This window comes from Halomonas shengliensis (assembly GCF_900104135.1).
GTDB lineage: Bacteria > Pseudomonadota > Gammaproteobacteria > Pseudomonadales > Halomonadaceae > Halomonas > Halomonas shengliensis.
The window spans coordinates 265,714-315,148 of the sequence record NZ_FNIV01000005.1 but is presented as its reverse complement, the minus strand read 5'-3'; the positions used below and the strand labels follow the sequence as shown (position 1 = coordinate 315,148).

Below are 49,435 nucleotides of genomic sequence, written 5' to 3'. Positions count from 1 at the left end.
CCCAGCTCGGGACGGTCGGACTCGGCCAGCGCCTCCTTGACGAAGGTGGACTGGGCGTTGTCGGCGACGACGTCGACGGCCTCGATGGCGGCGGAACCACTCTCACCCACCGCATCGAAGGCGGTGGCGCGCACGGTGATCACCTTCAGCGCGTCCTCGCTCTGCACCGTGGCGATGGCGTTGCCGGCGTAGATCGGGCGCTTGAAGGTGTCGGCGCTCTCCACGGCGATGATCTCGGAGAGCTGGGCCACGTCCTTGAGCGCGGCCACGCGCGGCAGCACGTTCTTGCCGGTGGTGGAGGCACAGGCCAGCACGTGGCTGTAGTCGTCGGCGAGCTCACTGATCAGCGCCGCGGTGGGCTCGGCCAGCAGGTGGGCGTAGGCGGCGTTGTCGGCCACGCGGACCTTGCTGACGCCGTCGAGCTTGGCCGCGGCCTCGGCGATGGCGGCCACATTCTCGCCTGCCACCAGCACGTCGATGTCGCCGCCGATGGCCTGCGCTGCCGCGACCACATGGGCGGTGGCGCCGGCCAGGGCGCCGTCGTGATGTTCGGCCAGAACCAGGATGCTCATGAGATCACCTTCGCCTCGTTCTTGAGTTTGTCGACCAGCTCGTCCACCGAGCCCACCTTGACGCCGCCCTGGCGCTCGGCCGGCGGCTCGACCTTGAGCAGCTTGATCCTGCTCGCCACCTCGACGCCCAGATCCGCCGGGCTCTTGACGTCCAGCGGCTTCTTCTTGGCCTTCATGATGTCGGGCAGCTTGGCGTAGCGCGGCTCGTTGAGGCGCAGGTCGGTGGTGACGATCGCCGGCAGCGTGAGCTCGACGGTCTGCAGGCCGCCGTCGACCTCGCGGGTCACCTGCACATTCTCACCCTCGACCGTCACCTCGGAGGCGAAGGTGCCCTGGGGCAGGCCGGTCAGGGCGGCGAGCATCTGGCCGGTCTGGTTGTTGTCGGTGTCGATGGCCTGCTTGCCGAGGATCACCAAGCCCGGCTGCTCCTCCTCGACCAGCTTGGCCAGCGCCTTGGCGGCGCCCAGCGACTCGACGCGCTCGTCGGTCTCGACGTGGATGGCGCGGTCGGCCCCCAGCGCCAGCGCGGTGCGCAGCTGCTCCTGGGCGGCCTTGGGCCCCACGGTGACGGCGACGATCTCGGTGGCGACCCCGCGCTCCTTCAGGCGCACCGCCTCTTCCACGGCGATCTCGCAGAAGGGGTTCATGGCCATCTTGACGTTGGTGAGGTCGACGTCGGAGTGATCCGGCTTGACCCGGATCTTGACGTTGTAGTCGATGACGCGTTTGACCGCGACGAGTACTTTCATCTTTTCCTCGTTATGGACGGTAGTATCAAAAAAACGAAAACCTCTACCCCAGGACCCCTTCATTCTTCAGCGCTGAAAGCGCCTGGGGGTCTAGATCAAGGTATTCGGCCAACACAGAATCCGTATCCTGGCCCAGTTGCGGCGCGGGATTACGATACATGACGGGGGTGTCGGAGAGGTGTATCGGACTCCCGACCATCGTGAAATCCGGATTCATGGGATGAGGAATATTGACAAGCATCCCACGGGCACTGACTTGAGGCTCCGCCAACGCACCAGCAATATCATTGATTACGCCAACCGGAACATTGACCCTAGCGATTTTCTCTACCCACGCATCCGCCACATCTTGCTTGAAATGGTCGACAAGAATCTGCGTGATGGCATCGCGATTTCTGACGCGGTCCTCGTTCTTCGTAAAACGGGGATCAACAGATAGTTCCGGTAGACCGATAGCGTCGCAGAGGGCCGCAAACTGCGTGTCATTGCCACAGGCGATGATAAAGTCCTTGTCCCGGGCACGGAATGAGTTATACGGCACGATGTTGGCATGCGCGTTGCCGTACCTGCCAGGTGAGACACCGGTACTCAGATAATTCTGGCTCTGGTTCCCTAGTGCCGCCACCTGGACATCCAGCAGAGCCATGTCACAGTACTGACCTCGCCCGGTTTTTTCGCGCGCCAGGAGAGCCGCCTGTATGGCAATCACCGAATACAGCCCTGTCATGACGTCAGTGACAGCAACCCCCACTTTCTGGGGCCCTCCTCCAGGAACCCCGTCACGCTCACCGGTAATGCTCATCAAGCCGCCCAACGCCTGGATAATGAAGTCATAGCCTGGCTGCTTCGCGCGAGGGCCTGTCTGGCCGAAGCCCGTGATGGAGCAATAGATCAACCTGGGATTGAGCTGGGAGAGCGATGCATAGTCCAGCCCAAACTTCTTCAGGGAGTCTGCCTTGAAATTTTCGATCAGGACATCGCTCTCAGCAGCCAGCGCACGGACAATCTTCTGGCCCTTCTCAGTCGCCATATCGACAGCGACGGAGCGCTTGTTGCGATTGGTGGACTGATAGTACGAGGCCTCCAGGGTCTCATGACCCTGGGCATCCTTCATGTAGGGCGGTCCCCAGGCACGGGTATCATCACCCCGCCCGACACGCTCCACCTTGACAACATCGGCGCCCAGGTCAGCCAATATCTGGCTACACCACGGCCCCGCCAACACACGGCTGAGGTCGAGCACACGTACCCCTGTCAGCGCCCCCATCAGTACCACCTCACTTCGGCAAACAATATAAACACTCCGGCTTCAGCGAATAGACGGTTCCTGGTACAAGAGAGACAGGCCCAGCATCGCGCGCCTGCGCAGCCATGGACTGGGCCGATAGCGCGGATCTCCCGTCAGTGCGCTCATGCGTTCAAGAATGGCCAGCACCCGCATAGGCCCCAGCTGATCCCCCCATGCGAGGGGACCCTGGGGATAGTTGAGCCCCAGCCTGACGGCATTGTCGATATCGACCGGGGTGGCGATTTCACGCTGGGCGATCTCGCACGCTAGATTGACGATTGAAGCGAGTACCCGCTGTGATACAAAGCCCACACTGTCACGAATCACGGTGACGCCAACGCCATCTGCCCCCAACAGGCCATGTGCTGCGTCACGCATGTCCTGGCGCGTGACCGGAGTCACCATCAGGGTTCGGTGGCTATCAAGCCCGGTCAGAGCATCCAGGCAGACGGTACGCGTAGGGTCGACGCCAAAGCGGTCGCTGGCACTGGTGGCGTCTTCCCCAAAGGGAACCAGCAGGCACAGCGCGTCCTGGGAGGGATTCGCAGAGGACTCCAGTCGACACCCCAGTCCCGCAAGCAGCGACACGACGCTCTCACGTACGGTGTCATCGTCGACGCCCAGCCAGACCGGCGGGGTGTCCTTCGCCAGGGGAACCGGTTGAGGCGCAAGCACGTCGGCCTTCTTTCCGCCTTCGTAACGATAGAAGCCCACGCCCGTTTTGCGCCCCAGGCGCTTGCCTCTGAGCATCTGCCTGGACAGGTAGGAGGGACGATAGCGCGGGTCATGATAGAACTGCTCGAAAATGGACTCCATGGCAGGATGCGACACATCCAGGCCAGTCAAGTCGAAGAGCTCCAGAGGTCCCATCCGGAACCCAGCACTTTCCCTGAGAATGCGGTCGATATCGTCGGGAGGGGCGATATTCTCCTCGAGAAGCTTCAACCCTTCGGTACCGTAAGCGCGGCCCGCGTGGTTCACGATGAACCCCGGGGTGTCCTTGGCAAACACACCGGTATGGCCCAGGCGATGACTCAGCTCGAGCAAGGTGTCGAGCACAGATGCGTCGGTATCGGTACCCCCGATTACCTCGACGACCTTCATGAGAGGTACGGGGTTGAAGAAGTGAAAGCCCGCTACCCGGCCGGGCAGCGCCAGGCCGGAAGCAATCGCGGTGACCGACAGCGATGAGGTGTTGGTGGCGAGGATACAATCACTGGAGACGATGGCTTCAAGGTCGCGAAACAGGCTGTGCTTGATGCCCAGGTCTTCGACAATCGCCTCGAGCACCATCTCACACGCCGCCAACCCGTCCAAGGTATCGACGATCTTTAGGCGGGACAGGGCTGCGTCGGCAGACTCACGCGACACCTTGCCCTTGCCCACCAGCTTGTCGAACGTGGCGCTCAAGCTCTCAAGCGCCGCGGCCGCCGCCCCCTCGCGTTTGTCGAACAGCAAGACCTCGAGACCGGCCTGGGCAGCGAGTTGCGCGATGCCCGCCCCCATGACACCCGTCCCCACGATGCCCAGTCGCTTCAGCATCACAGCCATTACGCTTCTCCCCGATAGGTCGGTTTGCGTTTCTCGATAAAGGCAGCAGCCCCTTCCTTCTGATCGGCGGTATCGAACAGCATCTGGAAGGCCTTCCGTTCAAGGACCAAGGCGCTTTCCAGAGGAAGGTCCGCACCGGAAAGCACCGTTTCCTTGATCTGCTCCACCGCCAGGGCCGGCATGGCAGCGATCTCGCGGGCGAGTGACATGGCATGCTCCAACGTCTGGTCATCGGCAACGACTTCGCTGACAAGGCCCATACGCAATGCCTCGGGTGCATTGACCATGCAGCCCGTCATCAGCAGGCGCATCGCCTGAAACTTGCCCACGGCACGCACCAGACGCTGTGTTCCACCGGCCCCCGGCATCAGGCCAAGCTTGACCTCGGGTTGCCCGAACCGCGCCGACTCACCCGCCACGATGATGTCGCAGTGCATGGCAAGCTCACAGCCCCCTCCCAGAGCAAATCCGCTGACGGCCGCAATCACCGGTTTTGGGCAATGGGCAATGGGGTCCCAGAAACGCTCGTTGTGACGCCGGTACATGTCGGTTGGCGAGGCCGTGGCAAACTCCTTGACGTCGGCACCGGCTACAAAGGCCTGGTCTCCCCCCGTCAACACGATGGCCCGCACCTCATCACGCTGTCCCAGCGACAGAAATTGTTCGGCCAACTGGCGCCTGACGTCGGCATTCAGCGCATTCTTGGCCTTGGGGCGGTTGATGACGACTACCGCCACCCCCTCTGTCAGGGACTCCAGAAAGACCTCCGGTGGGTGCTGCTTGTCGCTCATGCTCGGGCTCCCGATATATGTCCGCTATGCAGACTTTAGTTTTGCTATATTGCTCAAACCGTACCGCCAGGGGCGCGAGACTGTCAACAACTCCCGCAACCTCCCCATAGCAACACCACATATCAAAGGCTTACCCTAGACCTCGCGTGTCGGACGCAGTGAGCACCGCTTTTTAAAAAAGATCGCCATGCGGACATTAATTCTGAAATATTGACATAGGCCGTCGCGCTGACCAGACTAGCGCCACTTACCATCAGGGATCGGAGGGCGACTCTGTGAACAAGACGGCCAATCAGAGCGACTTCAAGGTCATGCTGGATCCGATCAATGCCGCGGATGATCAGGAGAAGGACCGTCAGTTCGTGACGGCACTCGCCCGAGGGCTTGAATTGCTGCGGTGTTTTACGCCTCGTGACAGCACGTTGAGCAATCTCGACCTTGCCAGGAAGACCGGCCTTCCCCGCCCCACCATCAGTCGGTTGACGCATACGCTGGCCAAGCTCGGCTACCTGCGACCGCTTCCCAAGGGCAAGTACCAGCTGGACGTGGGTGTCATGTCATTCGGCTATTCCATGATCTCCAACCTGCCCATTCGGTCGATAGCACAACCCTTGATGATCGATCTTGCCAACGAGGTCGGGGCCACCGTCGCCATGTCAGCCCGGGACAGGCTGGACATGGTGTACCTGGACGTCGTGCAGAGCGCACTGCAGTCGACGATCCGCCGCCAGATCGGGACACGCCTGCCGATTCACCAGAGCTCGGCCGGGCGTGCCTACCTCGCCGCCATGCCACACGACGAGGCCGAGGTGCTGATGGGGCATATTCGCGACCACCATCCCGATGAGTGGCCGCGCATACGCAGGGCCCTGGAGAGCGCCTTCCGCGACTACGCCGATTATGGGTTCTGCCTGTCGATCGGCGAATGGCAGCGCAAGGTCAATGCCGTGGCGGTTCCCCTGCACCATCCCCAACTCGGCATCCTGTCGTTCAACTGCGGTGGGCCCGAGTTTCAGATTTCGCGCGAGAAGCTTGAGACATCCATCGGCCCTCGACTGGTGCAGCTGGTCAACGACATCCAGACGCCACTTTCTTGAACCATCCCCCGTGCCGGCTAACGGGCCACCGCTTTCAGGAGGAAACCGCATGATTCGCGACCAGGAAACCCTGCAGATCCTGCTCGACGCCATTCGAAGCTTCGTCAACGAGGTACTCATTCCCCGTGAGGAAGAGGTAGCCGAGACCGACGAGATCCCGGCGGATATCGCCTCGCAGATGCGTGACATGGGGCTTTTCGGGCTCACCATTCCCGAGGCGTTCGGTGGCCTTGGGGTCACGATGGAGGAAGAGGTCAATATCGCCTTCGAACTCGGCAGGACGTCGCCGGCCTTTCGCTCCTTCATCGGCACCAACAATGGCATCGGCTCCATCGGCATCCTGCTTGACGGCACCGACGATCAGAAGGCCACCTACCTGCCCCGGCTGGCCAGTGGCGAGATACTCAGCGCCTTCTGCCTGACCGAGCCGGACTCCGGCTCCGATGCCGCATCGCTGAGGACCACGGCCGTCAAGGATGGCGATGGCTACCTCATCAATGGGACCAAGCGCTACATCACCAATGCCCCGCACGCCGGGATCTTTACCGTCATGGCGCGCACCAACCCCGAGATCAAGGGCGCCAAGGGCATCAGCGCCTTTATCGTGGATGCCACGACGCCCGGCATCACCATCGGCAAGCGCGACAAGAAGATGGGCCAGAAGGGGGCGCACACCGCGGATGTGATCTTCGACAATGTCCGCGTACCTGCCAGTGCGCTGATTGGCGAGCAGGAAGGTGTCGGCTTCAAGACCGCCATGAAGGTACTCGACAAGGGGCGTCTCCACATCGCCGCCATCGCCGTCGGTGCCGCCGAGCGCATACTGGATGACTCACTGCGCTTCGCCATGGAAAGGCAGCAGTTCGGTCGTGCGATTGCCGACTTCCAGCTGATCCAGGGGATGCTGGCCGACTCCAAGGCGGAGATCTATGCCGCCAAGTGCATGGTCCTGGATGCCGCGCGCAAGCGAGACGACGGACAAAACGTCGGCACCGAGGCGTCCTGTGCCAAGATGTTTGCCACGGAAATGTGCAGCCGAGTCGCCGACAGGGGCGTACAGATCCATGGTGGCGCCGGCTACATCAGTGAGTATGCGGTCGAACGGTTCTACCGTGACGTCAGGCTCTTCCGCCTGTACGAAGGCACGACCCAGATCCAGCAGGTGATCATCTCGCGCAACATGATCCGTGAGGCTCAAACGTAACCGTCGATTGGTGATGCATACCACCTGCCGAAAGCGGCCGCCTCGACTCACTACGCGCCGCTTTCGGCAGCCTCACCCTCACTCCTCCACGTCCTCCATCATGGCTAACAGACGCTCAAGGAGCGCTCGCTCACGCCGCTCATAGGCGTGTGCATCGTCTTCCGGCCACTCATGGAACCCCTGACCGCACTTGCGACCGAGGCGCCCGTCTGCCACCAACTGCTCGAGCAGCGGACCCGGCGTGGTGCGATTCTCCAGATCCGCGTAGAGATAGCGAGCGATGTTGAGGTGGGTGTCCAGGCCATTGAGATCGCGCTGGCGGAGCGGGCCATTGATGGCCAAACGGATACCGATGGAGTAGCGCACGATGTCATCCAGCGCCTCGGCGTCCACCACGCCCTGTTCAAGCAGTGCCAGGCATTCGCGCATCAGCGCATGCTGGATACGATTGGCCACGAATCCCGGCACTCCCTGGCGGAGCACGGCGGGACGCTTGCCCAGTTCACGCAGCCAGTCGCAGGCGAGCTCGACGCTGTCCTCGGCAGTGCTCGGGCCGGGGATCACCTCTACCGCGGGAATCAGATCGGCAGGATTGAAGAAGTGCGCCCCCATGAACCTTTCGGGGTGTGCCAGCCCTTCAGCCAAGGCGTCGATCTCGAGCCCGGAGGTGTTGGTCAGGAGTAGTGTCGTTACGTCGATATGGCGCTCCGCCTCCGCGAGCACCTGCTGCTTGAGCGCCAGGTTCTCGGTCACGCTCTCCACCACGACATCACACCAGCCTGCTTCGGCCCAGGCCGTCACCAAGCGGGCCTGCTGGCTGAAGGCCGCCTCCTCCTGCAACGCCTTGCGGCAACGCGCCAGTCCTGCGGCGTCGACATCCAGCACCGTGACTCGCATTCCCCGGCGCAGCATCAGCCGCGCCAGGTTGGTGCCCATGGTACCGGCACCGATCACTACCCCATGTCGTTCAGACTGCATGTCTTACCTCACCGCTATCGAGCGTCCGACGGCATGTCGACAAAGGTCCTGATGTGACCGCAAGTCGGACGCAGAGAATTGCCACAATACGAACTAATGTTCACACTACGCACATCTTCCTTCGAACAACTGCCTTGGACAAGGGCCCCTTCACCAGGAGACATCACCATGTCGGACCGCTGTGCCATCATCACCGGCGGCGCTCGCAACATCGGCCAAGCCATCGCCCTGCGCCTCCAGCAAGACGGCTATCGCCCTTTTGTCCTGGACATCGAGACGCCTGAGGCCGAGTCCCTTAGGGCCGATGCCACTCGCGTGGACCTTGGCGATGCCGATGCCACCCGCGAGATCGTCGAGAGACTTGCACGCGACCATCGGATCGACTGCCTGGTCAACAACGTCGGCATCGTACGCCCTGCACTGCTCCACGAGACCCGCGTCGAGGAATTCGATCCGCTGATGCATCTCAACGTCCGTTCGGCGCTGGTATGCACCCAGGCCCTACTACCCAGCATGCGCGAGCGTGGCGAAGGACGGATTGTCATGAATGCCAGTCGCGTGGTGTTAGGCAAAGAGGCCCGCACCCTCTACAGCGCGACCAAGGGGGCACTTCAGTCCATGGCGCGCACTTGGGCCCTGGAACTGGCCGGGGACGGGATCACCGTCAACTGTGTCGCGCCGGGCCCCATCGCCACCACGGCATTCTGGGAAAACAATCCGCCCGACTCCGAGCGGGCCCGCCGTATCATCGAGAACATCCCGGTACAGCGCATGGGCGAACCAGAGGATGTGGCCCAGGCGGTCAGCTTCTTCTGTGACCCACGCAGCGGCTTCATCACCGGCCAGACGCTATTCGTGTGTGGTGGGGTTACCGTCGGGTGAAAGCCTGCGGGCTCAACTCACCAGACGGAACAACACGGCCGCCGCCACCAGCGAGATCGCCAGGAACCCCCCATTCCAACGCCAGCCAATCTGCCAGGCACGCATCCCCGCAAAGCGCGAGGTGATCATCATCGCGGCAGTGATCGGCGATGAGCTCATGGTCAATGACCATCCCACCAGCATGGCCGCCGCCAACAGCGGCAACGACACCCCGTCGAGCCCTACCTCGGCGACCATGCTGGTCAAGAAGGTAACGCTGATGATGGGATTGAGCCCAATATGGGCCAGCACCACGATCAGCAGCACCACCAATGCCGGCAGCCAGTTGCCGAGCATGACCAGCAAGGTCGTCACGTCCTCCAGCTGAGCGGGGTGCAGCAGCGCAACGCTCAGATACCCCAGATAAGCCCCGGAGCCCAGGGCCACTACCTCGTTGCCGATGCCGCCCAACATGTCGGGCAGTCGCCGCGCCATCAAGGTCATGGCAGGGCCGGTACCGGCCTGACCCAGCCGTCGGCATTGAACGACCAGCCACAACCAGGCCCCCAGTGGCACACCCACCAACACTGCCTCGGGCAATCGCAGCGAGAGCCAGGCGGCAAGGGTGAACACCAGCAGCACCAGAGCCAGCAGCAGTAGACTGAAGGCTGCCAGCGGCATCAGGGAAGGACGCTCGACCGCGGCGGCCTGGCTCCTGGGGCGAGGCCCCGTGGCCTGATCGCAGGCCCAGCCGAGCAGAAACAGCGCCGTGGCCGACACCAACACATAGGGAAACAGCTGCCCCCAGGTCAACGACGGCAGGTTACCGAGTACCACCGCGACCCCAATCCCCAGGGGGGAAATCAGGGGCGCCAGGGTGAAGCCACGCAGGGTCGCCAACAGCATGCGCCGCTGGCGCACGTCTCTCAGCCATGCCTGCCCGTGGGCGGCGCTCAAGGTGTTGGCCTTGTCGATCATCGACATGAAGAGGTTCAGCACACCGAAATTGAGCACGATGCCGAACAATGTGGCGCCGATGGAGAGCATCGGGTATCGCCAGGTAGGCGGTTGATTCAGCAGCGCCTGCCCACAGCGGCGTATCAACCGTGAGCGGTAGGCGGGCAGGCGCAGCATCGCCAGAGCCGTCATGAAGGCCGCCAGGAACACGAAGGAGCCAGCGGCCTCCAGCAACGCCGGCCACGGGTCGGCAAGCCGCCCGATGGCCAACAGCGACATGCCCCCACTTACCATGACCAGCAAACGCGCGGTGATGGTGAACCGCTCCCAGCCCAACACCAGGTATCCCAGCAGCAACGGTATCGCCAGCCACGTGGCCCAGGGCTTATCGGTCACCACCGCCGCCACACTCAGTGCGGCCACGGCAGCAAGAAGGTGACTGGCCCATCGGCGCATCGATGGGCAGCGAAGTGTGATCATGTGGCGGTGTCATCTCCCTGACAATCACGCGGGCCGGCCTCCGAGACGAGACCGGCCCTCCTGGTGAGAGGCGCGGCGGCTGACGCCGTGGACAGGCCGCCGCACTATGCGCCTACACGGCAGCCTCCGGGGTCATACGCCCGAGCCCGGTTCACTGACCTCACGCTTGGCCTTGTGGCGAGAAGACACGAAGCGGTAGAGGGCCAGCAGGATGGAACCCACGGTCAATGCGATGAAGAACCAGGTGATGGGCCCGCGCACGAAAATCGACAGATCGTTGGAGCCGATCAGCAGGGAGCGCCGCAAGTTGTCCTCGAACATCGGTCCCAAGATGAAGCCGATCAAGAACGGTGCCGCGGGAATGCCGGTGCGATTGAACACGTAACCCAGCAGGCCGAAGCCCAGCATCAGCCACACGTCGAAGGTGTCGTTGTTGACGGCATAGGCCCCGTAGACACAGAACATCAGCACGATCGGGAACAGGATCGACTTGGGGATATCGGCGATCAGCGAGAAGTAGCGAATCGCCGCGTTCCCCACCACCAGCAGGATCAACGAGCTGAGCATGATGCCGAGGAACAGCGCGTAGATCAGCGGCAGATTCTCCTGGAACAGCAGCGGCCCCGGAGTCAGACCATGCACCATGAAGGCGCCCAGGATGATCGCGGTGATCACGTCACCGGGGATACCCAATGAGAGCAGCGGAATCATGGTGGCCCCGGCCACACCGTTGTTGCCCGCCTCTGACGCTGCGACGCCTTCCACTTCGCCCTTGCCGAAACGTTCGCGATTCGGTGAGCGACGCTTGGCATCGCTGTAGGAGATAAAGGCCGCGGCGGTGGCGCCAGTGCCCGGTATCGCCCCGATACACACGCCAATCAGGCTGCCGCGCACGATGCTCTTGAGGCTACGCTTGAGCTCCCCCAGCGAGACGCCCGCACCGCTTGCCTTGGCCCGCAGGTGAGGCACCACCTTCTTGCGGTAGAACTCGATGATTTCGGGTATCGCGAACAGACCGATCAACAGCGGGATGAACGAGATGCTGTCCATCAGGTTGTAGTTGCCGAAGGTCAGCCGCTGGGAGCCAAACACAGAATCGAGCCCCACCAGCGAGAACAGGATCCCCAACAGAGCGGCGATCAGTCCCTTGATCATCGAACCGCTGGCCAGCGAGATAATGATGGTCAGCGAGAAGCAGATCAGCCAGAAGAACTCGGGCGCGCCGAAGTTGAGCGCGATCTTGGCCAGGTAGGCGGCAAAGAAGATCAGCGCGATGTTAGAGATGAAATCCGCGATCACTGATGAATAGAGCGCCATCTTAAGCGCCTTCTTGGCCTCACCCTGCTGGGCCAGCGGATACCCATCGAGCAGGGTACAAGCCGAGGCCGGCGAGCCGGGGGTACGAATCAGGATGGCGGTAATCGAGCCACCGTACATACCGCCCTTGTAGATCCCCACCAGCAGCAGGATCGCTGCCACGGGCTCCATCGAGAACGTAAAGGGCAGCGCCAGGGCCACCGCCATGGTGGCAGTAAGGCCGGGGATGGAGCCGACGGTGACGCCGACGATCACCCCCACCGCGATGGCCAGGAAGTTTTCTGCGGCGAGAAACAGCTGCAGAACTTCAGTCAAATTTTCCATAAGTCACCCGATAGTGAGAGATGGCCGCATCAGAACGGCAGCGTCGGCAGTGGCACGTTCATCACCTCGGTGAAGAGCAACGACACCCCCAGCGGAAAGGCGATCGCCAGGCTATACACCCACCAGGTGCGCACCGGATGCGCAATGAACAGCAGCAAGGTGGCGAGGATCCCGCTGAGGATGGCGCCAAGCAGCTCGAATAGCCCGACGTACACCACCAGGGCGAGCCCCATCAGGGCGAAGCGCAGCCACGGGCCACGTTCGAAACGGCGTCCACTGTCATCGCTGTCGGCCGTCAGGAAGCCCTGGGCTATCAGCAGCAGCGAGAACGCCAGCAGCAGCCAGCCCACGATGGTGGGTAGCCAGCGAGGTGACATCATCGGGTTCTGCATCACCGGCGGCACGCCGATGTGCTCGGGAATTAGATAGAACAGCAGCACCAGGGAGAAGGCCAGCAGCATAGCACCGGCGATCACATCCCAGGCGTCCTTGATCGGCGAGCCGCCGGAAGATTGAGGTCCCGTCATCGGAGCTACCCTCTCGAGATGAAATGCGTGTCATCAACGCAGTGAGGCGAGAGCCCCTGCCCTCGCCTCACTGCTCGGCCTTTCGCCAGCGGTTTACTCCTGGCGCAGACCTGCCTGCTCGGCGACCGCATCCCAGCGCTCAACCTCGCTGGCGATGAAGGCCTTGAACTCATCACCGGCGCGAGTGCCCTTCTCGCCGCCCAGCTGCTCGACGAAGCTGGTGAACTCTTCACGCTCCATCACAGCTTGCAGGGCTTCCTGCATGGTGGTCACGGCCTCTTCGGGGAACGACTCATGAGCAATCAGGCCGAACCAGGCGGTGGTCACGAAGTCATCAAGCCCATGCTCGCCGATCTCCTTGAGGGTCGGCACGTCGGGCAGGTACTGAGAGCGCTCCTCGGAGGTCACGGCCAGCGCCTTCAGGTCGCCAGACTGGATGTGCGAGAACACGGTGGGCATGTTCTCGAAGGAGACGTCGACGTCGCCGCCCAGCAGGGCCGGCAGCGCGGCACCACTGCCTGCAAACGGCACGTGGGTCATGTCGGAACCGGTCATGGTCTTGAACAGCTCGCCAGACATGTGGATGGAGCTGCCCACACCGCTGCTGCTGAAGGACATGTTCTGGTCCTGAGCCGCTTCGATGAACTCGAGCGGGGTGTCATAGGGGCTATCCGCCGGCACCACCATGACGTTCGGGATGTTAAGCATGTTCTGGATGAACACGAAATCCTCGACCGGATCGTAGGTGAGGTTGGGGTAGATGGCAGCACCAATCGCATGGCCCGGCGAGGCCATCAGGATGGTGTGGTCGGCATCACGACCGCCACGGGCCAGGCGACCAGTGGCCACGGTAGAGCCCGCCCCCGGACGGTTCTCGACAACGATGTTGGCGTCCAGCTCTTCTTTGAGCAGGTCGGCCACGCGACGCGAGAGGACGTCCGTGGTACCACCCGGTGCGTAGGGCACCACCAGGCGCACGTCATCACTGGGCCATTCCTGGGCCTGAGCGGTGGACACGGATAGGGTGAGAGCCACGGCTCCGCCGCAGGTGGCAGCACAGAGAACGTTGAGCAGTTTCTTCATCAGGAACTCCAGGTTGGCTGGGTTAGGGATCGCAGGTTCGCATAGCGAACGAGTGTGCGTAAAATTCAATTGCACAGTACTGCGATCATCATGCGTCCATAACCCGACTTTAGTCTTACTGGGTGCGTATCCCTGACACATCAGCGCGTTAGGGAAATGGAGTATGGTTCAGCCTGATGGTTATTGCGCTAACTCCTCTCACCACAGCCACTGGTTTAACAAAAAATAAACCATGAGCACCGACTAACTGCGGTCCATTACCAGCACTTGAACGGTCACAGAGAGGGTGATACCGCGATTCAGTGACATAACCAACCAGGCCTGGTCACGCTGGTTGAGCTTCGCAGCGGTGATTTCTGGCAGCCGGCGGGTCTAGTCTCGGCAAGACTGACGAAATCGGCCATGAGCCGCTTGCCGAAGCCTCGTCGGGCACTGTCAAGACCACCACGATAGAAAATGGATTGGAATTCGCCGACCACGAAGCCGTGGCGAAAACGGAGACAGCAGCAGGGCGTTTATGTGATCAACATTTTTCCAGGCAATGTAGAACCAACGAAAACACAAATGGCTTGATACTACGGTCTCAGCGATTCATGGCGTCACTCACCAGCTGTCCGTCCACCAGCTCGAGAGTGCGATCGCAGGTGGCGGAGAGGCGCGGGTCGTGGGTCACCAGCAGCACCGCGCAGCCACGCTCGCGGTTGAAGCGCCGGAACAGCTCGAACACCTCGCCCGCGGTGCGGGTATCGAGGTTGCCGGTGGGCTCGTCGGCAAGCAGCAAGGCCGGCTGGGTGACCAGCGCCCGGGCGATGGCCACGCGCTGCTGCTGGCCGCCGGAGAGCTGGTTGGGGCGGGCGTCGGCGAAGCGCGCGAGTCCCACCGCGGCGAGCAGCTCGCGGGCGCGGTCGAGCGCCTCTGCATCGGGCCTGCCCCGGGCGAGCATCAGCGGCATCAACACGTTGTCCAGGGCGCTGAAGGCCTGGATCAGGTGGTGGAACTGGAAGACGAAGCCGATGGCGCTGCCGCGCAGCGCGGTGCGGCCGGCATCGTCCATGCCGCTGGTGGGCCTGCCGAGCAGGGTGAGCTCTCCGCCGGTCGGGGTGTCGAGCAGGCCGAGCAGGTTGAGCAGCGTGCTCTTGCCCGAGCCCGAGGGGCCGACCAGGGCGGCGAAGTCGCCGCGCTCGATGGCCAGGTCGATGCCGTGCAGCACCTCGGTCTCGTTGGGCCGCCCGAGGTAATAGGACTTGCGCAGCCCCTCCAGGCGCAGCACCTCATGGGTCGCCTCAGACATAGCGTATCGCCACCACCGGATCGAGGCGTGCGGCCCGGCGCGCCGGCACGGCGGCCGCCAGCAGGCCGGTCAGGGTGGCCAGCAGCAGGGCCGCCACCACCAGCACAGGCGGCACGGGGATGTAGAAGAGACCCGGCCCGAAGGTGTTGAACACCCACACCAGCAGGTAGCTGACCGCGCTGCCCAGCACCGAGCCGAGCAGGCCGAACAGTGCGCCCTGGAGGAGGAAGACCCGCAGGATCTGCCGCCGGGTCGCACCGGTCGCCCGCAGGATGCCGATCTCCCGGGTGCGCTGCACCACGCTCACCGACAGCACGCTGGCGATGCCGAAGGCCACCGAGATCGCCACGAAGACGATGATCATGTTGGTGGAGAGGCTCTGGGCGGTGAGGGCGTTCATCAGCTGGGCATTGGTCTCGATCCAGCTCTCCGCCTTCAGCGAGGTGAGCCGCCCCACCCGCTCGGCGATCCTCTCGGCAGCGAAGATGTCGGCGACCGTGAGGTCGATGACCGTCACCCCGCCGGGCAGCGCCAGCAGCGACTGGGCCTGCTTGAGGTCCAGGTAGACGTAGCGCGAGTCCAACTCGCGCACCCCCAGCTCGAAGATGCCGGCGACGTTCACCACCCGGCTGTGCTGCTGGCCGGTCTCCAGGCGCAGCTTCATGCCGACGCGCACGCCCAGGTCATCGGCCAGCCGCTTGCCGATCATGGCGTCGTCGGCCCCTACCCGCAGCCGGCCGCTGACCAGGTACTGCTCCAGCGGGATGATGCGCCGGTAGCGCGCCGGGTCGATGCCGGTGAGCGCCACCGACACCACGGCCTCGCCGCGGCGGGCGAACGCCGGCCCCGAGACCACCGGCGACACCGCCTCGAGATCGGGCAAGCGGTCGAGGGTGGCGCTGACCTGCTGCCAGTTGTTGATCGAGCGCAGGCGCTGGGCGCGCCGGTCCTCCTGGACCAGCTGCAGGGTGCCGGCGGGCGGTGGCAGCACACGGTTGACCTCGTCCGGCGAGAGCAGGCGGATATGCGCCTGGGTGCCCAGGGTGCGCTCGATGATGTTGGCCTGCAGGCCCTGAATCAGCGCCGCGATGAAGACGATCACCGCCACCCCTACCGCCACGCCCACGGCGATCATCAGCGACTGGGCGCGCCCCTCGCGCAGGAAGGCGACGGCGAGGGTCCACTCGGTCCAAAGGCCCCGCAGCGGAAGACTCAATTGAAATTCACCGGGAGTTCATTGCGGCTGGCGGCGTCATCGCCACTGCCGGACACCGGCGCTGCCCGCTGGGTGAAGCGCACCCGTGCGCCCTCCTCGAGCGTGGCCATGGGGTCCGCCAGCACCTGATCGCCCGGCGCCAGCCCGTCGAGGACCTCGGTCATCGCCAGGCCGCGCAGCCCCAGGGTGACCTCGCGGCGTTCCACCCTGCCCTCCTGCACCACCCACACCTGCGCCATATTCCCTTGTTCCTGGTCGAGGGCATCGTTGGCCACGGCCAGCGCCTGCTCCCGCCGGCCGGTCTCGATATTGACCGATACCGTCATGTCCTGGCGCAGGAAGTCGGGGGCCGGGTCCACCGCCAGGCGCACCTCCACGGTGCCGCCCTGGGGGTCGATACGCGGCGCGATGAAGTTGACCCGCGCGGGAAAGGGGCGCTGCGGGTAGGCATCGGCGACGGCTAGGGCCGGCTGATCCAGGGCCAGCAAGGCGAGGTTGCGCTCGTCCAGGGGTACGTGGATCTCCGCGGGCCCGCGCTGGGCGATGGTGAAGAACACCTGGCCGGGCTGGACCAGGTCGCCGGGGGCCACGTCGCGGGTCAGCACGGTGCCGGCCACCTGGGCGCGCACCACGGCCTTGTCGAGGCGCGCCTGCAGGGCGGCCAGGCGCTCGCGCAGCAGGGTCTCCTCGACGTTGCCCGGCGCCAGCGCCGTGGCCGTCAGGCGCGCGGCATCGACGGCCTTGCGGGCCAGGGTCTCGGCCTCCGCGGCCTGTTCCAGGGCCTCGCCGGCGAGCAGGGATCGCTCGGCCAGGGTGCGCCGCCTTGCCGTCTCGCGACGCGCCTGGGCCAGCTCGGCCTCGGCGCGTTCCAGGGCCACCTCGGCCTGGGGCCGACGGCTGGTGGCGAGCTCGCTCAACACGGCCTCGGCCTCGCGCACCTGGGCGGCGAGCTCGTCCGCGCGCAGCACCAGCAGGGGGTCGCCGGGGACCACGCGATCGCCCTCCTCCACGGGTCGCTCGAGCACGACCCCGGTGATCTCGCTGCCCACCCGGGTCCGTGCCGGCGCCATGATCCGGCCGGTGGCCACCACCGTCTGTACCAGCGGGCGTCGCTCGAGCACATAGCCCTGGACCTCGGGCCCCTGCCACCAGCGCCATGTGCCGAGACCCAGGGCGAGCCCCAGGATCAGGATCACAAGAACGGCGGTATAACGGGCGCGGCCCAAGGGGTATCTCCCTGTCAGCATCTCTCTCCCTGCCCGGGCCCCTGTCACGGCGCCGTGGTTGCGCCGCCCGGGCTCCGGCATTCCTTCGGCACCAGAGTGCCGCTGCGGGCAGGATACCAGCAAGCGGCCCGGGATGGCGCCTTGCGACCCTGCGCCACGCCGCCTCAGGGACTTTGCTGCTCGGCCCGTGGCAGGCATGCTGGAACCCCGACCATCACCGAACGGAGGGCACCATGACGGCACGCCTGATCGACTTCCAGGATGCGGGCGAGGCGACCCGCTGGCGCGCCATCAATGACGCCGTGATGGGCGGCGTCTCCCGGGGCGGACTGCACGCGGAGGACGGCGTCGGGGTGTTCGACGGCGAGACATCCCTCGAGAACAACGGCGGCTTCTCCTCGGTGCGCCGCGACCCCGAGGCCATGGACCTCGGCCAGGCCGCGGGCGTCGCGCTGCGCGTGCGTGGCGATGGCAGGGAATATCAGCTGCGCCTCTATACCGATCAGCTGCCGCGGGGCGCGGCCTACCGCGCGAGCTTGCGGACAGAGGGGGACGGCTGGCAGCGCGTCGAGCTGCCCTGGCACGCCTTCGAGGCGATGTTCCGGGGGCGGCGACTCCCGGAGGTACCGGCGCTGGGTGCCTCGCGGATCATCCAGGTGGGGCTGATGATCGTCGACCGCCAGGCGGGACCGTTTCGGCTGGAGGTGGCGTGGCTGGAGGCGCTGTGACCGCCGCGTGCCCTAGCTTAACGGCTGGCCATGTGCCTCCACGCGGCGTCTGAGCCAGGCACCGGCCAGCAGCAGCAGGGTCAGGGCTAGAAGCGGCAGGATCACACCGGGGCCCACGGCCTCCTCGTTCTCCATGGCCTCCAGGGCACCGAAGATCGCGCTGGCGTAGACCGCCCACTTGGCAGCCAGGCCGATGATGGCCGCCATCACGAAGGTCGCGAGCGGCAGCCGCAGCAAGCCGGCGGCGAAGTTGACCACCGAATGGGGGAAGCCGGGCAGCACGCGCAGGGCGCACTGGGTCAGGAAGTCGCCGCGCCTCTCGAGCTTGCCCATGACCTGGCGGGTGAGTCCCCCGGGAGCCCAGCGCGCGCCGAGGTGGGCCGAGAGGTGGTAGGCGCCCAGGGCACCGACAACGCTGCCGAGAGTGAGCATCAGGGTGGCCGCCAGCGGCGTGTAGAAGGGCGCGATCAGCCACAGCCCGATGCTGCCGGGTAGCCCGATGGAGAGGGTCACCGCCATAATCGCGATCACCGACAGGATCACCGCGGGATGGTGGGAGGCCGCGTCGGCCCAGCGCTGGACGTCGGCCAGCTCCGGGGAATGCCAAATCCACAGGTAGCCGGCCATCAGCAGGGCGGCGCCGATGGCGACCCAGCGCCACAGGCGTCCGGCGGAACTCTGGTTAAGCATCGGCGGGTCTCGGTCATCCATCCGGTGCATGGTGGCATGGCCACCGGGCCGGGTCACCCCTTTAGACCTAAGTCTAAGGTTGTTAGAATGCCATCGCTCTGGTCGGCGTCACGTCCCATCGACGCACACATCCTCCGCAACTAGAGCGTCCCCATGCCTTCTACCCCACCCCCTGCACCCGCCAGGGCCTCGGCGCTGTCGCGCCTGGGCGACCCCATCGTGCTGCTGCTCACGGTCGGCTTCATCGTCGCCTTCGTCGGCCTGTCACTCTTCGACATCGACCTGGTGGCCGACAGCATCGGCGCCGGCTTCGCCTGGACGGCGGCCACCCTGGGCACCTACTTCCAGCTCCTGCTGCTGCTGACCTTCCTGATCGCCATCGGCGTGGCCATCTCGCCGGCGGCCGGCGCCCGGGTCGGCAACCTGGAGAGCCCGCAGCTCGGCACCTTCAAGTGGCTGTCGATGATCATGTGCACCCTGCTGGCCGGGGGCGGCGTGTTCTTCGCCGCGGGCGAGCCGGTCTACCACTTCGTGGTGACACCACCGGCGTTCGACACCGAGGCGGGCACCGCCGAGGCGGTGGCCGGCGCCCTGGCCCAGTCGTTCATGCACTGGGGCTTCCTGGCCTGGGCGGTGCTGGGCTCGCTCTCCGCCATCGTGCTGGCCCACGCCCACTACGTGAAGGGCCAGCCGCTGCAGCCGCGCACCCTGCTCTACCCGCTGCTGGGCGAGCGCGTCATGAAGGGGGCGCTGGGCAGCGTGGTGGATGCCTGCTGCGTGATCGCCGTGGTGGCGGGCACCGTCGGCCCCATCGGCTTCCTGGCCACCCAGGTGAGCTTCGGCCTCCACGAGCTGTTCGGTCTCAGCGAGGGCTACGCCACCCAGCTCGGCATCCTGGTGCTGCTGGCGGGGGTCTACGTCACCTCGGCGATGACCGGCATCCACAAGGGCATCCAGATCCTGTCGCGCTTCAACGTCTTCCTGGCGCTGGCCATCGCCGCGGTGATCCTGGTGGCCGGCCCCACCCTGTTCCTGGTCAACGCCTTCAGCCAGGGCTTCGGCGAGTACCTGTCGTCGTTCTTCACCATGGCCACCATGACCGCCGAGACCGCACCGGCGTGGTGGATGCAGTGGTGGACGGTGTTCTTCTTCGCCTGGTTCATCGGCTATGCGCCGCTGATGGCGATCTTCGTGGCACGCATCTCCCGCGGGCGCACCATCCGCGAGATGATCCTCGCCGTGGCGGTGATGGCCCCGCTGGCCACCGCGATCTGGTTCACCCTGCTGGGCGGCTCGGGCATCCACTACCAGCTGACCGGGGCGATCGATCTGGCCGAGGCGCTGAACAACTTCCAGTTCGACGTGGCGACATTGACCGTGGCCCAGGCGCTGCCGGGCGGCCCCCTGATGGCCCTGGCGATCCTGCTGCTGACCAGCATCTTCGTGGCCACCACCGGTGATTCCATGAGCTACGCCATCGCCTTGGTGTGCACCGGCCACGACGCGCCGAACCGCCTGGTACGCGCCTTCTGGGGCATCGCCATGGCGCTGATGGCGGGCATCCTGCTCTACATGGGCGCCGGGCAGATCGGCGCCCTGCAGCAGTTCATCGTGATCACCGCGATCCCCGTCTCGCTGGTGCTGCTGCCCTCGCTGTGGGCGGGCCCCAGGGCCGCCTATGCCATGGCCCGGGAGCAGGGCATCATCGCCCCCGCGGCGAAGGCCGCCACCCGCGCCGACTGACCCGCCCCCGGCGGCCGGCACCAGGCGCGAAGGCGGCACCCGATCGGGTGCCGCCTTTCTCTTGTCTGGCCTTTTCTTGCCTGGCCTTCTCTTGCCTGTCCGCCGGCCTGGCGCCTGAGCGCCTAGGGTGTCTCCAGCCCCAGCCGACGATGCCACTCGGCGAGGCTCTCCTCGGGGTACTCGTCGAAGCAGCGGTCGTTCTCCCGCGCCTCGACCTCGACCCAGCCGGCCTTGCTGCCCAGCAGCAGGTGGACCCGCTCCGGCGGGATCGGCAGCTCGCTGTCGATGGCGGAGGCGAAGGGGTGCACCAGTTCCGGCCAGCGCGGGTCATAGACCCACAGCGCGCTGGCGCAGTGACGGCAGAAATGGCGCTCTCCAGGGCTCTGCTCGCCATCGATGACGGCGCGGTAGACGCCCGTGTTCTCCTTTCCCTGGACCTCGAGGGTCGCGGCACGCCCGCCAAGGTTGATGGCGTAGCCGCCGCCTCCCGCGGTCTTGCGGCAGATGGAGCAGTAGCAGCGCTGGTAGGGATAGGGGTGCGGCGCCTCCAGGGTGAAGCGCACGGCACCGCAGTGACAGGAGCCTTCGAGTCGCATGGGAACCTCCGATGTCGGGATGACGCTATCGCGCCAGCTCAAGGCGCATGATGGTGACCCGCTCGCCGCGATAGTCACGCTCCTCCACCGCACGCCAGCCCAGCCGGCGGTAGAGCGCCTGGCGGTCCGGGGTAAACAGATGCAGGGTGGCGATGCCATGCTCGCCCGCCTCCTGCTCCACGCGGCGCACCAGTCGCGAGGCGATGCCATGGCCGCGCCACTCCGGGCGGACATAGACCGAGGCGAGCCAGGGGTTGAGCGCCGGGCGGTCATGCATGTCGTCGTCGATCAGGCAGGCCATGCCCACCGGCGTGTCGCCGGCCATGGCGACGAACACCGAGGGCAGCCCGCCCTCGCCGCACTGGGCGCGGAAGTCGGCCAGCGCCTGGTCGAGGCGCCGGTCGGGGTCGAGATGGCCCCACTGGGCGAACTCCCAGCGCGCCAGGGTCAGCAGGTGGGGCGAGTCCGCTGCCAGGCGCGCGATCCGGATGCGTTCCGCGATGGCGCCCGCCTTCCCGCCGGGCACCGCCAGCTCGGCGTTTGCCGCCGTGACCTTCACGCCCCCGGCTCCATCACGCCGGCGTAGCGCACCCCGCTGAGCAGCGCCATCTCGCGCTTCCAGGTGGCCAGGTCGTTGGGGTTGAGGCCCGCCAGGCGGTCGTGGCCGCAGGCGCGGGCCATCACCTGCATCAGCCCGGTGGAGGCGCGCAGGAAGCGCTCGAGCTGGGCGGCGGACCTGTCGACGTCGAGGCGCTGGCGCAGGTCGCCACGCTGGGTGGCGATCCCCGCCGGGCAGTTGTTGGTGTGGCAGATGCGCGCCGCCACGCAGCCGATGGACTGCATGGCGCTGTTGGCGATGGCCACGCCGTCGGCGCCCAGCGCCAGCGCCTTGACGAAGTCGATGGGCAGGCGCAGCCCGCCGGTGACGATCAGGGTGACGCGCCCGCTCGCCCCTTCGAGGTCGAGGTAGCGCCGGGCGCGGGCCAGGGCGGGGATGGTGGGCACGCTGATATGGTCGCGGAACATCAGCGGCGACGCGCCGGTGCCGCCGCCGCGGCCGTCGAGGATCAGGTAGTCGGCGCCGGCGTCCAGGGCGAACTGGATGTCGCGCTCGATATGGTTGGCGCTGAGCTTGAAGCCCACCGGGATGCCGCCGGTGACCTCGCGCACGCGGTCGGCGAAGCGGCGGAAGTCATCCACCGAGTGCAGGTCCTCGAAGGTGGCCGGCGACTCGGCGGGCTGCCCCTCCTCGAGGCCGCGCACCTCGGCGATCCTGCCCGTCACCTTGCTGCCCGGCAGGTGGCCGCCGGTGCCGGTCTTGGCCGCCTGGCCGCCCTTGAAGTGGAACGCCTGCACCTTCTCGAGAAGCGCTTCCTCGTAGCCGAAGCGGGCGCTGGCGAGCTCAAAGAAGTAGCGGGAGTTCTCGGCCTGCTCCTCGGGCAGCATGCCTCCCTCGCCGGAACAGATGCCGGTGCCGGCCCGCTCGGCGCCACGCGCCAGCGCCGTCTTGGCTTCCTCGGAGAGGGCGCCGAAGCTCATGTCGGAGACCAGCAGCGGCGTCTCGAGGGTGAGCGGCTTCTTCGCCTCGGGGCCCACCACCAGGCGGGTCTCGACCTCGGCATCGTCGAGCAGCGGCTGGGTGGCGAGCTGGGCCACCATCAGCTGCAGGTCGTCCCAGCTCGGCAAGCTGTGGCGCGGCACGCCCATGGCGTCGATGGGGCCGTGGCGCCCCACACCCTCTAGCCCCTCGCGCGCCAGGCGATGGATGAACTCGACGGTGGGCTCCTCCTCGGTGGCCTTGGCCTCGGGCATGCCGTCGTCCTTCGCCTGCGGCTCCGGGGCCTCCTGGCCCACCTGATCGGCGTCGAAGTGCTTGTGGGTGCCGTCGCAATAGGGGGCGTCGCCGGTCTGCTTGCACTGGCACAGGAACGCCTCGCCGTCCTCCTCAGCGGTGAACATCTGCGGCGTGAAGCCGGTGCCCTGGTGGGAGCCGTCGCAGAAGGGCTGGTCCTTCGAGCGCCCGCAGCGGCAGAAGGCGTACTCCTTGCCCTGCTTCAGGGTGACCTTCTGCGGCTTGTTGTCGGCGATGATCGGCTGGCTCATGGCGCCCTCCTGTCGGCGTGGCCGCCGCGCGGAAGCGGCGGCGAGGATGTAGGTCCAGTCTGGCGGAGGGGCGCCGGCGTGGCCAGGGGGCGGGCCGGGGAGCCGTCAACGCAGGCATGGCCGGGCAGCGTTGAGCCGGGCGATTCCCGCCCCGGCGGCGCTTCGCTACCATGGCCTTTTGTCGATCCACGAGTCCCCACCATGCAAGCCACCCTCGAGCAGCGCGCCCTGAAGCTCTCCATCGTGATGACCCTGGTGGTCTCGAGCCTGGGGGTGAGCGTGGGCCTTGCGGCCGGCTCCCAGTCGATCCTCTTCGACGGCGTCTTCTCGACCATCGACGCGGCGATGTCGGGGCTGGCGCTGCTGGTGGCGCGACTGGCGGTGCGCGAGGCCAGCGAGCGCTTCCAGCACGGCTACTGGCACTTGGAGCCGCTGGTGGCGGCACTCAACGGCAGCATCCTGATGCTGCTGTGCTTCTACGCCTTCCTCACCGCGGTGCTGGACCTGCGCGAGGGCGGCCGCGAGCTCGCCTTCGACCTGGCCATCGCCTACGCGGTGGTAGTGGCCATCGTCTGCTTCGCCATGACTGCCTACCAGCGGCGCATCAACCGGCGCGCCCAGTCCGAGTTCGTGCGCATCGACATGCAGGGCTGGCTGATGGCGGCGCTGATCACCACCTCGCTGCTGGTCGCCTTCCTGGTCGCCCTCGTCCTGCAGCGAACCGCCTGGGCCCACCTCACTCCCTATATCGATTCGGTGCTGCTGATGGTGCTCACCGCCGGCTTCATGCCGGTGCCCATCGGCATCGTGCGCCGCGCGGTCAAGGAGATCTTCCTGATCGCCCCCAGCTCGCTGGACGAGGAGGTCCATGCCGCCATGGCCCCGGTGATGGCCCGCGAGGGGCTGCTGCGTTACTACAGCCACGTGGCCAAGGCGGGCCGCGGCCACTTCATCGAGATCCATATCGTCACCGCCCCGGAGTTCGCCGCAGGCCAGGGGGTGGCGGTGATGGACGAGATCCGCCGCCAGATCGCCGAGCAGCTCACGCCGCCGCCGGAGCGGCGCTGGTTCACCGTGGCCTTCACCGCCGACGAGCGCTGGGCCTAGGGCGGAGCCGGCTGCAGGCCCGTTGGCCGCAAGGCGCGTCAGGCGCCTGGACATCCCCGTGACGCTGGACGACGCTTCCCGGGACGCCGTCCACCGCCCCGAGGATGCCCGCATGCCGCAGTTCCAGAACGACCCCACCCTGCCCGCCCCGCTCTTCCCCGGCAGCCATATGGTGATCGACGACGACTACGTCTTCCTCTCGGGGTTGACCGCCGAGGATATCCAGGGCGGGGAGACGGTGATCGGCGACATGGGCGAGGAGACCCGCCTGGTGATGCGCCGCGTGCAGCGCATGCTGGGCTCCATCGGCTGCGAGATGACCGATGTGGTGCGGGTCGACGTGCATATCACCGACCTCGACCAGATCCGCGAGATGGACGCCGCCTACGCCGAGTTCTTCGACGCCTGCCGCTATCCGGCGCGCACCTGCACCCAGTCGCCGCGCCTCTACGGCGGCGCCCACGTGGAGATCACCGTGATGGCCCGCCGCCCCGCCGAGCGGCAGGCAGAGCCGGCCGAGGAGGAGGCCGCGGGTGACGCGGACGACCCGGCGAGCGAGTAAGGCGGGGCTGGCGGTCAGGCGCGCCGCGCGGTACCGGTGCGTGCCCGGCAGGGGCCGAACAGGCAGGCGGCAAGCAGGATCAAGCCGGCGACGGTGGCGATCATGCCGGCGGCGCTGAGCGAGGCCTCGACGCCCAGCCAGCGCGGCGCCTCACCGGCCAGCAGGTAGCCGACCACCGCCGAGGCCACCGCGAAGGCCTGGCTCCAGGCGATCTGCACGCCGAGGCGGTTGGTCATCAGCCGCGCCGCGGCCGCCGGGCAGACGAACATGGCGATGACGATGATCGAGCCCACCGCCTCGAAGGCGGCGATGGCCGCCACCGCCACCAGGGTCACCAGCAACAGGTCGACCAGCGCCGGCCGGGCGCGCACGCTGGCGGCGAAGTCGGGGTCGAAGCTCGCCAGCACCAGCGGGCGACGCAGCACCACCACGAAGGCCAGCACCACCAGCGCCACCCAGGCGGCCCGCCCCAGCTGCGGCGGCAGGTCGGCCAACGCTACCGGGTCGAGCAGCGCGGCCGGCCCGGTGCCCTCGAACCAGATCAGGCTCTCCAGATTGCCGTAGAGGGCGTGCTCCACGTCCAGGTGCACCCCGCCGGCGCCGTGCCACTCCAGCAGCAGCACCCCCAGGGCGAAGAGGCTGGTGAACACCACGCCCATGGCGGCGCTGCCCTCCACCCGCCCCAGGCGGCGGATCAGCTCGATCAGCACCACGGTGACCAGGGCGGCCACCCCGGCGCCCAGCATCATCGCCAGCGACGCCAGGGTGCCGGTGATCAGGAAGCTGACCACGATGCCCGGCAGCGCCACATGGCTGATGGCATCGCCGATCAGGCTCTGGCGACGCAGCACCAGGAAGTTGCCCAGCAGCGCGCAGGTCATGGAGATCAGGATCGCCACCGTCAGCGGCACCAGGCTGAACATCATGAACTCGCTCATCGCGCTCCCTCCGGCGGTAGCTCCCTCTCCAGGGCATGGATGGCATCCGCGGAGAGCACCTGGCCGATGGGGGTGAGGCCGGCGTGCTCGCGGTGCAGGGCGTCGTCGGGGTAGCGCCGCCGGTAGAGCGCCCAGAGCCGCTCCTCGTGCTCGGCGTCCCGGGCCGCCGCCAGGCCGGCCGGGGTGGCGACCCCGTCGCGGCGCACATGGCCACGGCGGCGCAGCAGCCTGAGGGTCAGGCCGTCGAAGATCGGTTCGTCGCGCCCCAGCGCCAGCAGCCCCTGGCGCAGGTGCACGCGCTGGCGCAGGCGGCGATAGGCGAGCAGCGAGGCGAGCACCCCGCGGCGCGGCGAGAACAGGAAGGAGACCAGGAACAGCGCGAAGGCGGCCAGCACGATCAGCGGTCCGGTGGGCAGCCCCTCCCGGGCGCTGGAGAGAGTGACGCCCAGGTAGCCGGCCAGCGCCCCGAGCAGCGCGGCCAGGGCCACCATGCGCATCGGCTGGTCGGTCCAGAAGCGCGCCGCCACCGGCGGGATGATGGTCAGCGCCACCACCAGGATCAGCCCGGTCACCTTGAGCCCGATCACCACCACCGCCATCAGCAGCAGCAGCAGCAGCAGGTCGAGCCGGCCGGTGTCGAGCCCCTGGCTGCGGGCGAAGGCAGGGTCGAAGCAGAGCAGCAGCAGGTCGCGCCGCCACACCAGCACCGCCACCAGCAGGGCGAGGCCGCAGGCGGCGATCAGCAGCGCCTCGGCGTAGAGCATGCCGGCGGTGGCGCCCACCAGGTAGCCGGTCAGCCCCGACTGGCCGCGCACCGAGAGGGTCTGGATCACCGTGATCAGCACCACGCCGAAGGCGAAGAAGGTGGAGAGCACCGCGCCGATGGCGGCGTCCTCGCCCAGGCGGGTGCGCTCGCCGATGCGCTGCACCAGCCACAGCCCCAGGGCGGCGCTGCCGGCGGCGCCGGCCAGCAGCGCCGGCAGCACCCGGCCGTCGCCCTGGGCCAGCCCCACCACCAGGAAGGCCAGGGCCAGCCCCGGCAGGGTGGCGTGGCTGATGGCATCGCTGACCAGGGCACGCTTGCGCAGCAGCACGAAGCTGCCCACCATGCCGGCGGCGGCGGCCAGCAGCATGGCTCCCACCGTCACCAGGCTGGTGTTGTAGCCCAGGCTGAAGGCGAGCGCCCGGCCCCAGGTCTCGATCATCGCACCGTCTCCCGGGGCGCCTCGGTCAGCCGCGCCAGCTGCACGGGGCTCAGCCGCCCGCCGTAGGTGGCCTGCAGGTTCTCCTCGGTGAAGACGTCGTCCACCGGGCCGGCGGCGATGCGGCGCACGTTCATCAGCAGCACATGGTCGAAGTAGTGGCGCACCGTGGCCAGGTCATGGTGCACGCAGAGCAGGGTGCGCCCCTCGTCGCGCAGCGCCTTGAGCACCTCGATGATCGCCGCCTCGGTGGCGGCATCGACCCCGGCGAAGGGCTCGTCGAGGATGGTGAGGTCGGCCTCCTGGACCAGCGCCCGGGCCAGGAAGACCCGCTGCTGCTGGCCGCCGGAGAGCTGGCCGATCTGGCGCTCGGCGAAGGGCTCCATGCCGACCCGGGCCAGGCTCTCCATGGCCCGGGCGCGCAGCCGGCGGGCGCCGAACTGCCACCAGCGCAGGTCGCGGTAGAGCCCCATGCCCACCACGTCGATGACCCGCGCCGGGAAGTCCCAGTCGACGCTGGAGCGCTGGGGCACGTAGGCCAGGTGGCGGGTCTCCTGCTCCAGCGGCCGGCCGAAGACGCGCACCTCGCCGGTGAGGCGCGGGGTGATGCCCAGCGCCGCCTTGAGCAGGGTCGACTTGCCAGCGCCGTTGGGGCCGATGATGGCGCTCATGCTCCCCGGCGGGGTGACGAAGTCCACCGAATGCACCACCGGGCGCTGGTCGTAGCTGACGGTGAGCCCCTGGATGGCCAGGGGGCTGGCGATCACCGCCTTGTCGAGACGCGAATCGGGCATGCTCATGGCTCCTCGTTGCCGGCGTCCTCCAGGCGGCCCAGGCGCCCCGCCTCGGGCGCCTCGCCGCCCAGGGCCCGGGCGATCACGGTGACGTTGTGGTCCAGCATCCCCAGCCAGGTCCCCTCGTAGCTCCCCTCGGGACCCATGGCGTCGGAGTAGAGCTCGCCGCCGATGCGCACCTCGTGGCCCACGGCGGCGGCGCCCTCGATCAGCGCCCTGACGTTGCGATCCGACACCGAGGTCTCCACAAACAGCGCGCCGATCTCGCGCTCCACCAGCAGGTCGACCAGCGACTCGATGCGCGCCAGGCCCGCCTCGCTCTCGGTGGAGAAGCCCTGGATGCCCAGCACCTCGATGTCGTAGGCCTCGCCGAAGTAGCCGAAGGCGTCGTGGGCGGTGACCAGCACCCGGGTCTGCTCGGGAATGCTCGCCAGGGCCTCGCGGGCGTAGGCGTCCAGCGCCTCGAGCTCCTCCAGATAGGCCTGGGCGCTGGCCTCGTAGGCATCGGCGCCCTCGGGGTCGAGCTCGATCAGCGCATCGCGCACGGCGATCACCGCGTGGCGCCAGCGGCCCGGGTCCATCCATACGTGGGGATCGGGCTGGTCGGGGTACTCCTCGTCGGCCAGGCGCGCCTCCACGGGCACCGCCTCGCCCACGGCGATCACCGGGCGGCGCGCCTCCAGGCGGGCGAGCAGCTCGGTCAGCTGCACCTCGAGGTTGAGACCGTTCCAGAACACTGCGTCGGCGCGGCTCATGGCCATCACGTCGCTGCGGGTCTGGCGGTAGAGGTGGGGATCGACGCCGGGACCCATCAGACCCTGCACCGCGACCCGCTCGCCGCCGACCTTGCGCACCGCATCGGCGACCATGCTGGTGGTGGCGACCACCTCCAGCACGGGGGAGGATGGCGACTCGGCCGCGACCGGTGAGGCGGTCAAGGCAAGGAGCAGCAGCGTGGCGGCGGGGCGGCGGAGGAAACGGAAACGGAAACGGGGCACTCGAGACTCCGGGAGCAGGCGTGAACCCATAGAGTAACGCGAAGCGCCGGCGCTGATAATCGCGGCTGCCTATCACCCTCATCGAGACGCCCATACCCAGCGCCGCGCCGGGTCGGCTATGGTAGGCCCGGAATGCCAACGGAGCGCCGCTACATGCCGACGATCGTCCCCCTCCCCGCCCTGGGCCTGACCCTGGGGCTGGCCCTCGCCCTCCCCGCCGCTCCCGTCATGGCCGACGCCTGCCCCGCCCCCGGGGAGTGGCAGCGCCACGGCGAGACGCTGGCCGCGGACAGCCTGCTGTCGGAGCTCGCCGCACACCGCGTGGTGCTGCTGGGCGAGCAGCACGAGCGGCTGGCCCACCATCGCTGGCAGCTGCACACCCTGGCGGCGCTGCACGCCCTCGAGCCGGGGCTCGCCATCGGCCTGGAGATGCTGCCGCGGGAGGCGCAGCCAGCGCTGGATGCCTGGGTCGCCGGCGAGCTAGACGAAGCGGGCTTCCTCGAGGCGAGCGGCTGGCACCAGGCGTGGGGCTACGATCCGGCACTCTACCTGCCGATCCTGCACTTCGCGCGTATGCACCGGATTCCGCTGGTGGCGCTCAATGTCACCCCCGAGCTGCGCCGCCGGCTCGCCGACGAGGGCTGGACGGCGGTACCGGAGGCGGCGCGCCACGGCCTGAGCGAACCGGCACCAGCCTCCCCTGCCTATCGTACCGCCCTGGCCGAGGTCTACGCCGAGCACCCCGAGGCCGCCGACCCGACGGCCGACGCCCCGGACACCGCCGAAAACGCCGAGGGGCTCGAGCGCTTCATCGCCGCCCAGCTGGTCTGGGATCGCGCCATGGCCGAGGGCCTCGCCCGGGCCGCCGAGCAGGCGCCGCTGGTGGTGGGGCTGATGGGCGAGGGCCACGTGCGCCATGGCCACGGGGTGCCCCACCAGCTCGCCGCGCTGGGCATCGAGGCGACCTCAAGCGCCCTGGCCTGGGACCGGGAGCGTGGCTGCCCGGCGCCTGACGGCATCGCCGATGCCCTGTTCGGCCTGGGCGACGAGGCGCGCCACGAGCCCGCGGCGCCGCCGCGGCTGGGGGTGCTGCTGTTCCCCGACGAGGCGGGGGTCCGGGTGGCCCGGGTGGAGCCGGAGAGCGTCGCCGAGGCGAGCGGGCTCGTCGAGGACGACCTCATCGTCGCCGCCGCCGGGCGACCGGTGGCGGCCGCCGGGGAGCTGGTGGCGATCATCCGGCGCCAGGCCCCGGGCACCCTGCTGCCCCTGGAGGTGAGGCGCGAGGGCGAGGCCCGGGAGCTGCTCGCCCGCTTCCCCGCCGAGGCGCCCTGAGCCCCGGGTGGCCGCTCGCCGGGGGGCGTGGCATCATGGCCGCCCCCTGCGAGCCACCACGAGGACCCCACCCCATGCGACCCCTGATCCGCCTCTTCTTCCGCGGCCTGCGCCTGGTACTGGCGCCGGTGGTGCTGATCGCCGAGAAGCTCTCCACCCCGCGGGCCGTGGAGCGCGGCGCGGAAGCTCAGGCCCAGGTCGATCGCGCCTGCGAGGACCTGGCCCTATACCAGTTCCGCACCTGTCCCTTCTGCGTCAAGGTGCGCAAGGAGATCGCCCGCCTGGGGCTGCCCATCGAGGTGCGCGACGCCCAGCTCGACCCGGACCACCGCCGCGAGCTCGCCGAGGGGGGCGGCCGCGTCAAGGTGCCCTGCCTGCGCATCGCCCGCGACGACGGCGAGGTGGAGTGGCTCTACGAGTCCGACGCCATCAACGCCTGGCTGCACCGCCGCTTCGGCCAGGCCGCCTGATACCGCGCCTCCGGTGAAAGCGCGGCGGGGCTGGCCCGCGGCGTGACCCGCTGGCGCGTCGCCAAGCCGGACCAGGACCCTTGCGGGCGGCATGTGGCCGGGTGGACGGCGCGGGTCCCGCCACCTACACCTTGGGTATGGAGACCACGACGGCGCCCACCGGCCGCGGCCCCGTGCCGGTGCTGCGCTTCCTGGGGCTGGTGCTGCTCGGTGCCGCCATCGGCGGCGTCGCCGCCCTCGCTGCGGCCGGCTTCGTACGCGCCGTGCTGGCCCTCAACGCGCTGCTGCTGATCTCGCCGCGCAGCCGCATCATGGTGGCCGATCCCGTGCTGCTGACGCTGGCCACCGTGGCGGTTCCCACCCTGGGCGGCCTGGTGGTCGGCCTGCTGCACCGTCGCCTGCCCGAGGGGCGCCCGCATACCCCGGCCGACGTGATCGCCGCGGTCCAGACTCGTCGCGGCCGCCTGCCGGCACGCGAGGGCGGCGTCTCCGCCCTGACCGCCCTGCTCTCCCTGGGGGCCGGGGCCTCGGTGGGCCAGTACGGGCCACTGGTGCACCTGGGCGCCACCCTGGGCTCGCTGGGCGCCCGCCTGCTGAGGCTGGGGCGCTCGGAGGACAACATCACCATCGCCTGCGGCGTGGCCGCGGCCATCTCCACCGCCTTCAATGCGCCCCTGGCGGGCATCGTCTTCGCCCACGAGGTGGTGCTGCGCCACTATGCCCTGCGCGCCTTCGCCCCCACCGCCGCCGCGGCGCTGGTGGGCCACGTGATCGCCACCCAGGTGCTGGCCCAGGGGGCGCTGTTCCACGTCGCCGACACCGCGGTGCCCCGCGCCTGGGAGTTCGCCCTCTTCCTGGGCATCGGCGGGCTAGGCGCCCTGCTCGCCGGCGCCTACATGCATGCCATCCTCGCCATGGGCCGGCTGGCGGGTCGTCTCCCGCTGCGCCCCGAATGGCGCCCCGCGCTGGCCGGGGCCCTGCTCGGGCTCACGGCGCTGTGGGTGCCCGACATCCTGGGCATCGGCCAGGAGGCCCTGCGCTTCGCCACCATCGCCGGCGCCTTCGGGGGCGGCGAGCTGCTGCTGGTGCTGGTGCTCAAGGTGGCCGCCACCGCGCTGTGCCTGGGGCTGGGCTTCAGCGGCGGGGTGTTCAGCCCGGCGCTGGTGATCGGCACCCTGTTCGGCGCCCTCTGCGCCACCCTGCTGGCAAGCCTGACGGGCGGCGCGACGGAGACCTTCGTGTTCTACGCGGTGTGCGGCATGGTGGCGGTCACCGCACCGGTCATCGGCGCCCCCCTCACCAGCCTGCTGATCGTCTTCGAGCTCACCGGCAACTACGCCCTGACCACCGCGGCCCTGGCCAGCGTCACCCTGGCCAGCCCGCTCGCGGCCCAGCTGTTCGGCCGCTCGCTGTTCGACATCCAGCTGCACCGCCGGGGCCTGGACCTCTCCGCCGGCCGCGGCCGCGCCCTGCTGATGGAGCGGCGAGCCGCCGACCTGCTCAGCGACGACTGCGTGACCCTGGCCCCGGAGAGCCCGCTGCAGGCGGCCATCGCCGCTCTCGCCCGCGGCCACCACGGCGAGGCGCACCTGGTGGACGCCGCCGGCCGCTACCACGGCTGCGTGACCCTGGCCGAGCTGGAGGCGCTGCACCAGGCAGGGGGCAGCCACACGGCCGCCGACGGCGTCGACGCCGGCCGCCCGACCCTCTCGCCGGCGACCACCATGTGGGAGGCGATGACGCGCCTCCAGGAGGTCAGCGGCGAGGCGCTGGCGGTGGTCGACGACGACCGCTTCCTCGGCGTGGTCTACGAGGCACGCATCGCCCGCGCCTACCTCGAGCAGAGCGACACCCTGCGTCGCGAGGAGCAGGGTCATGGCTAGGCGCGGGCTCCTGCTGGCGCTGCTGCTGGCCACAAGCCTCGCTGCCCAGGCCGAGCCGCTGCGGGTGCTGAGCTGGGGCGGGGCCTACGAGCGCGCCCAACGCGAGGCGCTCTTCAGCCCCTTCACCGTGCAGACCGGCATTCCCGTCGAGGTGCACCGCTACGACGGCGACCTGGGCGAGCTGCGCCGCTCCGCCGCCAGGGGCGAGGCCCCCTGGGACGTGATCGACATGACCCGCAGCCAGGCCATGGCGGCCTGCGAGGCAGGCCTGCTGGCGCCGCTGCCCGCCGACCTGGCCGCCCCGGCACCGGATGGCACCCCGCCCCGCGAGGACTTCCTGCCCGGCGCCATCGGCCGCTGCGCCCTGACCCATACGCTGTTCGCCACCGTGGTCGCCTACCGCCCCGAGGCCTTCCCCGGGCGCCGCCCGACGCGCATCGGCGACCTCTTCGACCAGGCGCGCTTCCCCGGGCCCCGGGCGCTGCAGCGGACCCCGGCGGTCAACCTGGAGTGGGCGCTGCTCGCCCATGACGTGCCGCACCAGGAGCTCTATCGGCTGCTCAGCACGCCGCGAGGGCTGGACCTGGCACTGGCGCGACTCGACAGCCTCGCGGCGATCCACTGGTGGCAGGAGGGCGAGACGCCGGTGCGCCTGCTGGCCGCCGGCGAGGTGGTGATGGCCTCGGGGTACAACGGGCGCTTCTTCGACGCCATGGTCAACCGTGGCCTCGATATCGAGATCCTCTGGGATGGCCAGGTGCAGGAGCACGAGACCTGGGCGATCCCCCGCCATGCCCGCCGCCCCGAGGCCGCCCGCGCCTTCATCCGCTTCGCCACCACCACGGAACGGCTGGTCGTCCTCGCGGAGCGTATCCCCTATGGCCCGGCCCGCCGCTCCGCCGCGGCGCGGGTCGGCCGCCACCCGGAGCGCGGTGTGGACATGCGCCTGCATATCCCCACCCACCCGCTCAACGCCGAGGGCGCCATCGAGAAGGACGAGCGCTGGTACGCCCGCACCCTGCCACGCATGCAGGCGCTCTTCGATGCCTGGCGCCAGCGGCGCCAGGAGAGGGATGCCGCGACACCCTGAACCGCCAGCCGCCTCAGCACGACGCCGGCCGCCCGCGGATCAGCAGGTTGCGCGGGGTGAGCTCGCGCGGACAGAAGGTGCCGAGCTCCACGGCGTAGCCTGCCTCGGCGAGGAAGGCGGCACGATCCAGCGCCAGCCACACCTCCAGCGGCCGGCGGAAGAGATGGCGCAGGGCCTCCAGCCTTGCCACCTCGGCCTGGCGGCGCCACCCCTCGGCCTCGAGCGCCGCCCAGTCGAGCCCGGCGGGCAGCGAGAGCCCCTTCTGCGCCGCGGCCCAGCGGCAGAACCCCGCGAAGCACCCCGGCATGCGCCCGTAGGCGAGACTCGGCACCGGCAGGTAGGCGTCGACGCCGCGCAGCTCGCGCTGCAGGCGGTCGAAGCCGAGCCGCCAGGCCCCCGCTCGGCGGCGCTGGCGGCGCACGCCGCGCGGGGCGGTAACGGTCTCCTGCACCGCCAGGGCGAGGTCGTCACGGGAAAGCGCCAGGCCGTGTTCCGCCATCGGCACCCCGGCCGCCCGGGAGAGCGGCCGGTACTCCGCCGCGGCGGTGCGCTGGTAGCAGCAGGGGGCCAGGGTCACGGCGCTGCCCGCCGTGGCGGCCGCCTCCAGCAGGCGGCGGTGCAGGTCGCCGCAGGCGTGCAATGCACAGGCGTGGGTAGCGCGGGTGAGCCAGCGCGCCGCCTCCGGGGCCATCACGTCCTGGCGGACCGGGCGCACCGCGAGCCCCTGGGCCTGCGCCAGCGCCTCACCGGCGGCGCACAGCGCCGGGTCCCACTCCAGGGCGAGCACCTCCCCGCCATGGCGGCGGGCCAGGGTCCGTGCCAGGTGCCCCTTGCCGGCGCACCACTCCAGCGCCGCCTGGCCCGGGGCCAGGCGCACCCGCGGCAGGAAGGCCTCGATCTGGCGCCACTTGCGACCGCCGACATGCTGGGCCCATGCCTCGGGGAGCGGTTCGGGACGCGGCGCCAGCTCGGGCAACGCACACAGCGCCTCGAGCTCCGCCACCGGCAGCCACTCGGCCAGGGGGGAGTCGACGAAGGGCTCGGCCTGCAGGCGGGCCAGGCGCTCCTCGCCCAGCGCCAGCAGCGCGGCCTGGAGGTCGGGGAAGGCCTCGGCCCAGGGCGGCACGAGGTGCTGGAAGGGCTCGGGTCGCCACAGCGGCTGGTGGCGCGCCAGCAGCTCGGTGAGGCGCGCCAGGCGCCGGGCGAGGCTCGGGGAGTCGGACACGTCGGGCTCCAGGCGCAGAGGCTCAGATGGCGTTGCGCAGCCCCAGCTCGTAGGGGTGCGGGTCGAGGTAGGTCTGGGCGCGGATATAGTCGGAGCCGTGACGCTTCAGGTAGTGGTTGAGCAGGCGGATCGGCACCGTCAGGGGCACATGCCCCAGGCGATAGTCCTCGATGGCGGTGAGCAGATCCTGCTTGGTCTCGGCGTCCAGGGCCTCCTTGAGGTAGCCGAAGACGTGCATCAGGGCGTTGGTGTGGGTCTTGCGGGTGGCGGGGCGCGCCAAGGCGGCCATGAAGCGCTGCAGGTAGTGCGCCATGGCCTCGCCCAGCGGGCGCCGGCTCGATTCCGCCAGGTAGCGCCCCAGCTCGCGGTAGGTCTCGACGTGGTGGGCCATCAGCAGGTACTTCTGGCGGCTGTGGAACTGCAGCAGCGCATGGTAGCCGGGAGTGGCCTCGACGTGGCGCTTCCAGTCGTCGTAGGCGTAGACCCGGGTGATGAAGTTCTCGCGCAGCACGGCATCGTTCATGCGCGCCTCCTCCTCCAGCGGCAGCTCGGGGAAGTGGCGGCGCAGCGCCCGCACGAAGGCGCCGGCACCGGAATGGCTGGGCATGCCGTTGTCGGGGCGGTAGACCTTGACCCGCGCCAGGCCGCAGCTGGGCGAGCCCTTCATCAGGATGAAGCCGCGCAGGTGGCGGTGGTCCTCGATGAAGGCCCGGCTGACGGCTTCCAGGCGCTCGGTGACGTCGAGGCTGAGGTCCCGGGTGCCCACCACCCGGGGCGACTCGCCCTCGAGGCCGACCAGGCGGATCGGCTCGCGGGGCACTCCCAGGCCGGCCTCGAGCTCGGGACAGAAGGGCTCCAGGGCGAAGCGCTCGGCGAGCACCTCGAGGCAGTAGCGGGAGCGCTTGTGCCCGCCGTTGTAGCGTACCTGCTCTCCCGTCAGGCAGCTGCTGATGCCCACCGGAATCCGCCGCTCGTCCGTCACCCGCTCCCCCATCTGCTGCTCTCCTCCTCGTCTCCCCGGATGCCGGGGTCCATGCCGCCGCCATTGTGGCATAGCCGTGCCGGGTTGCCCTCCCCCTGGCATCCTGCCTGCACTTAGGGGCTATCGCAGTTATCCATCGAGCCTTAGCGAAAGGCGCCGGGGACAGGTCGTAGAGGGGGTCCTATGCCAGGGATGGCATCGGTAGCGCCCAGGGAGGGGTTCACAGCGCCCCCTCGAAGGCCTGTCGCCGGGATAGCCTTGAGCGGTGGTTCCATGAAATAGCCCTGCCTGCACCTTTCGGTCAACTGCCGAGGGGGCCCGGGCTATGGCATCATCGGGCGACATTCATCCGGCGAGGAGCCCTGCCATGAGCCAGATCATCACCCCGGACATCTGCGACGCCCACCCCGAGGTGCGCATCCTCGACCCGCTGTTCGTCAACCTCGGCGGCCGCGAGGCCTTCTGCGGGCCGATCCGCACCGTGAAGTGCTTCGAGGACAACTCCCTGGTCAAGCAGGCGGTGGCCGAGCCCGGCGACGGCGCCGTGCTGGTGGTCGATGGCGGCGGCTCGACCCGCTGCGCCATGCTCGGCGACATGCTCGCCGCCCAGGCCGCCGGCAACGGCTGGAGCGGGGTGGTGATGTATGGCTGCGTGCGCGACGTCGACGAGCTGGCCGAGACCGACCTCGGCATCCAGGCGCTGGGCGCCCACCCGCGCAAGAGCCAGAAGCGCGGCGAGGGGCAGCGCGATATCCCGGTCACCTTCGCCGGGGTGACGCTCTCCCCCGGCGAGTGGCTCTACGCCGACAACAACGGCATCCTGGTGGCCGAGGCGCGCCTGCCGCTGGAGGGCTGAGCCGCCCCAGCGCCCCTTGCCGTCGCGCTTGCCGGCCCTCTTGCCGACACAGGGCGGCGGCTGTCACCCTTGGCTCATGCTAGCCACCTCGAGCCCGCCATGCTGGCCCTCTCGCGACTGAGCCGGGACGTCCTGCGCACCCTGCGCGAGCACCTGCGCCCGCTGGTCGCCTACCACCTCTTCTTCACCCTGCTGGCCTCGAGCCTGCTGCTGCCGGCGGCGGCCTGGAGCCTGGCCGCCCTGGTCGGGCGCTTCGGGCGCACCGTGATCAGCAACGCCGAGCTCCTCGACCTGCTGCTGACGCCGGGCGGGGTGCTGTGGCTGCTGGCCGCCATCGGGCTTACCTTCCTGGTGCTCTACCTGCAGCAGGCCGGCATGATCCTGGTGGCGGCGCGGCCGCGGGACAACCACCTGCGCCTGGCCTTCGAGGCGCTGTGGTGGACCCTGCACCGCCTGCCCTCCCTGGCGGGGCTGGTGGTGATCCAGGTCGGCACCCACCTGCTGCTCCTCGCGCCCCTGGCGCTGGGGCTGGTGTGGCTCCATGGGGCGCTGCTCGGCCACCTCGACCCCTACTATGTGCAGCGCGTGCGCCCGCCGGCACTCTGGCAGTTCCTGGCCCTGGCGCTGCCGCTGGTGCTGGCCTGGGCCTGGATCGCCGCCGGCCTCTACGTGCGCTGGATCCTGGCGCTGCCGCTGGTGGCCCTGGAGACGCTTTCGCCCCGCCGGGCGCTTTCGCGAAGCCGCGACCTCACCCGCGGCAACCGCCGCCCCATCGCCGTGGCCGCCCTGGCCCTGCTAGGGGTGATCGTGCTGCTGCCGGTGCTGGCCACCCTGCTCTTCGACCGTCTCTTCACGCCGCTGCTGTGGTGGCTGCCGGAGCGCAACGCCGTGCTGGTGCCGGCCACCCTGGCCTACCTCACCGCCTATGTGCTGGTGACCCTGGCCATCACCTTCGTGGGCATCGCCGCCAACGCCCTGCTCTCCGCCTGCCTCACCCTGCGCCTGGCCCATCGCGAGCCGCGCCCGGCCCCGCCACCTCCCGGCGCCCACCCGGGGGGCCTGGCCTGGGGGCTGGAGCTCGGTGTGGTGCTGTTCGCACTGTGGCAGGCGTGGCTGATCGTCAACAGCTTCGAGCTGCGCGACCAGGTAAGCGTGATCGCCCATCGCGGCAGTTCCCTCGAGGCCCCGGAGAACACCCTGCCGGCGATCCACCGCGCCCTGGACCAGGGCGCCGACGTCGTGGAACTCGACGTGCGCCTCACCGCCGACGACCGGGTGGTGCTCTACCACGACCGCACCTTGCAGCGCCTGACCGGCGACCCGCGCCGGCTGGGGGAGCTGAGCCGGGCCGAGCTGGAGGCCTTCGACGTGGGCAGCTGGTTCGGCGACGCCTATGTGGGCGAGCGCATCCCCGGGCTCGACGAGGCGCTGGCAGCGGTGCGCGGGCGCAGCACCCTGATGATCGACCTCAAGACCGACCCGGGCCGGGAGATGGCGCTGGTGGAGGCGGTGGTCGCGGCGCTCGAGGCGGAACGGGCCGAGCGCCTCGCCTGCCTGGCCGGGGCGGTGGTGGATCGCGAGGTGCGCGCCTGCGGCGACCCGGATGTGATCGCCGAGACCCGGGTGGCCACCGTCTCACCGCCCCTCTCGCGCCGCATCCGCGAGCACTATCCCGAGCTGCGCCTCACCCTGCTGGCCCAGCTGGTGCTGCCCGGCACCCTCGACCGCCGCGGGCTCGATGCCCTGGGGCTGCGCCACAACCGCATCGACGAGCGAGAGATCGCCCTGGCGAGCCGCTACGGCTACGAGCTCCACGCCTGGACCATCAACGACCGTGCACGGATGTCGCAGCTGATCGACCTGGGGGTGGACGCCATCATCACCGACCACCCCGCACGCCTGGCCGAGCTGATCGCCGAGCGTCGTGAGCTCGGCGACGGCGCCCTGCTGCTGGTCAAGCTGCGCAACTGGCTCCGGCAGTAGGCGTCGGGCGAGCACCGCACGACCCGGCGCCTCCCGCTGGACTCACTCCCCCATCACCACCCCTTCGCGGCGCGGGTCGGCACCGCCGAAGAAGCCCTCGCCCACCACCTGGATGGCCTGCAGGCCGCTGACCAGCTCGCGCTCGCTGACCTCGTGGCCACGCGCGGCCAGGCCCTCGAGGGTGGCGGCCGGGAAGCGCCCCTGCTCCAGGTAGGCCGGCCCGCCCAGGGTGATGGCGTGGGGCAGGTCCAGCGCCTCCTGGGCATCCAGCCCCCAGTCGAGCATCGCCACCAGCGACTTGGCCGTGTAGTGGATGATCGCCGCGCCGCCGGGGGAGCCCAGGCTCGCCACGAGATCACCGCGCGCCTCGCCGTCACGGGCGAAGACCAGGGTCGGGCTCATGCTGGAGCGCGGCCGCTTGCCGGGCTCGACGCGATTGGCGATGGGCCGCCCCTCGTCGTCCTCGGGGATGAAGGAGAAGTCGGTGAGCTCGTTGTTGAGCAGGTAGCCGCCGGGCAGGCCGGTGCCGCCGTCGGCCATGATCCGCGAGCCGAAGGCCTGCTCGATGGTGGTGGTCATGGCCAGGGCATTGCCCTGCTCGTCGACGATGCTGATATGGCTGGTGCCGTACTCCGGCTGCCGGGGATGCTGCCCCCAGGCAGTGGCGAGCTCACCCGGGTTGCCGGGCTCGGCACCGCCGCTGCCCAGGCTCTGCTCGCCGATCAGCGCGGCCCGCCCGACGAGGTAGTCGGGGGCGAGCATGCTCGACCAGTCGCCGCCGGGGGCATCGACGAAGGCCGGGTCGCCGATGTAGCGGCCACGGTCGGCGAAGGCCAGCCGCGAGGCCTCGAGGAAGGGGTGCAGCCACGCCTCGCTCGGTACCCCGTCGACCAGCGGCTCCTCCACCGCCGGCAGCGCCTCGAGGATGCCGAGGATCTGCATCACGGTGAGGTGCCCCGAGGAGGGCGGCGGGAAGCCGCACACCACATAGGCCTGCCAGGGAGTGCAGAGCGGCGCGCGCTGCTTGGCCTCGTAGCCGGCCAGGTCCTCCCGGGAGAGCGTCCCGGGGCGCTCGGCGTGGCCCTGGACCCGCAGCACCAGGTCGTGGGCGATGGCCCCGGTGTGCAGCGCCGAGCTGCCCTCCTCGGCCACCCGGCGCAGGATTTCGGCCAGCGCCGGGTTGCGCAGGGTCGTGCCGGCGGCGAGGGGCTCGCCGTCGGGATAGTAGAAGGGGCCGGCCTGGGGATCGTCGCGCAGGCGCTCCTCGCCGGCGAGGCTCTCGGCCAGGCGCGGGCTCACCGCGAAGCCCTCCTCGGCCAGCCGGATCGCCGGCGCGAAGAGCTCGGCCCAGGGCAGCACGCCGTGCTGGTTATGCGCCATCTCGAGCATGCGCAGGGTGCCGGGTACCCCCACCGAGAGGCCGCTGGCGGCGGCGTCTAGGAATCCCAGGGGCTCGCCCTGCTCGTCGAGGAACAAGCTGCCATCGACGGCGCCCGGGGCGGCCTCGCGGCCGTCGAAGGTGACCACCTCCTCGCCGTCGAAGTGGACCAGGAAGGCGCCGCCGCCGATGCCGCTGGACTGCGGCTCCACCAGGTTGAGCACCATCTGCACGGCGATGGCGGCGTCGATGGCGCTGCCCCCGGCCTTGAGCACCTGGTAGCCGGCATCGGTGGCCAGGGGATTGGCGGCGGCCACGGCGAAGCGCTCGGTGGCCCAGCCGGGCTTCTCCTCGCTCTCCGACGACACCTCGGGGGCGATGGCGGGAATATCGTAGGTGAAGGCGGTATCCGCCTGGGCGGCCAGGGGCAGGCCGAGCAGCAGGGCGGCGGCAAGCGGCGCCAGCAGGCGGCGACGGGGACGCGTGGCGGGCAGCATCATGGACAGGTTCCTTGTCGTGGTGGGTAGGCCAGGCCGTGAGCCTCTCAGCATAGACGAAAGACGCCCGGTCGACGGGGGTCGACCGGGCGTCATTGACCTATCGATCATCAACTCGGAGCTTACCTGGCGACAAGCCTCCGAGGAGGCGCTGTGAACCCCTCCCTGGGCGCTACCGACACCATCCCTGGCGTAGACCTCCTCTACGGCTTGTCCCCAACGCTCCTCGCATTTAACCCAAGGTTTCCCCGGCCAGCATGAACCAGGTCTCGAGCACCGCGTCCGGGTTGAGGGAGACCGAGTCGATGCCCTGCTCCATCAGCCACTTGGCGAGGTCCGGGTGATCCGAGGGACCCTGGCCACAGATGCCGATGTACTTGCCCTGGGCCTTGCAGGCCTGGATGGCCATGGCCAGCAGCTTCTTCACCGCCGGGTTCCGCTCGTCGAAGAGGTGGGCGACGATACCGGAGTCGCGGTCCAGCCCCAGGGTGAGCTGGGTGAGGTCGTTGGAGCCGATGGAGAAGCCGTCGAAGTGCTCCAGGAACTCCTCGGCGAGCAGGGCGTTGGCCGGCAGCTCGCACATCATGATTACCTTGAGGCCGTTGTCGCCACGCTTCAGGCCGTTGGCGGTCAGCAAGTCGACCACCTCGCGGGCCTCCTCGGTGGTGCGCACGAAGGGCACCATGATCTCGACGTTGTCCAGGCCCATCTCCTCGCGCACCCGCTTGAGCGCCCGGCACTCCAGCTCGAAGCAGGCGCGGAAGGCATCGGAGATGTAGCGCGAGGCGCCACGGAAGCCGAGCATGGGGTTCTCTTCGCCGGGCTCGTAGAGCTTACCGCCAATCAGGTTCTCGTACTCGTTGGACTTGAAGTCCGAGAGGCGCACGATCACCCGCTCGGGGTAGAAGGCCGCGGCCAGGGTGGAGATGCCCTCCACCAGCTTGTCGACGTAGAACTCCACCGGGCTCGGGTAGCCGGCGGTGCGTAGGTCGATGGTCTGCTGCAGCTCCTCGGGCAGGGTGTCGTACTCGAGCAGCGCCTTGGGGTGCACGCCGATCATGCGGTTGATGATGAACTCCAGGCGCGCCAGGCCGACGCCGGCGTTGGGCAGCCCGGCGAAGCCGAAGGCACGGTCGGGGTTGCCGACGTTCATCATGATCTTGAAGGGGATCTCGGGCATGGCGTCGACGCTGGTCACGGTACGGTCGAACTCCAGCAGCCCCTCGTAGACGTGGCCGGTGTCGCCCTCGGCGCAGGAGACGGTGACGTCGCGACCGTCGGCCAGCACCTCGGTGGCGTCGCCGCAGCCCACCACCGCCGGGATGCCAAGCTCGCGGGCGATGATCGCCGCGTGGCAGGTGCGCCCGCCGCGGTTGGTGACGATCGCCGAGGCGCGCTTCATGATCGGCTCCCAGTCGGGATCGGTCATGTCGGTGACCAGCACGTCGCCGGCATTGACCTTCTCCATGTCGTCCGGGGAGGCCACCACCTTGACCGCGCCACGTCCGATGCGCTGGCCGATGGCGCGCCCGCTGACCAGGTTGCGGCCCTTCTCCTTGAGCTGGAAGCGCTCGAGCTTGCCGCCCTCCTGCTGGGAGACCACGGTCTCGGGACGCGCCTGGACGATGTAGAGCGCGCCGTCGTCGCCATCCAGGGCCCACTCGATGTCCATGGGCCGGCCGTAGTGCTCCTCGATGGTCACCGCCTGGCGGGCCAGGGCCATCACCTGGGCGTCGTCGATGCAGAAGCGGCCACGTTCCTTGAGCGGCACGTCGACGGTCTCCACCGACTTGCCGGCGCTGGCCTCCTGGCCGTAGACCATCTTGATCAGCTTGGAGCCCAGGTTGCGGCGAAGCACCGCGGGGCGGCCGGCGGCCAGCGTCGGCTTGTGCACATAGAACTCGTCGGGGTTCACCGCGCCCTGCACCACGGTCTCGCCGAGGCCCCAGGAGGCGGTGACGAAGACCGCGTCGCGGTAGCCGGACTCGGTGTCCAGGGTGAACATGACACCGGAGGCGCCGGTCTCGGAGCGCACCATCTTCTGCACCCCCGCGGAGAGCGCCACGTTCTCGTGGGCATAGCCGCGGTGCACGCGATAGGAGATGGCGCGGTCGTTGAACAGCGAGGCGAACACCTCATGCACGGCACGCTTGATGTTGTCGAAGCCCTCGATATTGAGGAAGGTCTCCTGCTGGCCGGCGAAGGAGGCGTCGGGCAGGTCCTCGGCGGTGGCCGAGGAGCGCACCGCCACCTTGAGGTTGGGGTGCTGGGTGGCGAGCTTGTCGTAGGCGGTGCGCAGGTGCTGCTCGAAGGTGGGCGGCAGCGGGGTGTCGATCACCCACTGGCGGATCTGGGCACCCACCCGGGCCAGCTCGGCGACGTCGTCGACGTCCAGGGTGGCGAGCGCCTGGTTGATGCGCTCGTTGAGGCCTTCATGGGAGAGGAATTCGCGGTAGGCGTGGGCGGTGGTGGCGAAGCCGCCGGGCACGGTGACCCCGGCGCCGGCCAGGTTGGAGATCATCTCGCCGAGGGAGGCGTTCTTGCCCCCGACACGCTCGACATCGTCCATGCCCAGTTCATCGAACCACAGAATGTAATCGTCCACGGGACCCCCTTGGTAGCGACGACAGGTGGTCATGCCGGCAGGCATGACGGGATGCTGGCGACTCTATCAAGGGGTGGCCATATTCGCCATTGGTCTAACATCGAAGTCACTGGAGGATTTTTACAACAGTCGATGCTTTTCGCGGATTCCTGTAGTCGGCGAACGACCGATGGCTTGTCGCGACCCGGCATGGCGCCGACAATGAAGGCCCCTTCCCCACAGCGATCGAGCCATGACCCGAACCGCCTTCTTCATCTCCGACGGCACCGGCATCACCGCCGAGAGCCTGGGCCGCAGCCTGCTCGCCCAGTTCGAGAACGTCGAGATCCGCATGCTTACCAAGCCCTACATCGACACGGTGGAGAAGGCCGAGACCCTGGTGGAGGTGATCAACGGCGCGGCGGTACGCGACGGCGAGCTGCCGATCATCATCGACACCATCGTCGACGGCCGCATCCGCGAGGTGATCCGCCAGGCCGAGGGCTTCAAGATCGACATCTTCTCGACCTTCCTCGAGCCCCTGGAGCAGGAACTCGACACCCACTCCAGCTACACCGTGGGCCGCACCCACTCCATCGGCAAGGATGAGGTCTACATGGACCGCATCCACTCGGTGCACTTCGCCCTGGACAACGACGACGGCGCCCGCACCCACCAATACGACAAGGCCGACGTGATCCTGATCGGCGTGTCGCGCTGCGGCAAGACGCCGACCTCGCTCTACCTGGCGCTGCAGTTCGGCATCCGCGCGGCCAACTACCCCCTCACCGAGGACGACCTCGACGAGGACGGCACCCTCAAGCTGCCCCGCGCCCTGGCGCCCCACCGCCACAAGCTGTTCGGGCTGACCATCGACCCGCGCCGGCTGGCGGCGATCCGCCACGAGCGCCGCCCCAACAGCCGCTACAGCTCCATGGACCAGTGCGTGCAGGAGGTGGGCCAGGCCGAGGGCCTCTACCGGCAGATGCATATCCCCTTCATCGACACCACCCGCTTCTCGGTGGAGGAGATCTCCACCCGGATGATCGCCGAGATGGGGCTGACCCGGCGGTTCTCGCCGAGGTAATCCCTACCTGACCACCCCCGCCCGTCTGAGCCTGGCGATATCCTCCGCCGTGAGCCCCATCTCGGCCAGCAGGGCATCGCTGTCCTGGCCGAGGCGCGGCGGGGCCACCTCGCTGGTGGCGGAGGCGCCGTCGAAGCGCAGCGGGTTGGCCACCTGGGGCACCTCGAGCTCGCCACGCTTGAGGACACGCTGCATCTCGCGGTGGCGCACCTGGGGGTCGTCGAAGGCCTCACCGACGGTGTTGATGGGCCCGGCGGGGATGCCGCGCGCCTCCAGCTCGGCGAGCCATTCGTCCCGGCGCCGGGTGGCAAGGATCGCCTGGATCATCGGCACCAGCACCGCACGGTTGCCGACCCGGGCGGCGTTGGTGGCGTAGGCGGGATCCCGGGCCCACTCGGGGTGGCCGAGCAGCGCCGCGAAGCGGGCGAACTGGGCGTCGTTGCCCACGGTAAGCACCAGGTGGCCATCGGCGCAGGCGAACGCCTGGTAGGGCACGATGTTGGGGTGGGCGTTGCCGTGGCGTTCGGGGTCGCGGCCGCTGACCAGGGCATTGAGGGCCTGGTTGGCCAGGGTGGCCACCTGCACGTCGAGCAGCGCCACGTCCACATGGCGACCGACCCCGGTGCGGCCGCGCTCCTGCAGCGCCGCCAGCACCCCCACGGTGGCGTAGAGGCCGGTCATCACGTCGGTGATCGCCACCCCGGTCTTCATCGGCATGCCGTCGGCCTCGCCGGTCAGGCTCATCAGCCCGCCCATGGCCTGGATCATGAAGTCATAGCCGGCGCGGTGGGCGTAAGGACCCTCCTGGCCGAAGCCGGTGATGGAGCAGCCGATCAGCCGCGGGTTCTCGGCGTGCAGGCTGGCGTAGTCGAGGCCGTACTTGGCCAGGCCGCCGACCTTGAAGTTCTCCACCAGGATATCGGCCCCGGCGGCCAGCCGGCGCACCAGCGCCTGGCCCTCCTCGGTGGCGATGTCCACCGCCAGGGAGTGCTTGCCGCGGTTGGCGCAGAGGTAGTAGGCGGCGACCTTCTCCCGCTCGTCCTCCTGGGCCAGCCACGGCGGCCCCCAGCCGCGGGTGTCGTCGCCGCGGCTGGGGTGCTCGATCTTGATCACCCGGGCGCCCAGGTCGGCGAGCAGCTGGCCCGCCCAGGGACCGGCCAGCACCCGCGACATGTCGAGCACCGTGATGCCTTCCAGCGGTCCACTCATCGTGAGCTCCTTGCTACCGTGTGCCGATTAGTGGCACCACTCGGGGCTGCCCCGGCGTCAGGACTTCGAGGAGGCGCTGTGAATACCTCCCTGTACGCTACCTCGGCCATCCCTGGTCCTCGGACCTCCTCTACGCCCTGCCCCCGGCGCCCCGCGTTTTCATCCGCCTTTTATCAACCGGTAAAGGCCTGCAGGCCGGTCTGGGAACGACCGAGGATCAGGGCGTGGACGTCGTGGGTCCCCTCGTAGGTGTTGACCGCCTCGAGGTTCATCACGTGGCGAATCACATGGTACTCGTCGCTGATGCCGTTGCCGCCATGCATGTCCCGGGCGACGCGGGCGATATCCAGCGCCTTGCCGCAGTTGTTGCGCTTGATCAGCGAGATCGCCTCGGGCACCAGCTGGCCGTCGTCGATCATGCGCCCGACGCGCAGCGCCGCCTGCAGGCCCAGAGCGATCTCGGTCTGCATGTCGGCGAGCTTCTTCTGGATCAGCTGGTTGGCGGCCAGCGGGCGGCCGAACTGCTTGCGCTCCAGGGTGTAGTCGCGACCGGCGTGCCAGCACGCCTCGGCGGCGCCCATGGCGCCCCAGGCGATGCCGTAGCGGGCGCGGTTGAGGCACGAGAAGGGCCCCTTGAGCCCCTTGACGTGGGGCAGGCGCTGCGCCTCGGAGACCTCCACGTCCTGCATGGCGATCTGGCCGGTGATGGAGGCGCGCAGGCTGAACTTGCCCTCGATCTTGGGCGCGCTGAGGCCCTGCATGCCCTTCTCGAGGATGAAGCCGTTGATCACCCCCTCGTCATCCTTGGCCCACACCACGAAGACATCGGCGATGGGCGAGTTGGTGATCCAGGTCTTGGTGCCGTTGAGGCGCCAGCCGTCCCGGGTGCGGGTGGCACGGGTGGCCATGCCGCCCGGGTCGGAGCCGTGGTCGGGCTCGGTCAGGCCGAAGCAGCCCACCCACTCGCCGCTGGCCAGCCTGGGCAGGTACTTCTCGCGCTGCTCCTCGCTGCCGAAGGCATGGATGGGGTACATCACCAGGCTCGACTGCACGCTCATGGCGCTGCGGTAGCCGGAGTCGACGCACTCCACCTCGCGGGCGATCAGGCCATAGCTGACGTAGTTCAGGCCGGCGCAGCCGTAGCCGTCGATGGTGGCACCCAGCAGTCCCAGCTCGCCCATCTCGTTCATGATCTCGCGATGGAAGATCTCGTGACGGTTGGCCTCGAGGACCCGCGGCAGCAGCTTCTCCTGGCAGTAGTCGCGGGCGGTCTGGTGGACCATACGCTCCTCCTCGGAGAGCTGGTCGACGAGGCGGAAGGGGTCGTCCCAGGTGACGGGGGTGATCTGGCTCATGGCGAACTCCTGTGGGATGGCGGCTCGATAATATCTACATTTTTTTCAAATGTAGACCACGAGCACCTCACTGCCAAGCCCTGCGGGCAAAATCCGCCCCTCAGCGATAGCGGCCGAGCACCACCCGGACCTGCCACCAGGCGACCATCGCCATCAGCAGGTTGGCCAGGAGCATGCCGGCGAAGATGCCGGTGGTGCCGCCCAGGCGGCCGCCCAGCCAGGCCAGGGGCACGCTGAGCACGAACAGGCGCACCACCGAGAGGCGCATGGCACGGGCCGGCCGGTGCAGGGCGTTGCATGACGAGACCGCCAGGATCACCACGCCCTGGGCGCCCAGCCCCAGCGGCACCAGCCACAGGAAGGCGCGCAGCACCTCCCCCACCGCCTGGCGCTCGGCGTAGGCCGCCACCAGCCAGGGGGCGAGGCCCTGCAGCAGGCCCCACACCAGCAGCTGCCAGGCCAGCACGAACAGGAAGCAGCCGGTGATGGCGCGGCCGACCCGCGCGTACTGGCCGGCACCGGCGTTCTGGCTGACCAGCGGCGAGAGAGTCATGGAGAGGCCGAGCACGGCGATCTGGGCGATCGCCTCGAGGCGGGTGCCGACCCCGAAGGCGGCCACGGCGTCGTGGCCATGGCCGGCGACGATGCGGGTCAGAAGCCCCATTGCCAGGGGCGTGAAGACGCTGGTCAGGGCCGCGGGCCCGGCGATGCGGCCGAGCTCGCGCCAGGAGTCGAGCAGCCCGGCCGGGGTGAGCCCGGCCAGGCCGATCAGGCCGCGCAGCTCGCGCTGGAACAACAGCACCGTCGCCATCAGCGCCCAGCTCAGCACCGTGGCCAGTGCCGCCCCGCTGACCCCCAGCGCCGGGAAGGGGCCGACGCCGAAGATCAGCCACCAGTCGAGCACCACGTTGACCAGGGCGGCCAGCCCCATCATCAGCCCCTGGGTGGCGGTGTTGCCGTGGGCACGCAGGATGCTGTTGAGCACCCGGGGCACGATCATCGCCGCGGCGCCGAAGTACCAGACCCCCATGTAGGCGCGGATATGCGGCATCAGCACCGCGTCGGCGCCCAGCAGGCGGAACAGCGGCCCGAGGGTGGCGAGCCCCAGGGCGGCATCACCAGCCCCACCAGCAGCCCCAGCAGGGCGGCATCGGTGGCGCGCCGGCGCACGACGTCGAACTCGCCGCGCCCGAGACGACGCCCCACCACCGCCGAGGTGCCGATCCCCAGGCCGATGGCCAGGCTGATCACGGTGAACACCACCGGGAAGGTGAAGGAGACCGCCGCCAGCTCCTCGGTGCCCAGCCGCGAGATGAACCAGGTATCCACCAGGTTGAAGCTCATCATGGCGATCATGCCGCCGATCACCGGCAGGGTCTTGCGCAGCAGGGTGGCGGCGATGGGGCCTTCCAGGAGCTCGCGGCGGGCGGGCCGCGGCGGCGCGGCCGGGGACGGGGACGGGGCGCTCATCGGTGGCCTACTTGGTGTCGATGTAGCGGTGGTCGTTGAAGGTCGCCACCCAGTCCGGGTAGTAGACCAGCAGGATGCTCATCAGCATGCCGGTGATGAAGGCCTCGGAGGGCATCAGCAGCGGCAGGAAGCGGGCATACTCCAGCGCCTGGTAGAGCGCATGGGCATCGCTGGCGCCGAGCAACATCAGCCCCACCGCGGAGAGGCCGGCGGCCAGGGTCGAGAGCGCCGCGCCGAAGAAGCCGCAGACGAACAGGAACACCATCAAGTTGTCGGGCAGGAAGCGATCCACCAGCCGCCATACGGCCACCATGACCAGGGCGGGGATCACCCCGGTGACCAGCAGGTTGACGCCGAGCAGCGGCCAGTCGACCCGCCCGGTCACCACCATCGCCAGGTTGACGATCAGCAGCGAGAGCAGCGCCAGCGGCGCCTTGAACACCAGCACCAGCAGCGCGGTGAACATCAGATGCAGGGTCAGCCAGTCCACCGCCTGGGCACGCAGCTGCCACATCAGCAGCACCGCCACGCTGGCCGCCAGCCAGCGGTGCTGCAGGGCGCCATCGGCGAGCAGCGCGCGCCAGGGGCGTTGGGCCAGCGCCAGGCCCAGCACGCCGGCGGCGACCAGCGCGGCCACCACCAGCAGCCAGGGGGCGAGTACCACCTCGGAGAAGGACATCGGCGCCTCCCCGCCTCAGGCGAAGACCACGGTCTTGTTGCCGTGGATCAGCACGCGGTCCTCCAGGTGCCAGCGCAGCCCCCGGGCCAGCACCGCCTTCTCCACGTCACGGCCGAAGCGTACCAGGTCGCTCGGGGTGTGGCAGTGGCTGACGCGGTGGATGTCCTGCTCGATGATCGGCCCGGCATCGAGCTCGGCGGTGACGTAGTGGCAGGTGGCCCCGATCAGCTTCACCCCACGCTCGTAGGCCTGGTGGTAGGGCTTGGCGCCGGCGAAGCTGGGCAGGAAGCTGTGGTGGATGTTGATCACCCGGCCGGCGAAGCGCTCGCAGAGGGCCGGCGGCAGGATCTGCATGTAGCGCGCCAGCACGATGCAGTCGGCG

At 68.8% G+C, this 49,435-nt stretch carries 43 protein-coding genes and 2 pseudogenes (1 of these 45 cut by a window edge); 14 read left to right on the top strand and 31 right to left on the bottom strand.

What is annotated here, in order from left to right:
• From BLP95_RS10090 to BLP95_RS10070, 5 genes and pseudogenes are all read right to left on the bottom strand, one after another.
• Positions 1-572 (bottom strand): annotated as a pseudogene (locus BLP95_RS10090) (electron transfer flavoprotein subunit alpha/FixB family protein); the annotation flags it as partial.
• Positions 569-1,321, bottom strand: a complete 753-nt coding sequence (locus BLP95_RS10085) for an electron transfer flavoprotein subunit beta/FixA family protein (protein WP_089678772.1) — start codon at positions 1,319-1,321, stop codon at positions 569-571. The gene BLP95_RS10085 and the pseudogene BLP95_RS10090, both read right to left, overlap by 4 nt.
• Before the next feature lie 43 nt (positions 1,322-1,364).
• Positions 1,365-2,588 (bottom strand): CaiB/BaiF CoA transferase family protein, encoded by a 1,224-nt coding sequence (locus tag BLP95_RS10080; protein ID WP_089678769.1) that lies wholly within the window; start codon positions 2,586-2,588, stop codon positions 1,365-1,367.
• Positions 2,589-2,630: 42 nt separating this feature from the next.
• Positions 2,631-4,160, bottom strand: a complete 1,530-nt coding sequence (locus BLP95_RS10075; protein ID WP_089678766.1) for a 3-hydroxyacyl-CoA dehydrogenase — start codon at positions 4,158-4,160, stop codon at positions 2,631-2,633.
• On the bottom strand, positions 4,160-4,951 hold the full coding sequence (locus tag BLP95_RS10070) for an enoyl-CoA hydratase (protein ID WP_089678764.1): 792 nt from the start codon (positions 4,949-4,951) through the stop codon (positions 4,160-4,162). Before BLP95_RS10070 ends, BLP95_RS10075 begins: the two co-directional genes overlap by 1 nt.
• Before the next feature lie 275 nt (positions 4,952-5,226).
• On the opposite strand from BLP95_RS10070, the gene BLP95_RS10065 reads away from it, so the two are divergent.
• Positions 5,227-6,048: an IclR family transcriptional regulator gene (locus BLP95_RS10065; protein WP_205741949.1), complete on the top strand. Its 822-nt coding sequence runs from the start codon at positions 5,227-5,229 to the stop codon at positions 6,046-6,048.
• 49 nt (positions 6,049-6,097) lie between these two features.
• On the top strand, positions 6,098-7,252 hold the full coding sequence (locus tag BLP95_RS10060; protein WP_089678762.1) for an acyl-CoA dehydrogenase family protein: 1,155 nt from the start codon (positions 6,098-6,100) through the stop codon (positions 7,250-7,252).
• Positions 7,253-7,330: 78 nt separating this feature from the next.
• Here BLP95_RS10060 and BLP95_RS10055 read toward each other — a convergent pair whose 3' ends face one another.
• A complete protein-coding gene (locus tag BLP95_RS10055; RefSeq protein ID WP_089678760.1) occupies positions 7,331-8,230 on the bottom strand; it encodes a 3-hydroxyacyl-CoA dehydrogenase NAD-binding domain-containing protein in 900 nt (299 codons plus the stop codon).
• A gap of 168 nt (positions 8,231-8,398) precedes the next feature.
• Between BLP95_RS10055 and BLP95_RS10050 the strand changes: the two genes are divergently transcribed.
• Entirely contained in the window at positions 8,399-9,112 is a 714-nt protein-coding gene (locus BLP95_RS10050) for an SDR family NAD(P)-dependent oxidoreductase (protein WP_089678758.1), read from the top strand.
• 12 nt (positions 9,113-9,124) lie between these two features.
• Here BLP95_RS10050 and BLP95_RS10045 read toward each other — a convergent pair whose 3' ends face one another.
• From BLP95_RS10045 to BLP95_RS10015, 7 genes are all read right to left on the bottom strand, one after another.
• Entirely contained in the window at positions 9,125-10,528 is a 1,404-nt protein-coding gene (locus tag BLP95_RS10045) for a hypothetical protein (protein ID WP_089678756.1), read from the bottom strand.
• 132 nt (positions 10,529-10,660) lie between these two features.
• On the bottom strand, positions 10,661-12,169 hold the full coding sequence (locus BLP95_RS10040) for a tripartite tricarboxylate transporter permease (protein WP_089678754.1): 1,509 nt from the start codon (positions 12,167-12,169) through the stop codon (positions 10,661-10,663).
• A 29-nt stretch (positions 12,170-12,198) separates the two neighbouring features.
• Positions 12,199-12,696, bottom strand: a complete 498-nt coding sequence (locus tag BLP95_RS10035) for a tripartite tricarboxylate transporter TctB family protein (protein WP_089678752.1) — start codon at positions 12,694-12,696, stop codon at positions 12,199-12,201.
• A gap of 93 nt (positions 12,697-12,789) precedes the next feature.
• Complete coding sequence (locus tag BLP95_RS10030; RefSeq protein WP_089678750.1) at positions 12,790-13,779, bottom strand: Bug family tripartite tricarboxylate transporter substrate binding protein; 990 nt, start codon at positions 13,777-13,779, stop codon at positions 12,790-12,792.
• A gap of 583 nt (positions 13,780-14,362) precedes the next feature.
• Positions 14,363-15,070: an ABC transporter ATP-binding protein gene (locus BLP95_RS10025; protein ID WP_089678748.1), complete on the bottom strand. Its 708-nt coding sequence runs from the start codon at positions 15,068-15,070 to the stop codon at positions 14,363-14,365.
• Complete coding sequence (locus BLP95_RS10020; RefSeq protein WP_218118535.1) at positions 15,063-16,286, bottom strand: ABC transporter permease; 1,224 nt, start codon at positions 16,284-16,286, stop codon at positions 15,063-15,065. Before BLP95_RS10020 ends, BLP95_RS10025 begins: the two co-directional genes overlap by 8 nt.
• Positions 16,283-17,512, bottom strand: a complete 1,230-nt coding sequence (locus tag BLP95_RS10015; protein WP_089678746.1) for an efflux RND transporter periplasmic adaptor subunit — start codon at positions 17,510-17,512, stop codon at positions 16,283-16,285. The genes BLP95_RS10020 and BLP95_RS10015 overlap by 4 nt, the downstream gene beginning before the upstream one ends.
• A 233-nt stretch (positions 17,513-17,745) precedes the next feature.
• On the opposite strand from BLP95_RS10015, the gene BLP95_RS10010 reads away from it, so the two are divergent.
• Positions 17,746-18,240, top strand: a complete 495-nt coding sequence (locus BLP95_RS10010; protein ID WP_089678744.1) for a CIA30 family protein — start codon at positions 17,746-17,748, stop codon at positions 18,238-18,240.
• 12 nt (positions 18,241-18,252) lie between these two features.
• Here the strand turns inward: BLP95_RS10010 and BLP95_RS10005 are convergent, their stop codons facing one another.
• Positions 18,253-18,930 carry a TVP38/TMEM64 family protein gene (locus BLP95_RS10005; RefSeq protein ID WP_245678729.1) on the bottom strand — a complete coding sequence of 226 codons (678 nt, stop codon included), beginning with the start codon at positions 18,928-18,930 and terminating at the stop codon, positions 18,253-18,255.
• Between the two features lie 153 nt (positions 18,931-19,083).
• Between BLP95_RS10005 and BLP95_RS10000 the strand changes: the two genes are divergently transcribed.
• Entirely contained in the window at positions 19,084-20,673 is a 1,590-nt protein-coding gene (locus BLP95_RS10000; protein WP_089678742.1) for a BCCT family transporter, read from the top strand.
• A gap of 122 nt (positions 20,674-20,795) precedes the next feature.
• On the opposite strand, the gene BLP95_RS09995 is transcribed toward BLP95_RS10000, so the two are convergent.
• From BLP95_RS09995 to BLP95_RS09985, 3 genes are read right to left on the bottom strand one after another with little or no spacing between them, the layout of a single operon-like run.
• On the bottom strand, positions 20,796-21,269 hold the full coding sequence (locus BLP95_RS09995; protein ID WP_023006487.1) for a GFA family protein: 474 nt from the start codon (positions 21,267-21,269) through the stop codon (positions 20,796-20,798).
• A gap of 25 nt (positions 21,270-21,294) precedes the next feature.
• Positions 21,295-21,828 carry a GNAT family N-acetyltransferase gene (locus BLP95_RS09990; protein WP_245678728.1) on the bottom strand — a complete coding sequence of 178 codons (534 nt, stop codon included), beginning with the start codon at positions 21,826-21,828 and terminating at the stop codon, positions 21,295-21,297.
• Positions 21,825-23,372 (bottom strand): glutamate synthase-related protein, encoded by a 1,548-nt coding sequence (locus tag BLP95_RS09985; protein WP_089678740.1) that lies wholly within the window; start codon positions 23,370-23,372, stop codon positions 21,825-21,827. Before BLP95_RS09985 ends, BLP95_RS09990 begins: the two co-directional genes overlap by 4 nt.
• 201 nt (positions 23,373-23,573) lie before the next feature.
• On the opposite strand from BLP95_RS09985, the gene BLP95_RS09980 reads away from it, so the two are divergent.
• Positions 23,574-24,479 (top strand): cation diffusion facilitator family transporter, encoded by a 906-nt coding sequence (locus BLP95_RS09980; RefSeq protein ID WP_089678738.1) that lies wholly within the window; start codon positions 23,574-23,576, stop codon positions 24,477-24,479.
• 58 nt (positions 24,480-24,537) lie between these two features.
• Positions 24,538-25,041 carry a RidA family protein gene (locus BLP95_RS09975; protein ID WP_342670386.1) on the top strand — a complete coding sequence of 168 codons (504 nt, stop codon included), beginning with the start codon at positions 24,538-24,540 and terminating at the stop codon, positions 25,039-25,041.
• Between the two features lie 14 nt (positions 25,042-25,055).
• Here BLP95_RS09975 and BLP95_RS09970 read toward each other — a convergent pair whose 3' ends face one another.
• The 4 genes from BLP95_RS09970 to BLP95_RS09955 are packed head-to-tail and all read right to left on the bottom strand — an operon-like array spanning position 25,056 to position 28,973.
• Positions 25,056-25,979, bottom strand: a complete 924-nt coding sequence (locus BLP95_RS09970; RefSeq protein WP_089678734.1) for a metal ABC transporter permease — start codon at positions 25,977-25,979, stop codon at positions 25,056-25,058.
• Positions 25,976-27,184, bottom strand: coding sequence for a metal ABC transporter permease (locus BLP95_RS09965; protein WP_089678732.1), 1,209 nt, complete (start codon positions 27,182-27,184; stop codon positions 25,976-25,978). Before BLP95_RS09965 ends, BLP95_RS09970 begins: the two co-directional genes overlap by 4 nt.
• Positions 27,181-27,975 (bottom strand): metal ABC transporter ATP-binding protein, encoded by a 795-nt coding sequence (locus BLP95_RS09960; RefSeq protein ID WP_176760269.1) that lies wholly within the window; start codon positions 27,973-27,975, stop codon positions 27,181-27,183. Before BLP95_RS09960 ends, BLP95_RS09965 begins: the two co-directional genes overlap by 4 nt.
• 2 nt (positions 27,976-27,977) lie before the next feature.
• A complete protein-coding gene (locus BLP95_RS09955) occupies positions 27,978-28,973 on the bottom strand; it encodes a metal ABC transporter solute-binding protein, Zn/Mn family (protein ID WP_218118534.1) in 996 nt (331 codons plus the stop codon).
• Positions 28,974-29,126: 153 nt separating this feature from the next.
• Here BLP95_RS09955 and BLP95_RS09950 point away from each other — a divergent pair, with 153 nt between their 5' ends.
• From BLP95_RS09950 to BLP95_RS09935, 4 genes are all read left to right on the top strand, one after another.
• Positions 29,127-30,305 carry a ChaN family lipoprotein gene (locus tag BLP95_RS09950; RefSeq protein ID WP_218118533.1) on the top strand — a complete coding sequence of 393 codons (1,179 nt, stop codon included), beginning with the start codon at positions 29,127-29,129 and terminating at the stop codon, positions 30,303-30,305.
• A 74-nt stretch (positions 30,306-30,379) separates the two neighbouring features.
• Positions 30,380-30,775, top strand: a complete 396-nt coding sequence (locus tag BLP95_RS09945) for a glutaredoxin family protein (RefSeq protein WP_089678726.1) — start codon at positions 30,380-30,382, stop codon at positions 30,773-30,775.
• A 137-nt stretch (positions 30,776-30,912) separates the two neighbouring features.
• Positions 30,913-32,658 carry a chloride channel protein gene (locus BLP95_RS09940; protein WP_089678819.1) on the top strand — a complete coding sequence of 582 codons (1,746 nt, stop codon included), beginning with the start codon at positions 30,913-30,915 and terminating at the stop codon, positions 32,656-32,658.
• Complete coding sequence (locus BLP95_RS09935; RefSeq protein WP_089678724.1) at positions 32,651-33,748, top strand: extracellular solute-binding protein; 1,098 nt, start codon at positions 32,651-32,653, stop codon at positions 33,746-33,748. The genes BLP95_RS09940 and BLP95_RS09935 overlap by 8 nt, the downstream gene beginning before the upstream one ends.
• Positions 33,749-33,761: 13 nt before the next feature.
• Here the strand turns inward: BLP95_RS09935 and BLP95_RS09930 are convergent, their stop codons facing one another.
• Positions 33,762-34,973, bottom strand: a complete 1,212-nt coding sequence (locus tag BLP95_RS09930; RefSeq protein WP_089678722.1) for a methyltransferase — start codon at positions 34,971-34,973, stop codon at positions 33,762-33,764.
• Positions 34,974-34,995: 22 nt separating this feature from the next.
• On the bottom strand, positions 34,996-35,967 hold the full coding sequence (locus BLP95_RS09925) for a YbgA family protein (protein WP_089678720.1): 972 nt from the start codon (positions 35,965-35,967) through the stop codon (positions 34,996-34,998).
• A gap of 355 nt (positions 35,968-36,322) precedes the next feature.
• Between BLP95_RS09925 and rraA the strand changes: the two genes are divergently transcribed.
• Both rraA and BLP95_RS09915 read left to right on the top strand, forming a co-directional pair.
• A complete protein-coding gene (rraA, locus tag BLP95_RS09920; protein ID WP_089678718.1) occupies positions 36,323-36,811 on the top strand; it encodes a ribonuclease E activity regulator RraA in 489 nt (162 codons plus the stop codon).
• A gap of 99 nt (positions 36,812-36,910) precedes the next feature.
• On the top strand, positions 36,911-38,794 hold the full coding sequence (locus BLP95_RS09915) for a glycerophosphodiester phosphodiesterase family protein (protein ID WP_089678716.1): 1,884 nt from the start codon (positions 36,911-36,913) through the stop codon (positions 38,792-38,794).
• A 42-nt stretch (positions 38,795-38,836) separates the two neighbouring features.
• Here BLP95_RS09915 and BLP95_RS09910 read toward each other — a convergent pair whose 3' ends face one another.
• Complete coding sequence (locus BLP95_RS09910) at positions 38,837-40,672, bottom strand: gamma-glutamyltransferase family protein (RefSeq protein WP_089678714.1); 1,836 nt, start codon at positions 40,670-40,672, stop codon at positions 38,837-38,839.
• A 229-nt stretch (positions 40,673-40,901) separates the two neighbouring features.
• Positions 40,902-43,274 (bottom strand): phosphoenolpyruvate synthase, encoded by a 2,373-nt coding sequence (gene ppsA / locus BLP95_RS09905; RefSeq protein ID WP_089678816.1) that lies wholly within the window; start codon positions 43,272-43,274, stop codon positions 40,902-40,904.
• A 232-nt stretch (positions 43,275-43,506) separates the two neighbouring features.
• Here ppsA and ppsR point away from each other — a divergent pair, with 232 nt between their 5' ends.
• The gene (gene ppsR, locus BLP95_RS09900; RefSeq protein WP_089678713.1) at positions 43,507-44,340 is read left to right on the top strand and encodes a posphoenolpyruvate synthetase regulatory kinase/phosphorylase PpsR; all 834 of its coding nucleotides are present in this window, start codon (positions 43,507-43,509) and stop codon (positions 44,338-44,340) included.
• A 3-nt stretch (positions 44,341-44,343) separates the two neighbouring features.
• Here the strand turns inward: ppsR and BLP95_RS09895 are convergent, their stop codons facing one another.
• The 6 genes and pseudogenes from BLP95_RS09895 to purU all read right to left on the bottom strand — a co-directional run.
• Complete coding sequence (locus tag BLP95_RS09895) at positions 44,344-45,549, bottom strand: CaiB/BaiF CoA transferase family protein (protein WP_089678711.1); 1,206 nt, start codon at positions 45,547-45,549, stop codon at positions 44,344-44,346.
• Between the two features lie 173 nt (positions 45,550-45,722).
• A complete protein-coding gene (locus BLP95_RS09890) occupies positions 45,723-46,904 on the bottom strand; it encodes an acyl-CoA dehydrogenase (RefSeq protein WP_089678709.1) in 1,182 nt (393 codons plus the stop codon).
• Positions 46,905-47,004: 100 nt separating this feature from the next.
• Complete coding sequence (locus BLP95_RS17100) at positions 47,005-47,568, bottom strand: MATE family efflux transporter (protein WP_245678733.1); 564 nt, start codon at positions 47,566-47,568, stop codon at positions 47,005-47,007.
• A 285-nt stretch (positions 47,569-47,853) separates the two neighbouring features.
• Positions 47,854-48,248: pseudogene (locus BLP95_RS17275) on the bottom strand (MATE family efflux transporter); the annotation flags it as partial.
• A gap of 133 nt (positions 48,249-48,381) precedes the next feature.
• Positions 48,382-49,053 (bottom strand): energy-coupling factor ABC transporter permease, encoded by a 672-nt coding sequence (locus BLP95_RS09880; RefSeq protein ID WP_089678707.1) that lies wholly within the window; start codon positions 49,051-49,053, stop codon positions 48,382-48,384.
• A gap of 15 nt (positions 49,054-49,068) precedes the next feature.
• A protein-coding gene (gene purU / locus BLP95_RS09875) for a formyltetrahydrofolate deformylase (RefSeq protein ID WP_089678705.1) crosses the window boundary here: on the bottom strand, positions 49,069-49,435 show its 3' end. It continues 488 nt past the right edge of the window; 367 of the gene's 855 nt are visible here — the last part of the coding sequence; its start codon lies off the right edge, out of view; the stop codon is at positions 49,069-49,071.

Coding starts and splice junctions, on each gene's coding strand:
- BLP95_RS10055 (WP_089678760.1), bottom strand. CDS start 8,230: ATGCAGTCTGAACGACATGGGGTAGTGATCGGTGCCGGTACCATGGGC.
- BLP95_RS09995 (WP_023006487.1), bottom strand. CDS start 21,269: ATGCGACTCGAAGGCTCCTGTCACTGCGGTGCCGTGCGCTTCACCCTG.
- BLP95_RS09895 (WP_089678711.1), bottom strand. CDS start 45,549: ATGAGTGGACCGCTGGAAGGCATCACGGTGCTCGACATGTCGCGGGTG.
- BLP95_RS10085 (WP_089678772.1), bottom strand. CDS start 1,321: ATGAAAGTACTCGTCGCGGTCAAACGCGTCATCGACTACAACGTCAAG.
- BLP95_RS10060 (WP_089678762.1), top strand. CDS start 6,098: ATGATTCGCGACCAGGAAACCCTGCAGATCCTGCTCGACGCCATTCGA.
- BLP95_RS17100 (WP_245678733.1), bottom strand. CDS start 47,568: ATGGGGCTTCTGACCCGCATCGTCGCCGGCCATGGCCACGACGCCGTG.
- BLP95_RS09970 (WP_089678734.1), bottom strand. CDS start 25,979: ATGAGCGAGTTCATGATGTTCAGCCTGGTGCCGCTGACGGTGGCGATC.
- BLP95_RS09880 (WP_089678707.1), bottom strand. CDS start 49,053: ATGTCCTTCTCCGAGGTGGTACTCGCCCCCTGGCTGCTGGTGGTGGCC.
- BLP95_RS10050 (WP_089678758.1), top strand. CDS start 8,399: ATGTCGGACCGCTGTGCCATCATCACCGGCGGCGCTCGCAACATCGGC.
- BLP95_RS09940 (WP_089678819.1), top strand. CDS start 30,913: ATGGAGACCACGACGGCGCCCACCGGCCGCGGCCCCGTGCCGGTGCTG.
- BLP95_RS09915 (WP_089678716.1), top strand. CDS start 36,911: ATGCTGGCCCTCTCGCGACTGAGCCGGGACGTCCTGCGCACCCTGCGC.
- rraA (WP_089678718.1), top strand. CDS start 36,323: ATGAGCCAGATCATCACCCCGGACATCTGCGACGCCCACCCCGAGGTG.
- BLP95_RS09980 (WP_089678738.1), top strand. CDS start 23,574: ATGCAAGCCACCCTCGAGCAGCGCGCCCTGAAGCTCTCCATCGTGATG.
- BLP95_RS09950 (WP_218118533.1), top strand. CDS start 29,127: ATGCCGACGATCGTCCCCCTCCCCGCCCTGGGCCTGACCCTGGGGCTG.
- BLP95_RS09890 (WP_089678709.1), bottom strand. CDS start 46,904: ATGAGCCAGATCACCCCCGTCACCTGGGACGACCCCTTCCGCCTCGTC.
- BLP95_RS10030 (WP_089678750.1), bottom strand. CDS start 13,779: ATGAAGAAACTGCTCAACGTTCTCTGTGCTGCCACCTGCGGCGGAGCC.
- BLP95_RS09985 (WP_089678740.1), bottom strand. CDS start 23,372: ATGAGCCAGCCGATCATCGCCGACAACAAGCCGCAGAAGGTCACCCTG.
- BLP95_RS10070 (WP_089678764.1), bottom strand. CDS start 4,951: ATGAGCGACAAGCAGCACCCACCGGAGGTCTTTCTGGAGTCCCTGACA.
- BLP95_RS10010 (WP_089678744.1), top strand. CDS start 17,746: ATGACGGCACGCCTGATCGACTTCCAGGATGCGGGCGAGGCGACCCGC.
- BLP95_RS10040 (WP_089678754.1), bottom strand. CDS start 12,169: ATGGAAAATTTGACTGAAGTTCTGCAGCTGTTTCTCGCCGCAGAAAAC.
- BLP95_RS10035 (WP_089678752.1), bottom strand. CDS start 12,696: ATGACGGGACCTCAATCTTCCGGCGGCTCGCCGATCAAGGACGCCTGG.
- BLP95_RS09965 (WP_089678732.1), bottom strand. CDS start 27,184: ATGATCGAGACCTGGGGCCGGGCGCTCGCCTTCAGCCTGGGCTACAAC.
- BLP95_RS09910 (WP_089678714.1), bottom strand. CDS start 40,672: ATGATGCTGCCCGCCACGCGTCCCCGTCGCCGCCTGCTGGCGCCGCTT.
- ppsR (WP_089678713.1), top strand. CDS start 43,507: ATGACCCGAACCGCCTTCTTCATCTCCGACGGCACCGGCATCACCGCC.
- BLP95_RS09960 (WP_176760269.1), bottom strand. CDS start 27,975: ATGCCCGATTCGCGTCTCGACAAGGCGGTGATCGCCAGCCCCCTGGCC.
- BLP95_RS09925 (WP_089678720.1), bottom strand. CDS start 35,967: ATGGGGGAGCGGGTGACGGACGAGCGGCGGATTCCGGTGGGCATCAGC.
- BLP95_RS10000 (WP_089678742.1), top strand. CDS start 19,084: ATGCCTTCTACCCCACCCCCTGCACCCGCCAGGGCCTCGGCGCTGTCG.
- BLP95_RS10045 (WP_089678756.1), bottom strand. CDS start 10,528: ATGATCACACTTCGCTGCCCATCGATGCGCCGATGGGCCAGTCACCTT.
- BLP95_RS10005 (WP_245678729.1), bottom strand. CDS start 18,930: ATGCTTAACCAGAGTTCCGCCGGACGCCTGTGGCGCTGGGTCGCCATC.
- BLP95_RS10075 (WP_089678766.1), bottom strand. CDS start 4,160: ATGGCTGTGATGCTGAAGCGACTGGGCATCGTGGGGACGGGTGTCATG.
- BLP95_RS10080 (WP_089678769.1), bottom strand. CDS start 2,588: ATGGGGGCGCTGACAGGGGTACGTGTGCTCGACCTCAGCCGTGTGTTG.
- BLP95_RS09935 (WP_089678724.1), top strand. CDS start 32,651: ATGGCTAGGCGCGGGCTCCTGCTGGCGCTGCTGCTGGCCACAAGCCTC.
- BLP95_RS09945 (WP_089678726.1), top strand. CDS start 30,380: ATGCGACCCCTGATCCGCCTCTTCTTCCGCGGCCTGCGCCTGGTACTG.
- BLP95_RS10025 (WP_089678748.1), bottom strand. CDS start 15,070: ATGTCTGAGGCGACCCATGAGGTGCTGCGCCTGGAGGGGCTGCGCAAG.